Annotated in this window: 56 protein-coding genes and 1 pseudogene (1 of these 57 only partly in view); 32 read left to right on the top strand and 25 right to left on the bottom strand. The window is 72.0% G+C overall.

The genetic code is table 11. From position 1 onward, the window contains the following. Positions 1-28 precede the first annotated feature (28 nt). The 9 genes from AB0K12_RS13635 to AB0K12_RS13595 all read left to right on the top strand — a co-directional run bounded on the left by AB0K12_RS13635 (position 29) and on the right by AB0K12_RS13595 (position 7,423). The gene (locus AB0K12_RS13635) at positions 29-766 is read left to right on the top strand and encodes a peptidase E (RefSeq protein ID WP_364559623.1); all 738 of its coding nucleotides are present in this window, start codon (positions 29-31) and stop codon (positions 764-766) included. Positions 767-803: 37 nt separating this feature from the next. Next, positions 804-1,496 carry a lipoyl(octanoyl) transferase LipB gene (gene lipB / locus AB0K12_RS13630; protein WP_364559621.1) on the top strand — a complete coding sequence of 231 codons (693 nt, stop codon included), beginning with the start codon at positions 804-806 and terminating at the stop codon, positions 1,494-1,496. Between the two features lie 58 nt (positions 1,497-1,554). Then, a complete protein-coding gene (locus AB0K12_RS13625; RefSeq protein WP_364559619.1) occupies positions 1,555-2,535 on the top strand; it encodes a hypothetical protein in 981 nt (326 codons plus the stop codon). A 42-nt stretch (positions 2,536-2,577) separates the two neighbouring features. After that, a complete protein-coding gene (gene lipA, locus AB0K12_RS13620) occupies positions 2,578-3,507 on the top strand; it encodes a lipoyl synthase (protein WP_364559617.1) in 930 nt (309 codons plus the stop codon). A 110-nt stretch (positions 3,508-3,617) separates the two neighbouring features. Beyond that, a complete protein-coding gene (locus AB0K12_RS13615; protein WP_364559614.1) occupies positions 3,618-4,574 on the top strand; it encodes a helix-turn-helix domain-containing protein in 957 nt (318 codons plus the stop codon). Between the two features lie 99 nt (positions 4,575-4,673). Further along, the gene (locus AB0K12_RS13610; protein ID WP_364559612.1) at positions 4,674-5,060 is read left to right on the top strand and encodes a VOC family protein; all 387 of its coding nucleotides are present in this window, start codon (positions 4,674-4,676) and stop codon (positions 5,058-5,060) included. Between the two features lie 8 nt (positions 5,061-5,068). After that, positions 5,069-5,863, top strand: coding sequence for an alpha/beta hydrolase (locus tag AB0K12_RS13605; protein ID WP_364559609.1), 795 nt, complete (start codon positions 5,069-5,071; stop codon positions 5,861-5,863). Between the two features lie 115 nt (positions 5,864-5,978). After that, positions 5,979-6,659 carry a DUF4191 domain-containing protein gene (locus AB0K12_RS13600; protein ID WP_355427017.1) on the top strand — a complete coding sequence of 227 codons (681 nt, stop codon included), beginning with the start codon at positions 5,979-5,981 and terminating at the stop codon, positions 6,657-6,659. Continuing rightward, positions 6,659-7,423 (top strand): class I SAM-dependent methyltransferase, encoded by a 765-nt coding sequence (locus tag AB0K12_RS13595; protein ID WP_364559605.1) that lies wholly within the window; start codon positions 6,659-6,661, stop codon positions 7,421-7,423. Before AB0K12_RS13600 ends, AB0K12_RS13595 begins: the two co-directional genes overlap by 1 nt. Here AB0K12_RS13595 and AB0K12_RS13590 read toward each other — a convergent pair. Together AB0K12_RS13590 and AB0K12_RS13585 are read right to left on the bottom strand one after the other, a co-directional pair. Continuing rightward, positions 7,404-7,697: a hypothetical protein gene (locus AB0K12_RS13590; protein WP_364559602.1), complete on the bottom strand. Its 294-nt coding sequence runs from the start codon at positions 7,695-7,697 to the stop codon at positions 7,404-7,406. The genes AB0K12_RS13595 and AB0K12_RS13590 overlap by 20 nt on opposite strands. Positions 7,698-7,891: 194 nt before the next feature. After that, entirely contained in the window at positions 7,892-8,353 is a 462-nt protein-coding gene (locus AB0K12_RS13585) for an RDD family protein (protein WP_364559599.1), read from the bottom strand. Positions 8,354-8,431: 78 nt separating this feature from the next. On the opposite strand from AB0K12_RS13585, the gene AB0K12_RS13580 reads away from it, so the two are divergent. The 4 genes from AB0K12_RS13580 to AB0K12_RS13565 all read left to right on the top strand — a co-directional run bounded on the left by AB0K12_RS13580 (position 8,432) and on the right by AB0K12_RS13565 (position 11,556). Beyond that, on the top strand, positions 8,432-9,469 hold the full coding sequence (locus AB0K12_RS13580; protein WP_364559596.1) for a hypothetical protein: 1,038 nt from the start codon (positions 8,432-8,434) through the stop codon (positions 9,467-9,469). 125 nt (positions 9,470-9,594) lie between these two features. After that, positions 9,595-11,019: a type I glutamate--ammonia ligase gene (gene glnA, locus AB0K12_RS13575; protein WP_345400843.1), complete on the top strand. Its 1,425-nt coding sequence runs from the start codon at positions 9,595-9,597 to the stop codon at positions 11,017-11,019. 55 nt (positions 11,020-11,074) lie between these two features. Then, the gene (locus AB0K12_RS13570; protein ID WP_364559593.1) at positions 11,075-11,248 is read left to right on the top strand and encodes a hypothetical protein; all 174 of its coding nucleotides are present in this window, start codon (positions 11,075-11,077) and stop codon (positions 11,246-11,248) included. Positions 11,249-11,361: 113 nt separating this feature from the next. Continuing rightward, positions 11,362-11,556 (top strand): DUF5708 family protein, encoded by a 195-nt coding sequence (locus AB0K12_RS13565; protein WP_364559590.1) that lies wholly within the window; start codon positions 11,362-11,364, stop codon positions 11,554-11,556. On the opposite strand, the gene AB0K12_RS13560 is transcribed toward AB0K12_RS13565, so the two are convergent. From AB0K12_RS13560 to AB0K12_RS13530, 7 genes are all read right to left on the bottom strand, one after another. Next, positions 11,553-12,245, bottom strand: a complete 693-nt coding sequence (locus tag AB0K12_RS13560; RefSeq protein ID WP_364559587.1) for a phenylalanine--tRNA ligase beta subunit-related protein — start codon at positions 12,243-12,245, stop codon at positions 11,553-11,555. The genes AB0K12_RS13565 and AB0K12_RS13560 overlap by 4 nt on opposite strands. Positions 12,246-12,309: 64 nt before the next feature. Beyond that, positions 12,310-12,834: a GNAT family N-acetyltransferase gene (locus AB0K12_RS13555; protein ID WP_364559584.1), complete on the bottom strand. Its 525-nt coding sequence runs from the start codon at positions 12,832-12,834 to the stop codon at positions 12,310-12,312. A 5-nt stretch (positions 12,835-12,839) separates the two neighbouring features. Continuing rightward, the gene (locus tag AB0K12_RS13550; protein ID WP_364559582.1) at positions 12,840-13,604 is read right to left on the bottom strand and encodes an amino acid ABC transporter ATP-binding protein; all 765 of its coding nucleotides are present in this window, start codon (positions 13,602-13,604) and stop codon (positions 12,840-12,842) included. After that, entirely contained in the window at positions 13,601-14,512 is a 912-nt protein-coding gene (locus tag AB0K12_RS13545) for an amino acid ABC transporter permease (RefSeq protein ID WP_364559579.1), read from the bottom strand. The genes AB0K12_RS13550 and AB0K12_RS13545 overlap by 4 nt, the downstream gene beginning before the upstream one ends. Then, positions 14,509-15,429, bottom strand: a complete 921-nt coding sequence (locus AB0K12_RS13540) for an ABC transporter substrate-binding protein (RefSeq protein WP_364559576.1) — start codon at positions 15,427-15,429, stop codon at positions 14,509-14,511. The genes AB0K12_RS13545 and AB0K12_RS13540 overlap by 4 nt, the downstream gene beginning before the upstream one ends. Continuing rightward, positions 15,422-16,231 (bottom strand): deaminated glutathione amidase, encoded by an 810-nt coding sequence (locus AB0K12_RS13535; RefSeq protein WP_364559573.1) that lies wholly within the window; start codon positions 16,229-16,231, stop codon positions 15,422-15,424. Before AB0K12_RS13535 ends, AB0K12_RS13540 begins: the two co-directional genes overlap by 8 nt. Beyond that, complete coding sequence (locus tag AB0K12_RS13530; protein ID WP_364559571.1) at positions 16,228-17,121, bottom strand: hypothetical protein; 894 nt, start codon at positions 17,119-17,121, stop codon at positions 16,228-16,230. The genes AB0K12_RS13535 and AB0K12_RS13530 overlap by 4 nt, the downstream gene beginning before the upstream one ends. A 154-nt stretch (positions 17,122-17,275) precedes the next feature. On the opposite strand from AB0K12_RS13530, the gene AB0K12_RS13525 reads away from it, so the two are divergent. Then, complete coding sequence (locus tag AB0K12_RS13525; RefSeq protein ID WP_364559568.1) at positions 17,276-18,625, top strand: aminotransferase class I/II-fold pyridoxal phosphate-dependent enzyme; 1,350 nt, start codon at positions 17,276-17,278, stop codon at positions 18,623-18,625. On the opposite strand, the gene AB0K12_RS13520 is transcribed toward AB0K12_RS13525, so the two are convergent. Further along, positions 18,609-19,640, bottom strand: coding sequence for a hypothetical protein (locus AB0K12_RS13520; RefSeq protein WP_364559566.1), 1,032 nt, complete (start codon positions 19,638-19,640; stop codon positions 18,609-18,611). The genes AB0K12_RS13525 and AB0K12_RS13520 overlap by 17 nt on opposite strands. Positions 19,641-19,702: 62 nt before the next feature. After that, positions 19,703-22,642 (bottom strand): bifunctional [glutamine synthetase] adenylyltransferase/[glutamine synthetase]-adenylyl-L-tyrosine phosphorylase, encoded by a 2,940-nt coding sequence (locus AB0K12_RS13515; protein ID WP_364559564.1) that lies wholly within the window; start codon positions 22,640-22,642, stop codon positions 19,703-19,705. 83 nt (positions 22,643-22,725) lie between these two features. Here AB0K12_RS13515 and AB0K12_RS13510 point away from each other — a divergent pair, with 83 nt between their 5' ends. Further along, complete coding sequence (locus tag AB0K12_RS13510) at positions 22,726-23,373, top strand: HXXEE domain-containing protein (protein ID WP_364559561.1); 648 nt, start codon at positions 22,726-22,728, stop codon at positions 23,371-23,373. A 20-nt stretch (positions 23,374-23,393) separates the two neighbouring features. On the opposite strand, the gene AB0K12_RS13505 is transcribed toward AB0K12_RS13510, so the two are convergent. Beyond that, the gene (locus AB0K12_RS13505; RefSeq protein ID WP_364559559.1) at positions 23,394-24,104 is read right to left on the bottom strand and encodes a type 1 glutamine amidotransferase; all 711 of its coding nucleotides are present in this window, start codon (positions 24,102-24,104) and stop codon (positions 23,394-23,396) included. A gap of 51 nt (positions 24,105-24,155) precedes the next feature. Between AB0K12_RS13505 and AB0K12_RS13500 the strand changes: the two genes are divergently transcribed. After that, the gene (locus AB0K12_RS13500; RefSeq protein WP_364559556.1) at positions 24,156-25,010 is read left to right on the top strand and encodes an alpha/beta hydrolase; all 855 of its coding nucleotides are present in this window, start codon (positions 24,156-24,158) and stop codon (positions 25,008-25,010) included. Between the two features lie 148 nt (positions 25,011-25,158). Here AB0K12_RS13500 and AB0K12_RS13495 read toward each other — a convergent pair whose 3' ends face one another. Next, the gene (locus AB0K12_RS13495) at positions 25,159-25,884 is read right to left on the bottom strand and encodes a hypothetical protein (protein WP_364559554.1); all 726 of its coding nucleotides are present in this window, start codon (positions 25,882-25,884) and stop codon (positions 25,159-25,161) included. Between the two features lie 513 nt (positions 25,885-26,397). Between AB0K12_RS13495 and AB0K12_RS13490 the strand changes: the two genes are divergently transcribed. Then, positions 26,398-27,042 (top strand): AAA family ATPase, encoded by a 645-nt coding sequence (locus tag AB0K12_RS13490; protein ID WP_364559551.1) that lies wholly within the window; start codon positions 26,398-26,400, stop codon positions 27,040-27,042. Between the two features lie 6 nt (positions 27,043-27,048). Here AB0K12_RS13490 and AB0K12_RS13485 read toward each other — a convergent pair whose 3' ends face one another. Continuing rightward, positions 27,049-28,410, bottom strand: coding sequence for a glutamine synthetase family protein (locus tag AB0K12_RS13485; protein ID WP_364559549.1), 1,362 nt, complete (start codon positions 28,408-28,410; stop codon positions 27,049-27,051). Positions 28,411-28,564: 154 nt separating this feature from the next. On the opposite strand from AB0K12_RS13485, the gene AB0K12_RS13480 reads away from it, so the two are divergent. Continuing rightward, positions 28,565-29,110, top strand: a complete 546-nt coding sequence (locus tag AB0K12_RS13480; protein WP_364559546.1) for a hypothetical protein — start codon at positions 28,565-28,567, stop codon at positions 29,108-29,110. A gap of 89 nt (positions 29,111-29,199) precedes the next feature. Continuing rightward, a complete protein-coding gene (locus AB0K12_RS13475) occupies positions 29,200-30,288 on the top strand; it encodes a terpene synthase family protein (RefSeq protein WP_364559543.1) in 1,089 nt (362 codons plus the stop codon). A gap of 37 nt (positions 30,289-30,325) precedes the next feature. Here AB0K12_RS13475 and AB0K12_RS13470 read toward each other — a convergent pair whose 3' ends face one another. Continuing rightward, the gene (locus tag AB0K12_RS13470; RefSeq protein WP_364559540.1) at positions 30,326-31,288 is read right to left on the bottom strand and encodes a DUF5937 family protein; all 963 of its coding nucleotides are present in this window, start codon (positions 31,286-31,288) and stop codon (positions 30,326-30,328) included. A gap of 59 nt (positions 31,289-31,347) precedes the next feature. On the opposite strand from AB0K12_RS13470, the gene AB0K12_RS13465 reads away from it, so the two are divergent. The 5 genes from AB0K12_RS13465 to AB0K12_RS13445 all read left to right on the top strand — a co-directional run bounded on the left by AB0K12_RS13465 (position 31,348) and on the right by AB0K12_RS13445 (position 38,042). Continuing rightward, the gene (locus AB0K12_RS13465) at positions 31,348-32,541 is read left to right on the top strand and encodes an MFS transporter (protein WP_364559537.1); all 1,194 of its coding nucleotides are present in this window, start codon (positions 31,348-31,350) and stop codon (positions 32,539-32,541) included. Between the two features lie 89 nt (positions 32,542-32,630). After that, on the top strand, positions 32,631-34,058 hold the full coding sequence (locus tag AB0K12_RS13460) for a BTAD domain-containing putative transcriptional regulator (protein ID WP_364559534.1): 1,428 nt from the start codon (positions 32,631-32,633) through the stop codon (positions 34,056-34,058). A gap of 52 nt (positions 34,059-34,110) precedes the next feature. Continuing rightward, on the top strand, positions 34,111-35,883 hold the full coding sequence (locus AB0K12_RS13455) for an NAD+ synthase (protein ID WP_364559532.1): 1,773 nt from the start codon (positions 34,111-34,113) through the stop codon (positions 35,881-35,883). 84 nt (positions 35,884-35,967) lie between these two features. Next, complete coding sequence (locus AB0K12_RS13450) at positions 35,968-37,050, top strand: hypothetical protein (protein WP_364559530.1); 1,083 nt, start codon at positions 35,968-35,970, stop codon at positions 37,048-37,050. An 11-nt stretch (positions 37,051-37,061) separates the two neighbouring features. Next, positions 37,062-38,042 carry a GNAT family protein gene (locus AB0K12_RS13445; RefSeq protein WP_364559528.1) on the top strand — a complete coding sequence of 327 codons (981 nt, stop codon included), beginning with the start codon at positions 37,062-37,064 and terminating at the stop codon, positions 38,040-38,042. A gap of 104 nt (positions 38,043-38,146) precedes the next feature. On the opposite strand, the gene AB0K12_RS13440 is transcribed toward AB0K12_RS13445, so the two are convergent. From AB0K12_RS13440 to AB0K12_RS13425, 4 genes and pseudogenes are all read right to left on the bottom strand, one after another. Beyond that, positions 38,147-39,367: an RNA-guided endonuclease TnpB family protein gene (locus AB0K12_RS13440; protein ID WP_364559525.1), complete on the bottom strand. Its 1,221-nt coding sequence runs from the start codon at positions 39,365-39,367 to the stop codon at positions 38,147-38,149. Then, positions 39,364-39,614: pseudogene (locus AB0K12_RS13435) on the bottom strand (IS607 family transposase); the annotation flags it as partial. The pseudogene AB0K12_RS13435 and the gene AB0K12_RS13440, both read right to left, overlap by 4 nt. Positions 39,615-39,841: 227 nt before the next feature. Continuing rightward, positions 39,842-40,189 (bottom strand): hypothetical protein, encoded by a 348-nt coding sequence (locus AB0K12_RS13430; RefSeq protein ID WP_364559522.1) that lies wholly within the window; start codon positions 40,187-40,189, stop codon positions 39,842-39,844. 31 nt (positions 40,190-40,220) lie between these two features. Then, positions 40,221-40,904 carry a TetR/AcrR family transcriptional regulator C-terminal domain-containing protein gene (locus tag AB0K12_RS13425; RefSeq protein ID WP_364559519.1) on the bottom strand — a complete coding sequence of 228 codons (684 nt, stop codon included), beginning with the start codon at positions 40,902-40,904 and terminating at the stop codon, positions 40,221-40,223. A gap of 87 nt (positions 40,905-40,991) precedes the next feature. On the opposite strand from AB0K12_RS13425, the gene AB0K12_RS13420 reads away from it, so the two are divergent. Then, positions 40,992-42,122, top strand: coding sequence for a hypothetical protein (locus tag AB0K12_RS13420; RefSeq protein WP_364559517.1), 1,131 nt, complete (start codon positions 40,992-40,994; stop codon positions 42,120-42,122). A gap of 124 nt (positions 42,123-42,246) precedes the next feature. Here AB0K12_RS13420 and AB0K12_RS13415 read toward each other — a convergent pair whose 3' ends face one another. After that, entirely contained in the window at positions 42,247-42,993 is a 747-nt protein-coding gene (locus AB0K12_RS13415; protein WP_364559514.1) for a TetR/AcrR family transcriptional regulator, read from the bottom strand. A 51-nt stretch (positions 42,994-43,044) separates the two neighbouring features. Between AB0K12_RS13415 and AB0K12_RS13410 the strand changes: the two genes are divergently transcribed. Next, positions 43,045-43,980 (top strand): ATP-binding cassette domain-containing protein, encoded by a 936-nt coding sequence (locus AB0K12_RS13410; protein ID WP_364559512.1) that lies wholly within the window; start codon positions 43,045-43,047, stop codon positions 43,978-43,980. Beyond that, on the top strand, positions 43,977-44,759 hold the full coding sequence (locus AB0K12_RS13405; protein ID WP_364559509.1) for an ABC transporter permease: 783 nt from the start codon (positions 43,977-43,979) through the stop codon (positions 44,757-44,759). Before AB0K12_RS13410 ends, AB0K12_RS13405 begins: the two co-directional genes overlap by 4 nt. On the opposite strand, the gene AB0K12_RS13400 is transcribed toward AB0K12_RS13405, so the two are convergent. The 3 genes from AB0K12_RS13400 to AB0K12_RS13390 all read right to left on the bottom strand — a co-directional run bounded on the left by AB0K12_RS13400 (position 44,756) and on the right by AB0K12_RS13390 (position 48,494). Continuing rightward, on the bottom strand, positions 44,756-45,430 hold the full coding sequence (locus AB0K12_RS13400; RefSeq protein WP_364559506.1) for a TetR/AcrR family transcriptional regulator: 675 nt from the start codon (positions 45,428-45,430) through the stop codon (positions 44,756-44,758). The two genes, AB0K12_RS13405 and AB0K12_RS13400, sit on opposite strands and share 4 nt — an antisense overlap. 57 nt (positions 45,431-45,487) lie before the next feature. Further along, a complete protein-coding gene (locus AB0K12_RS13395) occupies positions 45,488-47,050 on the bottom strand; it encodes an MFS transporter (protein WP_345400762.1) in 1,563 nt (520 codons plus the stop codon). 211 nt (positions 47,051-47,261) lie between these two features. Then, positions 47,262-48,494 (bottom strand): MFS transporter, encoded by a 1,233-nt coding sequence (locus tag AB0K12_RS13390; protein ID WP_364559503.1) that lies wholly within the window; start codon positions 48,492-48,494, stop codon positions 47,262-47,264. A 132-nt stretch (positions 48,495-48,626) separates the two neighbouring features. Here AB0K12_RS13390 and panB point away from each other — a divergent pair, with 132 nt between their 5' ends. Continuing rightward, on the top strand, positions 48,627-49,457 hold the full coding sequence (gene panB, locus AB0K12_RS13385) for a 3-methyl-2-oxobutanoate hydroxymethyltransferase (protein WP_364559500.1): 831 nt from the start codon (positions 48,627-48,629) through the stop codon (positions 49,455-49,457). Positions 49,458-49,460: 3 nt separating this feature from the next. Here the strand turns inward: panB and AB0K12_RS13380 are convergent, their stop codons facing one another. Both AB0K12_RS13380 and AB0K12_RS13375 read right to left on the bottom strand, forming a co-directional pair. Next, a complete protein-coding gene (locus tag AB0K12_RS13380) occupies positions 49,461-50,387 on the bottom strand; it encodes a serine/threonine dehydratase (RefSeq protein ID WP_364559498.1) in 927 nt (308 codons plus the stop codon). A 29-nt stretch (positions 50,388-50,416) separates the two neighbouring features. Further along, on the bottom strand, positions 50,417-51,580 hold the full coding sequence (locus AB0K12_RS13375) for an aminotransferase class I/II-fold pyridoxal phosphate-dependent enzyme (protein WP_364559495.1): 1,164 nt from the start codon (positions 51,578-51,580) through the stop codon (positions 50,417-50,419). 223 nt (positions 51,581-51,803) lie between these two features. Between AB0K12_RS13375 and AB0K12_RS13370 the strand changes: the two genes are divergently transcribed. The 4 genes in view from AB0K12_RS13370 to AB0K12_RS13355 are tightly spaced (at most 45 nt apart) and all read left to right on the top strand, a layout consistent with a single transcriptional unit that may run on beyond the window. Next, entirely contained in the window at positions 51,804-52,493 is a 690-nt protein-coding gene (locus AB0K12_RS13370) for an alpha/beta hydrolase (RefSeq protein WP_364559492.1), read from the top strand. A gap of 45 nt (positions 52,494-52,538) precedes the next feature. Beyond that, on the top strand, positions 52,539-53,453 hold the full coding sequence (locus AB0K12_RS13365) for an ABC transporter ATP-binding protein (RefSeq protein ID WP_364559489.1): 915 nt from the start codon (positions 52,539-52,541) through the stop codon (positions 53,451-53,453). After that, positions 53,450-54,163, top strand: coding sequence for an ABC transporter permease (locus tag AB0K12_RS13360; RefSeq protein ID WP_364559487.1), 714 nt, complete (start codon positions 53,450-53,452; stop codon positions 54,161-54,163). The genes AB0K12_RS13365 and AB0K12_RS13360 overlap by 4 nt, the downstream gene beginning before the upstream one ends. A gap of 10 nt (positions 54,164-54,173) precedes the next feature. Then, on the top strand, positions 54,174-54,632 hold the beginning of the coding sequence (locus AB0K12_RS13355) for a histidine kinase (protein ID WP_364559485.1). It continues 732 nt past the right edge of the window; 459 of the gene's 1,191 nt are visible here — the first part of the coding sequence; its start codon is at positions 54,174-54,176; its stop codon lies beyond the right edge, outside the window.

Genomic DNA, 54,632 nt, shown 5'->3' with positions numbered 1-54,632 from the left:
TCGTTTTCCGCACGTGGGGGGCTCTGACATGAACCGGTCCGGACAGTCGCACATCCTGGCGATCGGGGGCGGGTCGTTCCGCCCGAGCAGGCGCCACGGTCAGATGGAGGCGAGCGGGCTGCTGCGCTACGGGCTCGACCTCACCGGCCAGGACCGGCCTAAGCTGGGCTTGGTGGCCACCGCGTCGGGCGACTCCGCCGACTGGATCCTGAAGATGTACGGCGCGTTCTCCGGCTGGGACGTCGAGCTGAGCCACCTGACGGTCTTCCCGATGCCCAACGTGCCCGACCCGCGTGCCTGGATGCTCGACCAGGACATGATCTACGTCAGCGGCGGCAGCGTGGCCAACCTGATGACGTTGTGGCGGCTGCACGGGCTTGACGAGGCGTTCGAGGAGGCGTGGCGGTCCGGGGTGGTGCTGTCGGGGCAGAGCGCGGGCGCGCTGTGCTGGCACGTCGGCGGCAACACCGACTCCTTCGGGCCCGACCTGGCGGTGTGGGCCGAGGGCATGGCGCTGCTGCCCTACTCGTGCGGGGTCCACTACGACTCCGAGCCGCAGCGGCGGACGCTGCTGCAGGCGTCGGTGGCCTCCGGCGAGCTGCCCGGCGGTTACGCCGCCGACGAGGGCGTGGCGCTGCACTACGTGGGCACCGAGTTCATCCAGGCGGTGAGCGTGTCCGCGGGCGGCTACGCGTACAAGGTGGAGCGCGAGGGCACGGACGGGGTCAAGGAGTTCAGGATCGAGCCACGGTTGCTGACCCCCTGATTACCCTTCAAGGGTGAGGGAACGGCACAATAGGCTCATGCGCCCCATCCCCGGGGACGATCCCCACGCGCTCGCCATCGTCCGCCTCGGTGTCGACGTCCCCTACGAGCAGGCCTGGTCCCTGCAGCGCTGGGTGCACGGCAAGCGCGCCGCAGGCGAGCTTCCCGACACCGTCCTGATCCTCGAGCACGCCCCCGTCTACACCGCGGGCAAGCGCACGGCGCCGCACGAGCGGCCGTCCGACGGCACCCCGGTCGTCGACGTCGACCGGGGCGGGCGGCTGACGTGGCACGGGCCGGGGCAGCTCGTCGCCTACCCCATCGTGGCCGTCACCGACGTGGTGGCCTACGCCTGCCGGCTCGAGGACACGATGATCCAGGTGTGCGCCGACTTCGGCGTGACGGCCCGGCGGGTGCCTGGGCGCGCGGGCGTGTGGGCGGCCGGTGACCCGGCGCTCGGCCTGCCCGACCGCCAGCTCGGCGCGGTGGGGCTGCGGCTGTCGCGCGGCGTCACCATGCACGGGTTCGCGCTCAACTGCGCCAACGACCCGAGCTGGTTCAACCGCATCACGCCGTGCGGTCTCCCCGGCGTGGGCGTCTCCTCGCTGTCGGCCGAGACCGGGCGGCGCATCGTGGTCGAGGAGGTCATGCCGATCGCGGAGAAGCGGCTGGCCGAGGCGCTCGGCCGGCAGCCGTTCGACCTCCACGAGGAGGACCTGCTGCGCCGGTAATCGAATCGGCACGGAAAAGCAGCGGAAGCAGGTCCTGGGTTCGGCTTACGATCCCGGTGTGAAGCGCCTCACAGCCCTCCTGCTCGCATGCGCCGTCCACCTCCTGACGCTGGCCTTCGCCGCGCTGGGTTGCTGGGTGATCGTGCGCGAGCCCGGCTCGGTCCTGTGGTGGTTCGTGGGACTGCTCTGCCTGGCCGTCGGGTGGGCGCTGCGTCCCCGGCTGGGCCGGTTGCCCGCCGACGCCGAGCCGGTGGGCCGCGACGGCGCTCCCGAGCTGCACGCGCTCGCCCGCCGGGTGGCGGCCGAGATCGGGGTCAGGCCGCCCGCCACCATCGCGGTCGTCGATCTGAGCCCCGAGACCCGCTACGACCGCGTCGGCGTGGCCCGCACCCCCGTCCTGCTCGTCGGGCTGCCGCTGTGGCTGGCGTCGCCGCCCAGGCAGCGGGTGGCGCTGCTGGCGACGGCGTACGCGCGGCTGCCGACCGGCGACGAGCGGGTGGTGAGCGAGGCGCTGTCCACCCTCGACGCCTGGCGCGACGCGCTGCTGGGGGCGGCGCCGCTGCAGGTGAGGGAGCAGGCCCAGGAACGCATCGCGTACGCGCTGGGCGGCTCCCAGGCCCCTGACACGACGTACGACGTGGCGGCCTTCCTCGGCCGGGTCGTCGGCCGGGTGCTGGGCGGCCCTGTGCTGCTGCTGCGCTACGTGCTGTCGCGGCTGGCCCGCTCGGGCGAGCCCCGCGTGCGTGCCAGGCAGCGCGCGCTGGCCCGACGGGCCGTCCCGGAGGAGGATGTGGCCGAGCTGGACGAGCAGGCGGCCGGCGGGCGCTACCTGGTGCTGATGCAGGCGGCGGCGCTGCGCGGCGAGAGCGTCGCGGCGATCAGGGCGGCGGCGCTGACCAAGTTCCAGCTCACCGCCGACGGCGTGCTGCCGTCGGCGCCCCCGTCGGAGCTGCTCGGGGTCGAGGAGTCGGAGCGGATCGACGAGGAGCTGGCCCACCACTACGCGCGGGCCGTGCGCGGGTTCGGGCTCATCTCCTGACCCTGGAACCGGGCGCTTCGCCGGGAGACGTAAGCTGAGAACGTGACCGTTGCTCCTGAAGGCCGAAAGCTCCTCCGCCTGGAGGTGCGTAACGCCGAAACCCCTATCGAGCGCAAGCCCCCGTGGATCAAGACCAAGCTGAGGACGGGCCCCGAATACACCGAGCTGAAATCGCTCGTGCGCCGGGAGGGCCTGCACACGGTCTGTGAAGAGGCGGGCTGTCCCAATATCTACGAGTGCTGGGAAGATCGCGAGGCGACCTTCCTGATCGGCGGCGACCAGTGCACCCGCCGCTGCGACTTCTGCCAGATCGACACCGGCAAGCCCAAGGAATACGACCGCGACGAGCCGCGCAGGGTGGCCGAGTCGGTCCAGCAGATGGGTCTCAAGTACGCCACCGTGACCGGCGTGGCCCGCGACGACCTGCCCGACGGCGGCGCCTGGCTCTACGCCGAAACCGCCAGGCAGATCCACGCGCTGCTGCCCGGCTGCGGCGTCGAGCTGCTGGTGCCCGACTTCAACGGCAACCGCGAGCAGCTGGAGGAGGTCTTCTCCAGCAAGCCCGAGGTGTTCGCCCACAACGTCGAGACCGTGCCGCGCATCTTCAAGCGCATCAGGCCGGCCTTCCGCTACGAGCGTTCGCTCGGCGTGCTCACCATGGCCCGCGAGGCCGGGCTCGTCACCAAGTCCAACCTGATCCTGGGCATGGGCGAGACGCGCGAAGAGATCGTCGAGGCCATGCGCGACCTCCACGACGCCGGCACCGACCTGCTGACGATCACCCAATACCTGCGGCCGACGCCGCGCCACCACCCGGTGGAGCGCTGGGTCAAGCCGGAGGAGTTCGTGGAGCTGCAGGCCGAGGCCGAGGCCATCGGGTTCGCCGGGGTGATGTCGGGGCCGCTGGTGCGCTCGTCGTACCGCGCGGGCCGGCTTTACCAGCAGGCCATCGAGGCCAGGCAGACCGCCTGACCCTGTGTCGTGAGCCCCGGGACGGTGTCCCGGGGCTTCCTTCATGCCCGAAATGCGGGGCGGGCGCGGCGTGGCTAGCATGTCAGCAGCCGACGGAGGGGACGACCCGCATGGCCATCCTGATCCGCACGAGCGATCTGCCGGCCAAGGATCGCCACGAGGCGTGGCGGTCCATCGTGTGCGACACGCTCGGCCCGCTCGACACGCGCATCGCGCCGGGCGCGCCGCTGCGGGGCGAGATCGAGCTGGGCAGGCTCGGGCCCATGAGCGTGGGCCGGGTCCGCACCTCCACGCCCCACAGCATGCACCGCACGCCCGGGCTGATCCGCCGCGACGACCCTGGGCTCTACCGGGTGGTGCTGGTGGTCTCGGGCGGCGCCCGGCTGACGCAGGACGGCAGGCAGGCGCGGCTGGGCGCGGGCGAGTTCGCCGTGTACGACTTCGGGCGGCCCTACGAGCTGGCCTATGACGCCTCGGTCAGGCTCGCGGTGTTCAGCTTCCCGCATGACCTGCTGGCGCTGCCCGCGGGGCAGGTGGCGCCGTTCACCGCGGTGCCCATCGACACCGCGTCGGGCACGGGTGCGCTGGCCGCGCCGCTGCTGCGGCGGGTGGCCGACGACCACGCGACCTACCGTCCCGACAGCGCCGCGCGCCTGGCCACGGTGGCGATGGACCTCATCGGCACCGCCGTCGCCGAGCGCGCCGGCCGTACGGACGAGTTACCCGAGGAGGCGCGGCGGCGGACGCTGCTGCAGCAGGTGCACGCCTTCATCGAGGAACGGCTCGGCGACCCCGGGCTCGACCCGGCGACCATCGCCGCGGCCTGCCACATCTCCGTGCGCTACCTGCACCGGCTGTTCGAGTCGGAGCACACCACGGTCGCCGCGTGGATCAGGCGGCGGCGGCTCGAACGCTGCCGCGCCGACCTGCTGGCGGGCGGCGGGCTGTCGGTCAGCGCCGTCGGCGCGCGGTGGGGGCTGCCCGACTCCGCGCACTTCAGCAGGTTGTTCCGGCGCGCGTACGGGGTGCCGCCCGCGGAGTTCCGCCGCGCCCACGCCGTGCACTGAACGTCAATCGGCCTGGCACGCACGTGCAAGACCGCGGGGTCCCGCGCGCGGCATGCTCGAAGCATCCGGAAGCGCGATCGAGAGAAGGGATCCCGAGCGATGCAGCTCTTCGTGAACCTCCCCGTCAAGGACCTCGCCAAGTCCAAGGAGTTCTTCACCGGCCTGGGCTTCACCCTCTTCGGCATGATGGACGGCATGGCGTCGGTGGTCATCAGTGAGCAGACGCAGGTCATGCTGCTGGAGGAGCCGGTGTTCGCCGGTTACGTCACCAAGGAGATCGCCGACGCCGGCACGGCGACCGAGGCGATCCTGGTGCTCGGCATGGAGAACCCGGCGCAGGTGGACGAGCTGGTGGACAAGGCGCTGGCGGCCGGCGCCACCCCGGCGGGCGTGCGGCAGGAGGACGGCGTGCGGTACCAGCGCGGCTTCGCCGACCTCGACGGTCACCACTGGGAGGCGCTGTGCCTGGTTCAGCCCGCGCAGTAAGCCCCTCGATGAGCACGATCGTCGCTTCTGCCGACGGCACGCCCATCGTCTTCGAGCGCTGCGGCTCAGGGCCGGCGATCGTGCTGGTCCAGGGCGCCTTCGCGGACCGAGGCGACCCCACGATGGCGGCCATCGCCGCCGGGCTGTCCCGGTGGTTCACGGTGTACGCCTACGACCGGCGGGGGCGGGGCGACAGCGGCGACACCGCGCCGTACGCGGTCGAGCGGGAGGTCGAGGACCTGGCCGCGGTGATCGGGGCGGCGGGCGGGACGGCCATGGTGTTCGGCGGCTCTTCGGGGGCGGCGCTGGCGCTGGAGGCCGCCGCGGCCACGTCCGCCGTCACGCATCTGGCGGTGTGGGAGCCGCCGTACCACGTGGACGACTCCGCTCCCCCGCTGCCCGGCGACTTCGCGGAGCAGCTCGGCGCGCTCGTCGCGGCCGGGCGGCGGGGCGAGGTCGTGGAGCGGTTCATGGTGGAGGCGGCCGAGGTGCCGGTCTCCATGCTGGACGCGATGCGCGGGCATCCGTCCTGGGCCGCCATGGAGGCGGTGGCGCACACGCTGGTGTACGAGGCGGCGGTGCTCGGACCGGGCAACGCCCTGCCGGCCGCCCGGCTCGCCGGGCTCACCCAGCCGACGCTCGTGCTCAACGGAGGCGAGAGCCCGGCCTGGATGGCGAACGCGGGCGCGGCGGTGGCGGCCACGGTGCCGGGGGCGGTGCGACGCGTACTGCCGGGCCAGGCGCACAACGTGGCCCCGGAGGCGCTGGTCCCCGAACTCCTGGAGTTCTTCGTAGCGGCCTGACGTGTGGCGGCCGGGGCGTCCCCTCGGCCGTAACCGTGAAAATCTAGGTCACAAGGGAAGAACGGCGGGGGTCGCGTTTTCCCTCCCGCACCAGTTGGTTTGTATCCTTCTGAGCATGGCAAAGTCCGAGGACCCAGAGAAGCCGGGGCGCATCAAGCAGCTCCGCATGATCGCGAAGATCATTCAGCAGGCCAACCCCAAGGGTATGCCGATCGTCTTCCTTTCGGCGGTGGGCACGCTGGCGGTGGTCGTCGTGATCGGCCTGGTCACGGACTACTTGTGGTATTCGGTGTTCCTCGGCATCCTGGCCGCGTTCACCGTCGGCCTGGTGGTCTTCGGGCAGCTCGCCCAGAAGGCCCAATATTCGATCCTGCACGGCCAGACCGGCGCGGCCGCGGCCGTGCTGCAGGGCATGCGCGGCAACTGGCAGGTCACCCCGGCCATCGCGGTCAACCGTGACCAGGACATCGTGCACCTCGTGGTCGGCTATCCCGGCGTGGTGCTGGTGTCCGAGGGGCCGGGCAACCGGGTGGCCAAGATGCTCAAGGCGGAGAAGCAGCGCATCTCGCGGGTGGTGCTGGGCGTCGAGATCTACGACGTGCAGTGCGGCGACGGCGAGGGCCAGGTGCCGCTCGGCAAGCTGCAGCGCCACCTGATGAAGCTGCCGCGCAACCTGAAGAAGCCGTCGGTCAACGAGGTGAAGGACCGCCTGCGCTCGCTGCCGCGCAACATGCCGATGCCGAAGGGCCCGATGCCGAAGGGCGCCCGCATTCCGCGCGGCCCCAAGATGCGCTAGTGCTGTCGCCTTCGTCGCGGGCCAACCGCGGCTGGTGGGACGGCAACGCCGACGACTACCAGGTCGAGCACGGCGGGTTCCTGCGTGACAGCGGCTTCGTGTGGGGCCCCGAGGGGCTCGACGAGGCCGACGCGGGCCTGCTCGGCGACGTGCGCGGGCGACGGGTGCTGGAGATCGGCTGCGGCGCCGCCCAGTGCGCGCGGTGGCTGGTGACGCGCGGGGCGCGGGTGGCGGCGTTCGACATCTCGCACCGCCAGCTCCGCCACTCCCAGCGCATCGACCTCGACAGCGGCGTCCGCGTCCCGGTGGTGCAGGCCGACGCCGAGCTGCTGCCGTTCGCCGGGGAGGCGTTCGACGTGGCCTGCTCGGCGTACGGCGCGCTGCCGTTCGTGGCCGATCCGCCGGCGGTCTTCCGCGAGGTGCGCAGGGTGCTGCGGCCGGGCGGGCGGTTCGTGTTCTCGGTGAGCCACCCGATCAGGTGGGCCTTCCCCGACGATCCAGGGCCGCGGGGGCTGACCTCCGACCGCTCCTACTTCGACCGCTCCCCCTACGAGGAGCGCGACGAGCACGGCACGCTCACCTACGTCGAGCACCACCGCACGATGGCCGACTGGGTCAACCTGCTGGCCGCGTCAGGTCTGACGATCACCGGGCTGGTCGAGCCCGAGTGGCCCGAGGGGCACGAGCGGGTGTGGGGCGGCTGGAGCCCGCTGCGCGGCCGGCACCTTCCCGGCACAGCCATCTTCAGCTGCGCGAATATCTAGCCGCCATAGCGTGGAAGAGCTCCCTGGGCCGATGGCGGGTGTCGTCGAGCACGGTGACGACGCCGTACGAGCCGAGGTCGGCCGCGCCGGTGCGGTTGTAGGCGGCGTAGGTGAACCACAGGGCGGTATCGACGCCCTCGGCCTCGAAGACGTCGAGCAGCTCATGGTAGGAGGCGCGGTAGGCGTCGATGCCGACCACGTCGTACGGCGTCCAGTCCACCTGCTCCCAGGGCGCGGCCGCGTACGACACCCGCCCGCCGAACCGTGGCCGCACCGCCTCCCCGACCCGCGCCAGGCCCGCATGAGCGCCGTCCACCATGCGACGTCGGCGGCGCCCATCGCGGCGAGCCTGTCGCGGTAGGTCGCGCCCTCGATGTAGCCGGGGCCGAAGGCGGTGATCTCGCGCGCGACGGTGACGGGGTCGAAGGTCCTGCGTGAGAGGTCGTCGCCGGGCACAACGAGGAGGCGTCACATGCGGACGACGACCGTGTTGGACACGCGGTCGTGGACGCCTCGGTGGTCGCGGTCCCAGATGACCGCGGGCACGGCCAGGGAGAGCAGCACCGTACGCACGAGGACGGGCAGCCAGCGCGGGTCGCGGCCGTCCATCGCGGCGACCCTGACGCCCATGAGCCGGTGGCCGAACGTCTGCCCCATGAAGCCGACGAGCAGCAGATACTGAACGGCGAACACCAGCGCGGGCGCCCACGGCGACTCGGCCGGGTTCATCCTGAGCAGCAGCTGCACGACCACCCACGTGCAGATCATCCAGTCGATGACGAGCGCGCCGATCCTGCGCCCCCATCCGGCCACCGACCCGCTGCCCTCCTGGGGCAGCCCCAGACGCTCTCCCGGGTAGCCGAGATCGACCCCCGCGGCGCGGACGCCGCCCAGCCAGGTCTGCGTCCACCGAGGCTCCTTGCTGCTCATGCACTCCACGGTAGCCGCACGCGGGGCCGGTCCGAATCGTGACCCGAGCACGTCGTGAGATCGGCCAAGATAGTCCTCATGCCACATGGAGATGACCTTGACGAGCGCTTCACCGACGTCGTCGGACAGATCGGCCCCCAGCAGCAGCGCGAGATGAGCGCGGCGGCGAAGAGGGGCGCCAGGGCGTCGCGGCACGCCATGGACACCGAGCCCGAGCCCTTACGCCGTGAGCCCGACTGGGACGAGCCGGAGCCACCACGCCGCAGGGCGAGCGCGGCGTGGTGGGCGGGCGCCGTGCTGTCGGTGGTGATCCTGGTGGGCTGGGTCGTCGTGGAGTTCCGCCCCGACCTGGTCCCCTTCACGGGCGTGGTGCCCGAGGAGACCACGGCCGTCCGGGGCCCGGTGAAGGAGAACGGCGCGTCCGGCGCGGCCGTGAGCGACTCCGCCGAGCCGTTCAAGGGCTCGCCGGCCGAGAAGTGGCCGACCGGCGCCGCCGGGTTCGTCATGCCGCCCGCCAAGGCGATCGGCGGGCTGTCGAAGCAGGACGTCGCCAGGGGCCTGGCGCGGACGCGCAAGCTGCTGGCCGGGGCCTACCTCGACAGGAAGATGATGGTGGGCGGCCGGCCCACGGCGTTCACGCGGCAGCTGCACCCCGAGCAGCGGACGCACTTCCGCAAGGACGGCGCGGCCACCTGGCTGCCGATCTTCGCGCCGAAGACCGCCGAGTTCGCGTCCACGGTGATCAAGGTGAAGGGCCGGACGACGATCTCGGAATACAAGGAGGACGGGCGGACCGGCGCCAAGCTCAGCACCAAATACCTCATCGCGTACGCGATCCAGCGGCCTGGCCAGCCCGGTTCGGCCATCCGGCTGGTCGCCGAGCACGAGGGCGCGGTGACGGTCTACCGCGAGGACGGCGAACTGGTCGTCTGGGCCGACACGTGGGGCGCGGGCTTCGCGCCGGCCCGGTGCGACGTGGACGACGACTACATCCACCCCATGTACGCCGACTCGCCGGCGGACCTGACGGTGCCGGACGGCAAGGTCGACGATCCGTACGCGCTGGACGACACGCCGGACGGCGGCGGGAAGTGCCAGGCCGTCGAGGGGACGTGAGCGGCCCCCGCAGGCCCTGTGACCAGGCAGACCGCGCGTAACACGTGCGAAACAATCGGGACACCGTACGGAAACGGCCACGCCCTAGCGTCGCCATGATGGCCAGTCCTCAGGGAGGTTCGAGAGTGTTCAACTCCGCCGACGACGTCCTGAAGTTCATCAGTGACGAAGGGGTGCAGTTCGTCGATGTCAGGTTCACCGACCTGCCGGGGACGACGCACCACTTCACCTTCCCGGTCGAGAACTTCAGTGCGAGTGTCTTCACCGACGGACTCATGTTCGACGGCTCGTCGATCCGCGGCTTCCAGCAGATCCACGAGTCCGACATGCTCCTTCTGCCCGACCCCTCCAGCGCCGTGCTCGACCCGTTCCGTCAGCACAAGACGCTCAACCTCAACTTCTTCGTGCACGACCCGCTGACGGGCGAGGCCTACAGCCGCGACCCGCGCAACGTCGCACGCAAAGCGGAGGAATACCTCAAGGGCACGGGCATCGCCGACACGGTCTACTTCGGCCCCGAGGCCGAGTTCTACATCTTCGACGACGTGCGCTTCGAGACGAAGCAGAACGCCGGCTACTACTACATCGACTCCATCGAGGGCGCCTGGAACACCGGCAAGGCCACCGAGGGCGGCAACCTCGGCTACAAGCCGCGCTACAAGGGCGGCTACTTCCCGGTGCCGCCGATGGACCACTTCACCGACCTGCGCTCCGAGATGGTCCGCAACCTCATCGAGGCCGGCATCGAGGTCGAGATGCAGCACCACGAGGTCGGCACGGCCGGGCAGGCGGAGATCGACTTCAAGTTCGGCACGCTGCTCAAGACCGCCGACAACCTCATGCTCTACAAGTACGTCATCAAGAGCACGGCGCTCGAATACGGGCACACGGTGACGTTCATGCCGAAGCCCATCTTCGGTGACAACGGCTCCGGCATGCACTGCCACCAGTCGCTGTGGAAGGACGGCTCGCCGCTCTTCTACGACGAGGTCGGCTACGCGGGCCTGTCCGACACCGCCCGCTACTACATCGGCGGCCTGCTCAAGCACGCCGCGTCGCTGCTGGCGTTCACCAACCCGACGGTCAACTCCTACCACCGTCTGGTGCCGGGCTACGAGGCTCCGGTCAACCTGGTCTACTCCCAGCGCAACCGGTCGGCCTGCGTCCGCATCCCGATCACGGGCTCCAACCCGAAGGCCAAGCGCATCGAGTTCCGGGTGCCCGACCCGTCGTGCAACCCGTACTTCGCGTTCTCGGCCATGCTGATGGCCGGCATCGACGGCATCCGCAACAAAATCGAGCCGCCGGAGCCGGTCGACAAGGACCTCTACGAGCTGCCGCCGGAGGAGGCGCGCCAGGTGCCGCAGGTGCCCGGCTCGCTGCCCGAGGTGCTCGCCGCCCTGGAGGCCGACCACGACTACCTGCTCGAGGGCGGCGTGTTCACGCCTGACCTGATCGAGACGTGGGTGTCGTACAAGCGGGAGAACGAGGTCGACCCGATCCGCCTCCGCCCGCACCCGCACGAGTTCGAGCTCTACTACGACGTGTAGACACGCGGCTTCGCAGGACGGCCCGGCATCGCTTCGGCGATGCCGGGCCGTCCTCGTGTCGCGGAAACGCCGCGGAAACAGGAAGGGCAGCACGGTCAGGGTCTACCAGGGCGAGTCCCGCGAGATCACCGACGGGCTCGTGGTCGTGAAGACGACGACGGTGGTGGGCGGCACGCGCTTCTGGGTGGACCAGCGCGACATCACCCAGGCCGGCGCCTGCATGTCCTAGCCGCGCGGGTCAGCCGAAAGATGTAGGGCGATCTCCCACAGCGGCAGGAGGTCGCGTGGACGGCGCCTGACTAGGCTCTTCGCCGAGATCCGTACGCGATGCAAGGACTGCCCATGGCTTCTGCCCGGAAGACACTGTTCACCGGTTCGCTCACCTTCGTGGTGGGGCTGGCGCTCTGGTTGTTCGGGCTCGATGAGGAGATCTTCATCTTCACCCCGTCGAAGATCGGCGTCGTCCTGATGGTCCTCGGCGGCCTGGAGACGCTGTACGGGGTCTACAAGCTCGTACGGCCCGAGGACGCCGGCTAGGCGGTGAAGGCCGGGGAGGTCGGCGTGAGGAGGGCCGCCTTCGGGGTGACAGGCCAGAGGGTGGCGAGGTCGGTCGTCAGCGTGGACAGCAGATCAGTCAGGTCGGGCTCGGCCGTCTCGTGCAGGGCTTCGGCGATGATCAGGACGTTCGAGGTCTCGTCGCGGACGGCCGAGAGGCCGCTCTGGCGGTTGGTCCAGCGGCGGGCGTGGGCGCGGCCCTCGGCGTCGGCGAAGACGACCTCGCCGGCGGGCGGGTGTTCCGTCTCGCCGGCGAAAGTGAGGTATATTTCGTCGCCCTTGGCGTAGCGGACCTCGATGGAGCCGGCGATCTTGGAGACGTCGAAGACCGCGATCGGGACGGCGTACCCGATCGACAGGGCGTTGCACAGGTCGATCAGGGGGTGGAGGGACGGGAGCGCGCCCTCCTTCCTGAAGCGGCGCAGCAGCGACTCCGACGCGCACCTGTACTGCGTGGGCTTGAGCCCCATGCGGGAGAAGGCGCGGCGCCATGCCTGGATCTCCGGCAGGTCGCTCTCGGAGGCGGTGGCGAGCCTGGCGGCGGCGCGTCCGGCGTAGGCGGCCACACGGTCCTTGACGGAGACGTCCGGCGTGATGCCTTCGGCGTACAAGGCCATGGGGACGAGGGCCGGGAAGTCGGTCCAGATGGCGGCTGAATGCTGGAAGCGCATCGGTCCTCATTCCGCTGGAAGGCTGCCGGGGTCGTTTCCCGGCAGCCTATAGCGGGGCCGGGCGTTATCGGTGCAGGCGATACAGGACGTGGCGGAGGATGGGGCTGTCCTTCGGGAGCCTCGGGTGGTCGAAGTCCTCGGCCGGGTCGCGGGTCATGCCGAGGCGTTCCATGACCGAGCGCGAGCGCCGGTTCTGGACGGCGGTCATCGAGATGATGTCGTCCAGCCCGGCCTCCTCGAAGGCGTAGCGGGCGGCGCGCCTGGCGGCCTCGATGGCGTAGCCGTGGCCCCAGGCGGAGCGGGTCAGCCGCCAGCCGATCTCGACGGCGGGCAGGAAGGGCGCGTCGAAGGTCTGCAACGCCAGCCCGGTGAACCCGATGAACCGGCCGCTGTCACGCACTTCGAGCGCCCAGAGCGAGTAGCCGCGCTCGTCGAACTGCCGCTCGATCCGCTCCACGAAGGCGTCGCTCTCCTCGCGGGTCATCGGGGCGGGGAAGAGCTCCATGACCTCGGGGTCGGCGTTCATGGCGGCGAAGGGTTCTTTGTCCTCCTCGCGCCATCGGCGCATGATCAGCCGTTCTGTCTCCATTTGATCTACAGTACGCGGCTGAGGAACGCCTTGGTCCGCTCGCTGCTGGGGCTGTCCAGCACCTCGGCGGGGGTGCCGGACTCGACGACCACTCCCCCGTCCATGAACACCACCCGGTCGGCCACCTCACGGGCGAAGCCGATCTCGTGGGTCACCACGATCATGGTGAGCCCGTCCTCGGCGAGGCCCTTCATGGTGGCCAGCACCTCGCCGACCAGCTCGGGGTCGAGGGCGCTGGTGGGCTCGTCGAACAGCATGAGCTTGGGCCGCATGGCGAGCGCCCTGGCGATCGCGACGCGCTGCTGCTGGCCGCCGGAGAGCTGGCGGGGGTAGCTGCCCGCCTTGTCCTCCAGGCCGACGCGGCGCAGCAGCGCGTGCGCGCGTTCCCTGGCCCGCTCGCGCGGCTCGCCGCGGACTCCGACGGGGGCCTCCATGACGTTCTGCAGCACGGTCATGTGCGGGAAGAGGTTGAACTGCTGGAAGACCATCCCGATCTCCCTGCGCTGCCGGGTGACGTCGCGCTTGCGCAGGTGGCGGACCTTGCCGCCGCGCGCCTCGAAGCCGATCAGCTCGCCGTCCACGTGGATGGCGCCGCCGTCGATGGTCTCCAGGTGGTTGACGCAGCGCAGGAACGTGGACTTGCCGGAGCCGGACGGCCCGAGGACGACGACGACCTCGCCGGCCTGGACGTCGAGGTCGATGCCCTTGAGCACCTCCAGGTGGCCGAAGTGCTTGCGTACGGCGCGGGCGTGCACCATGGGCATGCTCATGACGACACCTCCGAAGGACGGCGGCGGCGGAAGGCCGCGAAGGCCCAGAAGCTCTGCGGCGCGTTCCTGGTGGCGCCGCGCGCGTAGTGGCGCTCGATGAACGACTGGCCGACGTACAGGATCGAGGTGATGATCAGGTACCAGACGCAGGCGACGATCAGCAGCGGGATGGTCTGGAAGGTGCGGTTGTAGATGGACTGCACGGTGTAGAGCAGGTCGGCCAGCGCGATGACGCTCACCAGCGAGGTCGCCTTGAGCATGCTGATGACCTGGCTGCCGGTGGGCGGGATGATGAAGCGCATGGCCTGGGGCAGCACGATGCGGCGGAAGGTGCGGCCGTTGCTCATGCCGAGCGCGGCGGCGGCCTCGCTCTGGCCGGGGTCGACGGACATGAGGCCACCGCGGATGATCTCCGCCATGTACGCGCCCTCGTTCAGCCCGAGCCCGAGGATGGCGGCCAGGAGGGGCGTGATGAGCACGTTGGTGTCGGCGGTGACGAACTCGGGCCCGAACGGGATGCCGAAGGAGATCTCCGGCAGCAGGTACGACAGGTTGTACCAGAGCACGAGCTGCACCAGCACCGGCGTGCCGCGGAAGAACCAGACGTAGAGCCCGCAGGCGGCGCGGGCGACGGGGTTCTCCGACAGGCGGCCGACGGCCAGCAGCACGCCCAGCGCGACGCCGACCGTCATGGCGATGACGGTGAGCAGCAGCGTGGTGACGATGCCCTGGCCGATGATCTGCGCGTTGACGTAGCTGCCGACGACGTCCCACTGGAAGTTGGGGTTGGTGACCAGCAGGCTGACGAGCTGGGCGGCGAGGACGAGCAGGACGACCGAGGCGACCCAGCGCAGCGGATGGCGGGTGCGCGCGGCGCCCGCGACGTCGATCTCGGGAGGCTGGGTCATGATGTCGCCAGGTTGACGCCGGCCTGGTCCAGCTTGTTGTCGCTGGTCTTCCACTTGGCCATGATCCTGTCGTAGGTGCCGTTGTCCATGAGCTGCTGGAAGGCGTCCTTGAGCACGTCGCGCAGCGGCGAGTCCTTGGCCACGACGGCGCCCTGGTAGAGGTCGTCGAAGCCGTTGGGCTGGCCCTTGCCGGCCAGCTCCAGCTTGCCGCCGGCCTGGTCGACGAAGTACGTGAGCGGCGCCTGCGAGGAGAAGAACGCGTCCGCGCGGCCCGAGCTGACGGCCAGCACGGAGGTCGGCTGGTCCTTGTACGACTGCACGGTGATCTTCGGCTTGCCCTCCTTGACGCAGGCCGCCGACTGTCCCTTGATCACCGCCTCGGCGGAGCCGCCGGCCATGACGGAGATCTTCAGCCCGCAGGTGTCGGCGACCGAGCCGATGCCGTCGGGGTTGCCCTTGGGCACGGCGAAGACGACGTACTCCTTGACCCAGTCGATGAAGTCGTTGGCCTTCTGCCGGTCGGGGAAGTCGCCGACGGGGCCGATGGCGAAGTCGTAGCGGCCGGAGGCGATGCCGGTCAGCGAGCTGGGCAGGCCGTCCACGGTGACGTGCTCGATCTTGACGCCGAGCACCTGGCCGAGCGCGTCGGCCATGTCGGCGGCGGCGCCGGTCAGCGACCTGCCGTCGGGGCCGGCGATCTCGTACGGCGGGAACGAGCCGTTGTTGACCGAGATCAGCTTGCCGGCCTGCTTCACCTTGTCGGGCAGCCGGTCGTGCAGGGCCTGGTCCTTGGTCTGGGCGGCGGCGGAGGTCTGTCCTGTGGGCTCCAGCACGCCCTCGGCCTCCGGGGGGTTGGCGCCGCAGCCGGCCAGCAGGAGTGCGGCGGTGGCGAGCAGCGCGGTCGCGTGCTTAGACATGCGGCTCCAATCGCGGGTCCACGGCGAAGCGCCGGTTCTCGAGGACGGGCAGCGTCGTGCGGGCGGCTTCCAGCTCGGCGGCGGAGGCGTCGGACCACAGCAGGCCGGGCGCGTCGCCGAGGCGGGCCCTGGTGATGCCGAGCGGGTCGACGATCATGCTGGCGCCGATGTTGCGGCGGCCGCACTCGCCGGACGCGGCGACATAGCAGGTGTTCTCCAGGGCGCGGGCGGTGACCATGACCTCCCAGTGCCATTCCTTGGCCGGGCCGCGCACCCAGGCGGCGGGCAGCGCGAGCACCTGGGCGCCCTGGTCGGCCAGCAACCGCGCCATCTCGGGGAAGCGCACGTCGTAGCAGGTCATCAGGCCGACCTTCCAGCCGGCGACGTCGATGACGACGGGCGCGTGCACGCCGGGGACGACGTTGTCGGACTCGCGGCGGCCGAAGGCGTCGTACAGGTGGAGCTTGACGTACGTGCCGGCGATCTCGCCGTCCCTGGCGGCGACGAGCACGTTGGAGACGCGGCCGTCGGGGGCGGGCACGTGCACGCCGGCGATGACGGTGGTGGACGAGCCGCGGGTGTGCTCGACCAGGCCGGTGACGAAGGGGCCGTCCAGGGGCTGGGCGGCCTCGCGGATGCGTACGGGCTCGTCCACGAAGAGCGCGAGCGCGCCCTCGGGCAGCACGAGCAGGCCGGCCCCGCCGGCCACGGCGCCGTCGATCAGCTCCTTGCAGGTCTTGAGGTTGGCGGTCCAGTCCTCGGCCGAGGCGAACTGGCCCACGGCGATTCTCAGGTCGGTCATGCGGCGAAGACCTCCTCGGCTTCGATGCGGCGGTTCGCGATGCCCTGGGCGTGCAGTTCGGTGCAGAACGCGGCGACCATGGCGGCGTTGGGGGCGGCGCCGTACGGCATCCAGTCGGCGCCGAAGGTGGCGGCCGTGCCGGTGAGGTCGGCGAGCAGCCACGGCGTGGTGTCGGCGAGCAGGCGGCGGCGGGCCAGCCAGTGCCGCTTGGAGCGCTCGAACAGCTCCGTGACGGCCTGCGGCAGCCACGGGTGCCGCTCGACGCTCGCGCGCTTGAGCGTCACCAGGTGGATGCCGGGCACGAAGCCGGTCTGCCGGTAGTAGGCCAGCTCGGCGGCGCGGTGGTCGGGCAGCAGGTGGCGGAAGCGGCTTTCGGGGGTGAAGAACTCCTCCGGCATGAACGGGGTCATGATGGCGTCGTAGCGGCCCTCGGCGAGCCCTTCGGCCAGGCCGTCGCCGGTGAGCGAGACGTTGTCGGGGAACGGCACGGGGCCGACGCGGTCCTTGCCGGTCTCCCCCGCGACGAGCGGGCCGACCGTCCAGGTGACGCCGGTCAGGTCCACGCCCTCGGCGCGCAGCAGGGCGCGGGTCCAGGTGTTGCCGGAGTCGGGCCAGCCGGTGAGCCCGATGCGGGCGCCCTTCAGCTGGCCGAGCGCGGTCAGGTCGCTGTCGCGGCGGACGAGCACGCAGCGGTGGCGGAACCCGCGCATCACGAACACGGGCAGGCCCACGAGCCGGTCGTCGCCTGCGGCGCGGCCGAGCACGTACCGGCTGAAGGAGGTCTCGCCGCCGTCGAGATCGGGCTCGCTGAGCACGTCCGGCGTGACGGCCCTGGAGTCGAGGTCCAGCTCGAACCCCTCGGCCCGGACGGCGCCGGTGACGATCGGCACGAGATGGTCCCAATCTCGCAGAGCAAGGCGAACGGTCGCCACAAATCCCCCAAACAGTACTTACTTGCCGTTAATAGCCACAGACCATATGTTCAGCGGAGCAAACTGCACAAGAAGATCTTTGTTGCTGAACAAAGATTTACAGGGGGACAAAGTGGACGCCGCTTGGCTGGCGCAGCGCATCGGGGATCCGAGCGCACGGGGCATCGCCGCCGCCCTGACCGACCTCATCAGGGAGGGCACGGTGACGGCGCAGACGCGCCTGCCCACGGTCCGCGGCCTGGCCAGGGAGCTGGGCATCAGCTCGGGCACGGTCGCGGAGGCCTGGTCCGAGCTGCGCAGGCACGGCATGATCAGGACCGACCGGCGGCGCGGCACGGTGGTGCTGGGCCCGCCCGACGTGCCGCGCCCCATCCGGTACGAGCGCCTCGGCCACTGGGGCGACCGCCTGGCCATCGACCTGACCATCGCCTCCCCCGACACGGCCCTGCTGCCGCCGCTGGAGGCCGCGCTGGCCGCCGCCGCCCGCGCCGACGGGCTCAACGACTACGCCCGCGCGACGATCACCCCGCGCCTGCGCGCCGCCGTGGAGCCCACCTGGCCGTTCGAGGCGCAGAGCTGGCTCGCGGTCGGCGGCGGGTACGAGGCCGTGCAACTGCTCTGCCAGACGGCGGCGCTGCCCGGCGACCGCATCGCCATCGAGGAGCCGACCGGGGCGCGGCTGCTGGACATCCTGGAGACGATCGGCGTCCAGATCGTCCCCGTCGCCTGCGACGAGGAGGGACCGCTGCCCGGCGCGCTGGCCAAGGCGCTGAAGGCGCGGCCGGTGGCGTTCGTCTACCAGCCGCGCGGGCAGTCGCCGTGCGGGCACGCGGTCACGCCGGGGCGTTCGGCGGAGCTGGCGGAGCTGCTGGAGCCCGCCAAGACGCTCATCGTGGAGGACGACGGCATCGGCGAGCTGTCGGTGTCGCCGATGGTCAGCATGGGGACGCGCTTCCCCGACCGTACGGTGCTGGTCCGGTCGTACTCCAAGTCGCACGGCCCCGACCTGCGCATCGCGGTCATCGGCGGCGCGGCGGACGCGGTCGAGCGGGTCCGGGTGCTGCGCAGCTTCGGCACCGGCTGGACCAGCAGGATCCTCCAGGACGCGCTGGCCCACCTGCTCGCCGACCCGGACGTGGAGGCACGCGTGGCGCACGCCCGCGAGGTCTACGCGGGGCGGCGCGCGCGGCTGGCCGCGGAGCTGGCGGCGCGCGGCGTGCGCACCGGCGGCGGTGACGGGCTGGTGCTCTGGGTGCCGGTACGCGACGAGCCCGCCGCCCTGGTCACGCTGGCCGCGCACGGCATCTCGGTCGCCCCGGGCAGCCGGTACGTCATCGACCAGGCCGCCCGGCCCCACCTGCGCCTGGCGACGGCCAGGCTCACCGACGACCCGGCGCAGCTGGCCGAGCTGGCCGACGTCGTCGCGCTGGCCGCCGGGCGCGGGGTCAGCGCCGCGACCTGATGCCGGTGATGCGGCGCAGCACGTCCCACCAGAACGGCGCGCCGAACAGCAGCGCCACGTATGTCAGCAGGAAGCCCGGCCAGTGGCTGGGCGCGCTGACCCGCTCCCACCAGGCGGCGCCGTTCCAGCGCACGTCGGGCTCGCCCTCGGCCGGGATCGAGATGCTGACCAGCGCCTGGCCCATCAGCTTGACCAGCGCCGGCTGGCTGAGCGTCTCGGTCACGCACGGCACCGGGTCGCCGCCCGTGCACAGCTGCCTGAGCTCGTCGTACGCGCCCTGGCCCGTCCCCGCCACGGCGGTCACCGAGGCGCGGTAGGCGTTGTCGCGCAGCAGCGTCTTGGCGTACTCCAGCCCGTCCATGCTGAACAGCAGCGTCACCGCGACGCCCAGCGCGGCCACGACCCACTTGACGTAGCGCCGGTAGAGCATCGACAGGCGCTGCATCTCGCCGTCGAACCAGGTCTCGACGCCGCGCCTGAACCGGTCGAGGTCGCCCTGCGCGGCCTCCCACACGCCCTTGAGGTGGCCGTAGAGGGGGCTGTTCATCTGCCTGAGCCGGGCCAGGAAGCCTTCGACGTCGCCGTTCTCGGCCGTCAGCTCCATGACGGCCACCGCGAACCTGGCGGGCGGGATCTCGGCGATGCTCGTCCTGCCCCGCTTGGCGTGGTCGATCTCCCTGACCCGCTCGTACAGCAGGTTGATCATGGAGGCGCCGGTGCCCGTCTCGGGAAGCTCGCCGGCGCTGGCGGGAGCGGGCCTGTCGATGTGGACGGGCCGCGGGTCGCGGGCGAACGGCATCGCCCTGAACACGTCGAGCACCTTGGCGGGCAGCCACGAGCCCTTGGGGCCGGCGCCGTCCATGGTGTCCCTGAGGTAGGCCCACAGGAACTTGCTGCGGATGGACAGCACCCGCACGGCGGCCTCGTTGAGCCCGCTCACCAGCAGCGACAGCAGCAGGAACGCCACGACCAGGCCGAGGGCGAGGTCCACGTAAACGGATAACACGGCCGCCATGAAACACCCCTGGGCGTGACAGCGCAATGACGCAGCGCATCAAAAGTCACGTCATATGCTGATCAGCCGCCGTAGAAGACGCGATCCACCACCTTGCGGGCGCGGCGGGTGACCCGGCGGTAGTCGTCGAGGAAGTCCTCGGAGCCGTCGGGCGGGTAGCCGAGCGTGCGGGCGACCTGCCTGCGCTCGGCGGTGTCCTTCGGGATGCTGTCGCCGGGCCGGCCCTTGACCAGCATCATCGCGTCGCGGACACGGGAGGCGAAGCGCCATGCCTCGGCCAGCACCTCCTCGTCCTCCGGCGCGAGCAGGTCCTCCGCCACGGCCGCGCGCAGCGCCTCCAGCGTGCGCGTGGTGCGCAGCGGCGGCACCCGGCCGGCGTGCTGGAGCTGCAGGAGCTGCGCCACCCACTCCACGTCGGACAGCCCGCCGGGGCCGAGCTTGGTGTGCAGGGCGGGGTCGGCGCCGCGCGGCAGCCGCTCGGCCTCCATGCGGGCCTTCAGCCGCCTGATCTCCCTGACGGCGTCGCCGCTCAGCCCGTCGCGCGGGTGACGCAGCTCGTCGATCATGGCGGTGAACGCCGCGCCCAGCTCCGCGTCGCCCGCCGAGAACCTGGCCCGCAGCAGCGCCTGCGCCTCCCACGGCGACGACCAGCGCGCGTAGTAGGCGCGGTAGGAGGCGAGCGTGCGCACCAGCGGTCCCTGCCGGCCCTCGGGGCGCAGGTCGGGGTCGATGAGCAGGGGCGGGTCCGGCGCGGGCAGCGACAGCAGCCTGCGCACCTCGTTGGCCACGGCGAACGCGGCGTCGGTGGCCGTGCGCTCGTCGACGCCGGGCAGCGGCGAGTGCACGAACATCACGTCGGCGTCGCTGGCGTAGGAGCACTCCATGCCGCCGAGGCGGCCCATCGCGATGATCGCGAACGAGGTGACCTCGCGCGCCCTGCCGAGCGCCGCGCCGAGCGCCGCGTCGAGCGCCGCCTGCAGGGTCACGTCGTTGAGGCGCGACAGCGCCGTGCCGACGGTCTCGATGTCGATGAGGCCGGAGATGTCGGCCACGGCCGTGCGGAACAGCTCTTTCCGCCGCAGCGCGCGCACCGCGGTGACGGCGGTCTCGGGCTCGCCGGCGTGCCGGGAGACGGCGGCCGACGCCTCGCCGAGCAGCGAATCGGGCGGGCGCGGGGTCAGCTCGTCGTCGGAGCCCAGCATGGCGACCGCGTCGGGGGCGTGCATGAGCAGGCCGGTGGCGTAGCGGCTGGTGCCGAGCACCCGCGCCATCCTGGCCGCCACCGCGGTCTCGTCGCGCAGCAGCCGCAGGTACCACGGCGTCGTGCCCAGCTTGTCGCTGACCTGCCGGAACCCGAGCAGCGCCGCGTCGGGATCGGGCGTGTCGGCGAACCAGCCGAGCATCACCGGCAGCAGCGTGCGCTGGATCGCGGCCCGCCGCGAGACCCCGGTGGACAGCGCGGCGATGTGGCGCAGCGCGCCGGTGGGATCGACGTAGCCGAGCGCCTCCAGCCGGGCCGCGGCGGCCGAGGCGGACAGCCGCGCCTCCGACTCCGGCAGCCGCGCCACGGCCTCGAGCAGCGGCCGGTAGAACAGCTTCTCGTGCAGCCGCCTGGCCTCCATCGCGTGCCGGCGCCAGCGGGTGGTGAACTCCCCCACCGGGTCGGCCTGCATGCCGAGCGCCCGCCCCAGGCGGCGCAGGTCGGCCTCGCAGGTGGGCACGACGTGGGTGCGGCGCATCCGGTGCAGCTGCAGCAGGTGCTCGACCTGGCGCAGGAACGTGTACGCCTCGGCGAGCGAGCGCGAGTCCTCGCGGCCGACATAGCCGCCGCGGGAGAGCGCGGCCAGCGCGGGCAGCGTGGCCCTGCGGCGCAGCAGCGGGTCGAGCCTGCCGTGGACGAGCTGGAGCAGCTGCACCGCGAACTCTATGTCGCGCAGCCCCCCTGGACCGAGCTTGAGCTGCCGGTCGCCCTCGGCGCGCACGTGGGCCTCGACCCTGCGGCGCATGGCCTGGACATCCTCCACGAAGTGCTCGCGGGTGGCCGCCGACCAGACCATGTCGTTGACGGCCGCGACGTAGGCGGCGCCCAGCTCCAGGTCGCCCGCCACCGGCCGGGCCTTGAGCAGCGCCTGGAACTCCCACGTCTTGGCCCAGCGGTGGTAGTAGGCCAGGTGGCTCTCCAGCGTGCGGACCAGCGGCCCGGAGCGGCCCTCCGGCCGCAGCCCCGCGTCGACCTCCCACAGCGAGCCCTCGGACGTGGTGGTGGTGCAGCCGCGCATCATGGCCTGGGCCAGGCGGGTGGCCGTGCGCAGCGCCTTGGCCTCGTCGGCGCCCTCCCTGGGCTCGGCCACGAAGATCACATCGACGTCGCTGATGTAGTTGAGCTCTCTCGCGCCGCACTTGCCCATGCCGATGACCGCGAGGCGGACGTCTTCCGCGCCGACCTCCGTACGCGCGACGGCGAGCGCCGCCTCCAGCGCGGCGCCCGCGAGCTCGGACAGCTCGGCGGTGACGTCCTGCAGCCCGAGCCGGCCGGTGAGGTCGCGGGCGGCGAGGTGGGCGAGCCGGCCGCGGTAGGCCACCCGCAGGGCCGTGAGCGCGTCGTGGCCGCCGCTCTCCGCGCGCGGCTCGCTCTCGCCCGGCTCCGCGCCGACGGCGCGCAGCAGCTCGGCCCTGGCGTCGCCGAGGCGGTCTTCCGCCAGCATCGCGACGTGGGAGGGGTGGCGGACGAAGTGGTCGCCGAGCGCCGCGCTGACGCCCAGCACCGCCAGCAGGCGGCTGCTCAGCCGCTCGTCGTGGCGCAGGGTGCCGAGGACGGCGGGCTCGCGCTCGATCAGCCGGGTGAGCGAGACCAGCGCCTGGTCGGGGTCGGCGACGGCGACCAGGGCCTCCAGGATGTCGTCGAGGTCGGCCGGGGACTGACGGATCAGCTGGGCGGCTCTGGCGCCGTCGGCGAAACCGAGTTTGGCGAGCCGGGCCGCGGTGGATTCGATCCTGGGCACCCTTCCATCTTGACAGCTCCCGCGTGATCCGCCGTAGCATGCGAACGCAACGTTGCGTTGTGTTTCGCTGTGGGGAGGGTGTCATGAGCGGGGATTCCGGGCGCGTGCCCGCAGGGGTGGCCTGGGGGCTGCTGGGGGCTTGGGTCGTGCACGACGCCGAGGAGCTGGTCACGATGGCGCGGTGGACGCGGGAGGCGCGGCCCCTGCTGGAGTCGCGCTTCCCCGGGGTGCCGTGGGAGCGGCTGGAGGTGTCGCAGGCGCACGCCGCCACGGCCATAGGGCTCATGGGCGCGGTCGTGGCGGGCGCGGCGGCGATGGGGGCGCGCACGGGCGGGCACAGCCCGTCCTTCCAGGCCGCGCTCGCCGGGTTCGGGGTGCACGGGGTGGTGCATCTGGCCCAGGCGGCGGTGTTCAGGGGCTACACGCCGGGCGTGGTGACCGCACCCCTGGTGGTGCTCCCGTACGCGGTGTGGGCCTGGCGGCGGCTCAGGGCCGCCGGGGTGCCGACCACGTCGAAGCCGAGCGGCCTCCTGGCGCTCCCCCTGGTGCTGGCCGGCGTGCACGCCCTGGCCCACGCCCTGGCCCACGCCCTGACGAGCCGCCGACGCCGCCACCCGAGCCGACCGGCCCCGCGCCCTCGGGGCCGCTCCTCCTGGAGTGACCGGCCTCTCGTGCGGCTCCTGCGCGGTGACCGGCCCTCACACCCGGGCACGGCCGCTCAGCGGTCCTGACCCACCTCCGGCGCGGCTGCTCAGGAGCTCCTGACCACGTCGCCGAAGGCTTCCGCCACCGGCCGCCACGTTCTCACCAGGGCGGGTTCTGCGGCCTTCACCTCCGCGTTGAGGTCCTCGGCACTGTAGCCGCGGGCGCTCAGCCCGCCGGCGGGGTCGTCGCCTTCCGGCTGGGCCGTCCAGGCGGCGAAGATCTCGGGGGTGGCCTCCGGGTGGAACTGGACCGCCCACGCCGCCTCTCCCAGGCGGTAGCCCTGGTGCGGGTAGCGGGCGCCGGTGAGCAACGGCACGGCGCCGTCGGGCAGGCGGGTCATCGCGTCCTGGTGGTACTGGACGGCCACCGCCCGCTCGCCCACTCCCCCGAACAGGCGGTCGGAGGCGGCGGCGGGCAGCGTGGTCACCTCGCAGGCGCCGACCTCCAGCCCGGCGGCGCCGCGCTCGACGGTGCCGCCGCAGGCCATGGTGAGCAGCTGCGCGCCCAGGCAGATCGCGAGCGTGGGCGTGCCCTCGTCCACGGCGCGCCGCAGCAGGTCGCGGGTGGCGGGCTGCCAGGGGCTGCGCTCGTCCTCCCAGGCCGCCGCCGCGCCGCCGAGCACGATGAGCCCGTCCCCCGCGCGTACGGGCACCTCGTCCCCGAGGTACGGCCGCACGACGTCGCAGGGGACGCCGAGCCAGCCGGCGAGATACCCGAGACCGGCTTCGGCCTCGTGTTCGATGACCGTGATCCGCATGTCGTCAATTATCCGGCTTGTCGTGAGATGTCCGGTCCCTATGCTCCCCTCATGACAGTCGAATTCGATGAGGTGGACGGGCAGCGGATCGCCACGTTCGGCACCGGCCCGCGCAAGATCGTCGCGGTGCACGGCATCACGGCCTCGCTGATGGCGTGGGCCACGGTCGGCCGGCGGCTGCCCGACGGCTGGTCACTGGTGGCCATGGACCTGCGCGGCCGGGGGCACAGCGCGTCCCTGCCGGGCCCGTACGGGCTGCCCAGGCACGCCGAGGACGTGCTGCGGGTGGCCGAGCACGTCGGCGCAGGCCCTGACGCGGTGCTGACCGGCCATTCCATGGGCGCGTACGTGGCCGCGCTGGCCGCCGAGCGGCGGGCGTTCGCCAAGGTCGTGCTGGTGGACGGCGGCCTCCCGCTGCCCCCGCTGCCCGACGGCGTGGACCCTGACGCGGCCACCCAGGCCACGCTCGGTCCGGCGCTGGAGCGGTTGCGGCAGACGTTCGCCTCGCCGGAGGCGTATGTGGACTTCTTCAAGGCCCACCCCGCCTTCGCCGGCAACTGGACCTCCGACGTGGAGGCGTACGTGCGGTATGACCTGACCGGGCCCGACGGCGCGCTGACGTCACGGGCGGTCGGGGAGGCGGTGCTGGCGGACGGCCGGTGGATGCGCGTGGAGCGCGACCGCATCGGGGCCGCGCTGGAACGGATCACCGCGCCGCTGGTGCTGCTGAGGGCGCCGCGCGGGCTGCTCGACCAGCCGGTCGGCCTGCTGCCCGACGACCTCGCGGGGCCCTGGATCGAGCGGCTGGCCGGCCTGCGCGACGAGCTGGTGCCCGGCTGCAACCACTACACGATCCTGTTCGACGAGCGCTGCGCGGACATCGTGGCGGCCCGCCTCACGTCCTGACACCCGAGCGGCCCACGGCCCCACGTCCGAGGAGCCCGCGGCCTCCCGCCTGAGCGCTCACGACCTGAGCCCGAGCGGGTCGCGTCCTGACGCCCGGACATGCGAAGGGGCCTCCGAGAAGATCCCGGAGGCCCCTTTCACCTGCGGTTCAGCGTGGAGCGATCCAGGTGGCGCGGGCCGCCGCCACCAGCGTGCCGTCCATCTCGTAGATGGCGCTCTGGCCGTAGAGCTTGCGGCCGTCGCGGCCGGTCGGGCGGGCCACCACGGAGTAGCGGCCGCCTGGCAGGATCGAGCCGTGGATCTGCACGGCCAGCCGGCCGAGCAGCGCGCTCTCACCAGGGCCGAAGTGCGCCCAGCCGGTGATGCAGTCGAGCACCGCGCCCACGATGGAGGCGGGCACGCCGTCCTCGCCGCTCACCGTGTGCGGCACCCGCCAGCCGGCCGCCACCAGGTCCGTGTCTTCCACCGGGCCGGGGAAGATCCGCAGCCCGTCGCCGGGCTCACGCAGGCCGCAGGCGAAGCACTCGGCGAACGGGTGCTTGCGCAGCCCCGCGAACCCGGCCTCGGCGCGGGCCGCGTCGTTGAACGGCACGAAACCGGGGCCCTCGAGGTCTTCGGCCACCGGGATGGCCTCGACCAGCAGCTTGTCGCCGTGGGAGAGGGAGACGGAGTTGGCCACGTGGTCGAGGCGCAGCTCGGTCTCCAGCGGCGTGGGGGCATGGAGGGTGACCTCGACGGCTGATCGGCTGCCTGATCGGCCACCGTTCAGCGCCTCCTCCATGGTGCCCGCGATCCAGCCGCCGTTGGCGACGCCCACGGGACCGCGGAAGCGCTTGGGAACGGTCAACACGGTCTGCAAGGCAGCCGTCGTCATGCCACACCCTCCTATATCGCCCCACTCGGCGAAAAGTCCGGAAATATCATAAAGAGCAGACCGATTTTATCGGACGCCCGGTTTATCTAGGGACGGGGGTCCTGGCGGTTGCTCAGTGCTTCTCCATAACGCCTCGAACGGGCCCGAAACTTCCCCGCGCCCGGGGATACACGACGGTAGAGGTCGCGCATCGCGGGGACGTGTCCCGGGCGTCAGAAGCAACGAAAATCGGCCTCACTCCGAACCGCTCCGGGAGTGAGGCCGATCAAGGCGTCGGGAGTACCTTAACGGGGTTTCCCGGTTGCCGCGTACCAATCTGCCGAATCCGGCGGGGAGCCCGTCAAAGCATGCCGAGTTGGATCCGATCTCCGCAGGTCAGCGCCCTGGCGGACCTTTCGGCAGCGTGATGAGGTGCGCGAGTTCGGCCGTAGTCGCAGAGTCTGGAGTGCGACGGGCCTATGCTGGCGCGGCGTACATGATCGGCGGGACGAGACGGGGCGGGGGGTGGGGAGCGTGCCCGAGGCGATGCTGCGGTACCCGCCCGGATCCCTGGTCATCCTGACAGGGCTGCCGGGGGCGGGCAAGACCACGCTGCTGCGCCGCCTGTACGGCCTGCACGACGCCGAGAGCCGCCCCGTGACCGCGGGGACGGTCGTGGTGATCGACTCCGCGCAGTCGCGGCGGCACTGGGACGGCAGGCTCACCTGGGCGCCCTACCCGGTGCGGCGGGCCGTGGTGTTCGTCACCCACTTGAGCCGCATCAGGCGGGCGCTGGCGCAGGGCGCGCCGGTGGTGGCGCACAACCGGGGCTGCGGCCCGTACGTGCTGCGCGGTTTCGCCTGGCTGGCCCTCAGGCACGGCGCGGACTTCCACCTGCTGCTGCTGGACGCGCCCGCGGAGGAGGCGCTGGCCGGGCAGCGCGCGCGAGGACGGGTGGTGGCGCCGCGGACGTTCGCCCGCCACCGGCGGCGCGTGGAGCGCCTGCTGGCCCGCGTCAAGGGCGGCGACCCGGCCCCCGCGACCGGCGCCCGCATCATGGACCGGGCGCAGGCCGGCCTGCTGGAGGCCATCGTGTTCGACGCGCTCCCGAATGAGCCCGCCCGCCCGGCACGGCGGCGCCCGCCACGCGCCGAGCGGATCGGCGGGCGGCGGGCTTAGATCACCTCAGAGGATCGGCAGGTAGCGGCCGAGCTCGAACTCGGTGACGTGGCGGCGGTATTCGCGCCACTCGCTGCGCTTGTTGCGCAGGAAGAAGTCGAAGACGTGCTCGCCCAGCGTCTCGGCCACCAGCTCGCTGCGCTCCATGACCTCGATGGCGTCGTTGAGCGACCCGGGCAGCGGCTGGATGCCCAGGGCGCGGCGCTCGGCGCTGGTGAGGGTCCAGACGTTGTCCTCGGCGGCGGCGGGCAGCTCGTAGCCCTCTTCGATGCCCTTCAGGCCCGCCGCGAGGATGAGCGCGAAGGCGAGGTAGGGGTTGCAGGCGGAGTCGAGCGAGCGGAACTCGATGCGGGTCGAGCCGCCCTTGTGCGGCTTGTACATCGGCACCCGGACCAGCGCCGAGCGGTTGTTGTGGCCCCAGCACACGTAGGATGGGGCCTCGCCGCCCTGCCCCGCGATGGCCTCGGCGCCGCCCCACAGCCGCTTGTAGGAGTTGACCCACTGGTTGGTGATGGCGGTGATCTCGGCGGCGTGCCTGAGCAGGCCCGCGATGAACGAGCGGCCGACCTTGGACAGCCGGTAGTCGGAGCCCGCCTCGTAGAAGGCGTTCCTGTCGCCTTCGAACAGCGACATGTGGGTGTGCATGCCGGAGCCGGGGTGCTCGGTGAACGGCTTGGGCATGAACGAGGCCCAGATGCCCTGCTCCAGCGCGACCTCCTTCATGACCAGGCGGAAGGTCATGATGTTGTCGGCCGTGGTGAGCGCGTCGGCGTAGCGCAGGTCGATCTCCTGCTGGCCGGGGGCGCCCTCGTGGTGGCTGAACTCGACGGAGATGCCCATCGACTCCAGCATCATGATCGCCTGGCGGCGGAAGTCGTGGCCCGAACTGTGGGGCGTGTGGTCGAAGTAGCCGCCCGAGTCGATGGGCTCGGGCCGCTCGCCCGGCTCCGGCCTGTTCTTGAGCAGGAAGAACTCGATCTCGGGGTGGGTGTAGAAGGTGAAGCCCATGTCGGCGCACTTGGCGAGCGTGCGCTTGAGCACCCAGCGCGGGTCGGCGTGGGACGGCGAGCCGTCGGGCATGAGGATGTCGCAGAAGATGCGCGCCGCGCCCGGCGTCTCGCTGCGCCAGGGCAGGATCTGGAACGTCGCGGGGTCGGGCTTGGCCAGCATGTCGGACTCGTAGACACGGGCGAAGCCCTCGATCGCCGAGCCGTCGAAACCGATGCCCTCGGCGAACGCGCCTTCGAGCTCGGCCGGCGCGATGGCCACGGACTTGAGGAAGCCGAGCACGTCAGTGAACCACAGCCGGATGAACCGGATGTCGCGTTCCTCGAGCGTGCGGAGCACGAACTCCTGCTGGCGGTCCACAGCATCCCCTCGTTCGACGAAAGTACAGGTCACCTACCAGCATGCCGTGTCCGTGTTTCGCACACGTTACGGGGGTCGCCGGTGCGAGCCTCGCTGACAAAGGGCCCGCCCCGACCTACTGTGATCAACGCAGTCAGTCTCGGGGGAGGCAAGGGTGGCCATCGACCTGCTCAATCACAAGCTCGATCGGGCGTTCGACCACATCGACGCGAACGGCAACGGCGTCGTCGAGCGTGAGGACCTGCTGGGGCTGGGCGCCCGCATCCTGGTGGGCTTCGGCGAGTCCCCCACCTCGGTCACCGGGGCGCGCCTCGTCGAGAGCTTCGACCGTATCTGGTTCACCCTGTCCGACGCGCTCGAACGCGACGGCGACTCCGGCATCGCGCGCCCCGACTTCCTCAAGGGGATGACCGCGGCGTTCGTCACCGGCGAGCACTACGACCCGGTGTTCCGTCCCGCCACGGTCGCGGTGGCGGAACTGTGCGACGGCGACCGCGACGGCGAGGTCGCGATGGGCGAGTTCCGGACGCTGCTGTCGGCGTTCGGCGTCGCCTACGACGACGTGGACCAGGCGTTCGACCGGCTCGACCGGGAGGCGAGGGGCCTGCTCACGGTGGAGGAGCTGGTCCTCGCCGCCGCCGACTACTACCGCAGCGACGATCCCAACGCGACCGGAAACTGGCTTTTCGGCCCTCTGTGAAGAGCACTGTCCCCAGTGCTGTGAGGAGTACGGCAAGAGACGCAGAGCGCGGAGAACGCGGAGAACGCAGAGAACACGGTGAAGAGCCCATGAAGAGCACAGTCAACAGTCCCTCGGACAGTGGGGAGCCCGCGCCCGCCGACGCGCCGTCGGGCCCACCCGCCGTCCCGTCCGGCGGCCCTTCCGTCAGCCCGTCCGCAGGCCCGTCCGGCACCGTGCTGTCCACGGTGCGGACCGCGCTGCGCACGGCGCTGTCGTCGCTGCTGCCGCTGCCGCGCAGGGGCGGCTCGCCCGCGACGGCGCTGCTGCCGCTGACCGAGCGGGTGCCCGCCATGGCGGCGCCGTGCCGGATGCACCCGGCCGTGTACGCGATCGAGGCCGCCGTCATCGACTGGGCCAGGCGTACGGGCCTGCCCGCCGACCCCGGCGTCGGCTACCACCGGATGGCGGGCCGCGCGTTCGCCGAGTTCGACGCCGCCGCGGCGGCGCTGTTCGCGCAGTGGCTGACCTGGCTGTTCCACCTGGACGACGAGCTGGACGAGCGGTCGGGGCCGCTGGAGGTCTTCCACGGCATGCTGGCGGGCACCGCCCGTCATCCGCTGGAGGCGGCCTTCGCCGACCTGTGGCGGGTGACGAGCGTGCGGATGAGCGACCGGTGGCGGGCCAGGTTCGCGGTGGGGCTGCAGCGCCAGTACGACGCCTGCCGCACCGAGGCCGACAACCGCGCGGCGGGGCGGATGCCGACGATCGAGGAGTACCCGGAGCTGCGCAGGGGCACGGTGGGGCCCTACCTGTACGACCTGGTCGAGCCGTGCCTGCGGGTCGAGGTGCCGGCCTGGGTGCACGAGTCGGAGCCGTGGCGGCTGCTCGTGGACGCCTGCAGCGACGTGACGGCCTGGTGCAACGACGTCGCCTCGCGGCCCAAGGAGCGCGGCGACGTGCACAACTTCGTGGTGCTGGCGATGCGGCAGCTCGGGCTGGGCGAGCGGGAGGCGACGGCATGGGTGCTCGACCGGATCGCGGCGCGCTGCCAGGACATGCGCCAGGCGGCCAGGCGGCTCCCCTTGGACGACCTGGCGCCCGCCGCGGCGCGGGACGTCAGCAAGGTGGCGTGCGCGTACCTGGCGGCGCCGCGCGCCCACCTGGACTGGCTCCTGGAGTCGAAGCGCTACGCCTGAGCCGCCGGACGCCGCCCCGGGTGGGGCGCATGGGTGGTCAGCGGGTGCCGGCGAGCATGTCGCCGGCCGGCGTACGGCGGTAGACGACCTGCTTGCCGAGCCGCATCCCCACGGCGAGCCCGCCCCCGCTGAGCACGCTCAGGTGCTGGCTGACCGCGCCGGGCGTGAGCTCCATGCGGGCGGCCAGCGCGGAGGTGGTGGCGGGCTCGGCGAGCGCGAGCAGGATGCGCGCCCTGCTCCTGCCGATCAGCGCGGCGAGCGCGTCGGGCGCGGGCGGCGGCCCCTGCACCCACAGGGTGCCGACGCCCTGCACGGGATAGACCAGCATCGGCTGGTACGGAGCCGACATCACGGCCACGGACGGCCAGTAGAAGGCGCTCGGCACGAGCACGAGCCCGTCGCCGTGGGGCCCGTCGAGCACGCACGAAGGCCGCTGGATGAGCAGGTGCTCCCCCGTCCAGCGCACCTCGGGGCCGAGGCCGGCGAACAGCGCGTGGGCACCGCCCTGGGCGAGTTCGCGCGAGCGGCGCAGCACGTCGCGTTCGAGCAGCCCGTACACGCGGGGCCAGAACTCGGCGAAGCACCGCTCCCAGTACGCCTCCAGCGTGTCGGCCACCCGCGCGACGCCCGCCTCGGGGTCGGCCATGAACCGGTCGATCACCTCGGGCGCGCCGGCCCGCAGGCGCGCCGCCTCGTGCCTGACCCGCTCGGGGTCGCTGCGCCTGACCCGGTCGAGCTCGGAGGCGAAGTCGGGCAGCGGCGTGTCGGGCGGCGGGGTGATGAAGTCGGCGAGGTAGCCGGCCGGCGGCACCAGCGCGAACAGCTCGGTCAGGTCGAGCCCGTCCAGGCGGGGCCGGACGACCTTGATCCAGGGCAGGTGGACCGACTGCCGTGAGGGCGCGCGCAGGGTGCGCAGGCTCGCCACCAGCTCCCACATCGGGGAGAACGCGAAGCGCAGGCGCGCGACGTCCTCAGGGCTGAGCCGCCAGGTGATGGACATGCTTTTAGTCTCGCCTAAATCGTTCGCGCCGCGGCATCCGACCCATCACGCTGTCCAGCGTGTCGAGCACAACTGCCGAGAAACCCTCGTTCGTCCGGTCCATGGTCGGCGGGCTGCCCCGCCCGTTCTGGGCGCTGTGGGGCGGCACCGTGGTGAACCGCCTGGGCACCATGGTGATGCCGTTCACCGGCGTCTTCCTGACCCAGAGCCGCGGGATGTCGCTCGCCGCCGCGGGCCTGGTGATGGGCGTGTTCGGTGCGGGGTCGCTGCTGTCGCAGTTCATCTCGGGGGTGCTCACCGACCGCATCGGGCGGCGGGTGACGCTCACGGGCGGCATGGTGGCGACGGCGGTGTTCATGCTGGCGCTGGGCTACAGCACGTCGCTGCCCGCGATCCTGGCCTCGATGTTCTGCCTCGGCCTGGTCATGGACATCTACCGGCCGGCCTCGAACGCCATGGTCGCCGACCTGGTCTCGCCGGAGGAGCGGCCGCGGGCGTACGGGCTGCTGTTCTGGGGGGTCAACCTCGGCTACTCCATCGGCGTGACGGCGGGCGGGTGGCTGGCGCAGCTCGGCTTCCTGTGGCTGTTCTGGATCGACGCGGTGTCCTGCCTGATCTTCGCCGTGCTGGTGTGGCGGGCCGTGCCGGAGACCAGGCCGCAGGGGCACGAGTCGACCGGCGGGTTCGGGGTGGTGCTGCGCGACCGGGTCATGCTCGGCTTCACGCTGGTCGTGCTGGGCAACGCGGTGGTCTACTCCCAGACGCTCTCCATGCTGCCGGTGGCCATGACGAAGGTGGTCAAGCTCCCGCTGGGCACGTACGGCCTGGCCATGGCGCTCAACGGGGTGCTCATCGTCATCGTCCAGCCGCTCGTGTCGGGGTGGCTGGGACGGCGTGATCCGGCCCGGACGTTCGCGCTGGGGCTGGCGGTGATGGCGGCCGGGTTCGCGATGACCGCGTTCGTCACCACCGCGTGGGGGCTGGTGGCGACGATCGTGGTGTGGACGGCCGGTGAGATCATCACGGCCGGCATCCCCGGCTCCATCGTGGCCCGGCTCGCCCCGCCCCACCTGCGCGGACGGTACTCCGGGCTGTTCGGGTTCGCCTGGTCGCTGGCGGCCGTGCTGGCGCCGACGCTCGGCGGGGTGCTGCTCGAACTGGGCTCCAAGGCGCTGTGGTTCACGATCGGCGGGGTGGGCGCGACGGCGGCGGCCGGCATGCTGCTCCTCGGCCCCGCCGTCCGCCGCCGCTGACCGCTTTCCCTGGCTCTCCGGCGTACCGAGGAGATGTGAAGTTTCGCCATATACCGGCCGCGCGCTCTCCCTCTACAGTTACGCCTGACATGCTGATCTTCACCGCTCTCGGACCGTTCCAGGCCTGGGCCGACGGCTCCCCCATCGACCTCGGCGGGCAGCGGCAGCGGGCGGTGCTCGCCCGGCTGCTGGTCGCCGCAGGCCGCGCCGTCCCCGTGGCCACCCTCATCGACGAGCTGTGGCCGGGCGCGCCGCCGCCGCAGGCCCTGTCCACCATCCAGGGGTACGTCTCGCGCCTGCGCCGCGCGCTCGAACCCGGCCGCGCGCCGCGCGAGGAGGCGTCGGTGCTGGTGTCCGCGCCGCCCGGCTACGCGCTGCGCGCCGCCGTCGAGCAGGTGGACGCCTGGCGGTTCGAGTCGCTGGTGAAGTCGGACGGCCCGCCCGCGCAGGTGTGGGCCGACATGGACAGCGCGCTGGGGCTGTGGCGAGGTCCGGCGCTGGCCGAGTTCGCCGAGCTGAGCTGGGCGGCCACGGAGGCGAGCCGGCTGGAGGAGCTGCGGCTGACCGCGGTCGAGCGGCGGGCCGAGGCCGGGCTGGCGCTGGGCCGGGCGCGCTCGCTGGCCGCCGACCTGGAGGCGCACGCGTCGGCGTACCCGCTGCGCGAGGAGGCGTGGCGGCTGCTCGCACTCGCGCTCTACCGGCTGGGCCGTCAGGGCGACGCGCTCGCGGCGCTGCGCAGGGCGCGCGCCGTCTGGCGGGACGAGCTGGGCCTCGACCTGTCGGCCACGCTCACCGGTCTGGAGGCCGACATGCTGGCCCAGCGCCTGGACGACCCGCCGCCGGTGGCGCGCGAGCCGGGGCCGGAGCTGCGGGTGCTGGTGGCCGACGACCAGGCGCTCGTACGGACGGGCGTGCGCGCGATGCTGGAGGCCGAGCCTGGGCTGACCCCCGCGGGCGAGGCGGCCGACGGCGAGGAGGCCATCGCCGCCGTCCTGGAGACGCGGCCCGACGTGGTGCTGCTCGACATCCAGATGCCGCACCTCGACGGCCTGGCCGCGGCCCGCAGGATCCTCGCCGCGCCGAAGCCGCCGAAGGTCGTGATGATGACCACGTTCGGCAGCGACGAGAACCTTTATGCCGCGCTGCGTGCGGGAGTGAGCGGGTTCGTGCTGAAGACGTCGGCGCCGGAGCAGTTCGTGACCGCGATCAGGGCGGCGGCGGCCGGTGACGCGCTCATCGACCCGGCGGTGACGATGCGGCTGATCTCGGCGTTCGCCGGCCGCAGCGACCCCGGCTCGCCTCCCGCGCTGGCCGGGCTGCCCGACGACCGGCTGGACGTGCTGAAGCTGGTGGCTCGCGGGCTGAGCGACCAGCAGATCGGGCGGACGCTCTCGCTGCCCGAGGAGGAGGTGGGTGTCGTCGTCACGTCGCTGCTGGAGCACCTGGGGCTGACGGACCGGGCGCAGCTCGTGATGGCCGCGTACGAGTCGGGCCTGGTCACTCCAGGAGCGAGATGACCTACTTTTCGTCTCTTTGACGATAAAAATCATGGCGTACTAGGCTGGTCGCGTGGCACAACTGCGCATTGCCCTGGCACAGACCAATCCGACCGTGGGCGACCTGAGCGCCAACGCCGACCGGCTCATCGCGTGGACCCGCGAGGCGGCCGGACGCGGGGCCCATCTCGTCGTCTTCACCGAAATGTTCCTCACCGGCTACCCGGTGGAGGACCTGGTGCTGCGCACGTCATTCGTGGACGCCAGCATCAGGACGCTTGAGGAGGTGGCGCGCAGGCTGGCCGGCGAGGGCCTCGGCGACCTCCCGGTCGTGGTCGGCTACGTCGACCGCGCCGGCCTGGCGCCTCGCGTCGGGCAGCCCAAGGGCGCCCCGCTCGACGCCGCCGCCCTGCTGCACAAGGGCGAGGTGGTCATCAGGACCGCCAAGCACCACCTGCCCAACTACGGCGTGTTCGACGAATACCGCTACTTCGTGCGCGGCGACCGGCTGCCCATCTTCCGGCTGCACGGCGTCGACGTGGCCATCGCGGTGTGCGAGGACCTCTGGCAGGAGGGCGGCCCCGTGTCCGTCGTCGGCCAGGCCGGCGCCGGGCTGCTGATCTCGCCGAACGCCTCGCCGTACGAGAAGGAGAAGGACGACGTACGGCTGGAGCTGTGCGCGCGGCGCGCCCGCGAGGCCGGCTGCGCGCTCGTCTACGTCAACCAGGTCGGCGGGCAGGACGAGCTGGTCTTCGACGGCGACTCCATCGTGGTCGACGAGGCGGGCGAGCTGGTGGCGCGGGCCGGGCAGTTCAAGGAGGAGCTGCTGATCGCCGACCTCGACGGGCTGCCCGTGTCGCAGGCCGAGCCGGGCACGTACCCGTACGACGCGGGCGACGGCTCCACCATCACCGTCGAGCGCCTGGTGCTGTCGGACGAACCCCTCGCCCCCTACCCGCGCGAGCCCGCCACCGTGGCGCCGCGCCTCGACCCGCACGCCGAGGTCTACGCCGCGCTGGTGCTCGCGGTGCGCGACTACGTCGCCAAGAACGGCTTCCAGTCCGTCATCCTCGGCCTGTCCGGCGGCATCGACTCCGCGCTGACCGCCACCATCGCCTCCGACGCCATCGGTCCCTCGCGGGTCAACGTCGTCCTCATGCCGTCCCGTTACTCCTCCGACCACTCCCTGGCCGACGCCGAGGAGCTGGTGCGCAGGCAAGGCATCAACGCACGGGTGGTGCCGATCGCCGAGATCGTCAACGCGTACGAGAAGGAGATCGACCTGTCCGGCCTGGCCGCCGAGAACCTCCAGGCGCGGGTACGCGGCATGCTGCTCATGGGGCTGTCCAACGAGCACGGTCACCTGGTGCTGACCACCGGCAACAAGAGCGAGCTGGCCACCGGCTACTCCACCCTCTACGGCGACTCGGCCGGCGGCTTCGCGCCCATCAAGGACGTGCCGAAGACGATGGTGTGGGAGCTGTCCAGGTGGCGCAACGCCCACACGCTCCCCGGGTTCCTGCTCGACGCCGAGCGGCCCATCCCCGAGAACTCCATCACCAAGGAGCCCAGCGCCGAGCTGCGTCCCGACCAGCGCGACACCGACTCGCTGCCGCCGTACGAGGTGCTCGACCGGCTGCTCGACGACTACGTGGAGAAGGACATGGGCTCGCAGGAGCTCATCGCGGCCGGGCACGATCCCGCGCTGGTGACGCGGGTGATCCGGCTGGTGGACCTGGCGGAGTACAAGCGGCGCCAGTACCCGCCCGGCCCCAAGATCACCCCGAAGAACTTCGGCCGCGACCGCCGCCTCCCCATCACCAACCGCTGGCGCGAGACCACCTGATCCGGCCCGCACGGCCCCGCTGCCGGCGGGGCCGTGTTCTCGCTTCGACCGGGAACTGTCGGTGGCGCCTGGCAAGGTCTTCCCGTGGCTCAACCTCTGAAGGAAATGATCAACCACGGGTCGGTGTCCGTGCTGGCCGACGGGCTGTCCGCGGCATGGGCGGCGTTCCCGCGCGAGCGGTTCGTGGAGCAGGCGGTCCACGGGCTCGACGGCCTGGAGCTGAAGGCCCGGGTCACCCACGTCGCCGCCGCGCTCGACGAGGCGCTGCCGCTGCCCTACCCGCAGGCGGCCGAGATCGTCCGTGAGGCGGCCGGGCGGGTGAAGCTCGACATGTGGAGCGGCTGGCCCGCCACCGAGCACACCGCCCAGCGGGGCCTCGACCACCTCGACGACGGGATGCGCACGCTGGCCGTGCTGACGCCGTACGCGACGGGCGAGTTCGCCGTACGCCCCTTCCTTGAGCGTCACCGCGACGACGCCCTCAAGATCATGCACGGGTGGGCCGGGTCTCCTGACGAGCACCTGCGCCGCCTGGCCTCCGAGGGTTCCCGCCCGAGGCTGCCGTGGGCCACGCGGGTGTCCTGGCTGATGACGCCGGGGCCGACGCTCCCGCTCCTCGACCGGCTGCGCGACGACGCGAGCGAATATGTTCGCCGCTCGGTCGCCAACCACGTCAACGACCTCGCCAAAGACCACCCCGAGGTCGCGCTCGGCCTGCTGGCCCGCTGGCGCTCCGACGGCGGCTCGCACGTGGAGCGGGTGCTGCGTCACGCCGTACGCGGCCTGCTCCGCGCCGGCCACCCCGAGGCCCTGGCCCTGATGGGCGCCACCCCGGGCAGCGGCTCGGTGGACACCTTGGCGCTGGAGTCCGACACGGTGGCGGTGGGCGGCAAGCTGGCCTTCGCGGTCACGGTGACGGCGGGCGCGGCGGGCCCTGTGCTGCTGAAATACGCGATCAGGCGAGCGGGCTCGCGCCGCGTGTTCCATCTGGGCCAGCGCGACGCCGACGAACCAGGAGCGCGGTTCACCGTACGCAAGACCCACTCGTTCCGCCCGGTCACCACCCGCGACGAGCCGCCGGGCGCCCGAGAGCTCGACGTCATCGTCAACGGCCGCGTAGCCGCCACCATCCCCTTCACCCTGACCCCCGCACCCGTGACGGCCTAGGCTCGAACACCATGACCTCAGACGACAGCGACCCTGACGACAGACGCTTGCCCGGCCACGCTCCCCGGACACCCCGCCTGACCGACACCGACCTGCTGCGCATCGAGGTGGGCGTCATCTGGCGCCTCGACGAACGCGGCCGCCTTCCCGGCCCCGAAGACATGGTGATCGGCGTACCCGCCACGGGCCCGACCACCCCCAGCGTGCCCGCCCCCGGCTCCACCGCCCTCGGCCCGACCACCACCAGCGCCCCTGCCACCGGTCCGGCCATCACCGGCGTGCCCGGCACCGGCCTGACCGCTCCCGCAGCAGACCGTGCCCAGCCCGACGGGGCGGCGGCCACCGCCGCGCCGGATGACGCCCCCTCCGACGGCCTGGACACCGCCGGGCCGGAGCACCTCCACACGGGCGGGCTGACCGCCGCCGTGGCGGGCCACCTCCCCGACGAGCTGGCCGAGCGCCTGCTCGGAGCCGTGTCGTCGGGAGGCGGGCGCTTTCCGGAGGTGCTGGCCACGTGCAGGGCGATGCTCGGCGGTGACCGGGTCACCCTGTCTGAGGGGTTCAGCTATGTGGTGGAGGGGCCGGTGCGGTTCGACGTACCCGCGGAGGTGGTCACGTCGGCGTCGGAGGCGCACGCCCGGCTCGTACGTCCGCTGCGCCCCGCCGAATGGGCGCCCGGCGAGTGGGACGAGCTGGTCGCGGGCGGCGAAGGAGCCCCGTGGGCGATGATCGTGGAGGACGGCGAGGTGGTGTCGATCTGCCACACCGCCCGCAACACCCCGGGAGGCGCCGAGGCCGGCACGTGGACCTCCCTCGCCCACCGCGGCCGAGGCCACGCCGCCGCCACCACCGCCGCCTGGGCGAGCCTGCTGCCGGGCGTCCGGCTGTACTACAGCACGAGCGCCGACAACCGCTCCTCCCAACGCGTAGCCGAACGCCTCGGCCTCCGCCTGATCGGCCACCTCTGGAAGCTGACCGTTCGGAGAATCTGAGTGATTCTCTTGCCTGCTTCGCTGGCATCTGCCTCGATCGCTCGAGGTCTTACGTCGCCTCCACAGGCGTTTAGCGTCTCCGGGGAACTGCCCGGCGACGTGGGCTATGCCGCGGCCTGCTCGAGGTTCATGGCCTGGAGCAGGTTGCGGGCGGCGTTGACGTCACGGTCGTGCTCGCGTCCGCACCCGCACGTCCACGCCCGATCCGCCAAGGTCAGATCCCGGTTGACAGCCCCGCAGCCGCCGCAGAGTCTCGAGGACGGGTACCAGCGGTCGGCCGCCCACACGCTCGAGCCGTACCAGCGGCTCTTGTACGCGAGCTGGCGCAAGAACTCGCCGAACCCCAGATCGCAGATCGCGCGGGCCAGCCGCCGGTTGGCGACCATGCCGGTGACGTTCAGCGTTTCGACGGCGATGGCCCGCTTGGATCTCGCGAGCATCGTCGTCGTCTTGTGCAGGAAGTCCCCCCGCCGATGAGCCACCTGGAGATGAACCGTGGCCAGACGTCGGACGGCCTTGGCCCGGTTGCTCGAGCCGGGCTTCTTGCGTGAGACCGCTTTGCCTGCTGTGCGGAGTTTACGCAGGCTGGCCTTGAGCGGCTTGGGGGCCTGGATCTCGGTGACGGTGCCGTCGTCGTCCACGATCGTGGCGAACGTCGTGATCCCGACGTCGATCCCGCACGCCGGCGCCTCTGCCGCGACCGTCCGCCGCTCGTTGACGTCCGTACGGTCGATCTCGAGCTGGAACGACACCCACCAACGCCCGGCCTGCTCGCGCACGGTGGCGCCGACGACCCGAGCGCGCCCGCCCGCGATGCGACCGGTCAGCCACGACATGTCCTCGCGCGTGCGCACTATCCCGACGCCGGGAACGCGGACAAGCCGAGAAGACTCAGGCCGGGCACGGTCAGCGTCATAGCGGAACCTCAAGCCGTGCTTGCGCGTGCGCCAGCCCGGAAACCCGGCCTTACGGCCCTTCCTCTTCCCCGATCTGGAGTCGAAGAAGTTCCTGAACCCGGCCGCCCGGACCCGGCACGCCTCCTTCGGCACCCTGGAGGACAAGCCCTCCCCGGTGAACCACGGGAAGCGGGCGCGGTGCTCTGCACGCCACATCCGCTCCAGCGCGGGAGCCGACCACGGAATGGGTGTCAGATCCTCCTCCGGCACGCCGTAGGTCTTCTCCGCCTCCCGCTGGGCGAGCGCGGCCTTCACCTTCTCCAGGCAGAAGTTCTCCACCACCCGCGACAGGCCCGCGTGCTGGGCGAGTCGGACACGCTGCTCAAGCGTCACAGCCAGCTCCACGCGGTATCCCTGCCGATCGCTCATACCGCCTCCCGCACCGCGCGCAAGGCCGCCCCGGTGCAGCGCGATGCCGAGCGGCGCCCGTACAAGCGGGCATGGATCATGTCGCGGACCAGATCGTCGTCGACATCGGCGCGGCTTCGTCGTCGTCGATCACGACGATGCGCCGCCTGCTCGCCTCGAATGCGACCGGCAGCTGCTCGAAACCGAACCTGGCCGCCCGGTCACGATACTCGACCACGATCAACGACGCGGACGGGTCGCGCAGCAGGCGGGTCCTGGTGACCGGGACCGGCATCTTCCCCTCTCGTGCCCACTGCCAGGCGGTCGGGTAGTGCACGCCGTTCCGCCGCGGCCATTCGGAAGGCTTCACACCCTCACAATGGCAGAGAGGAACTGACGCAAGCTGCTAATTCCACTAACAGTGACAACCCCCTGACTCCTCCGGGCAACGGCCCTTCACGCGCCTGTGGGTGCGCTCCAGAGGCGGTGGTGGCGTTACAGGCGTAGGGATAGGGCTTCGGCGTCTGAGAGGGTGGTGCGGGTGGCGAGGCGGCGGCGGGCGCGGACCTCGGCGCTCGTGCGGGGGCGGGGCTTGGGTTGGCGTCCGCAGCCGCAGGGCTCGAAGCCCTCGTAGCGGAGGCCCGCCGTCAGCACTGCCTCCACTGCTCGCCATCGGCGCTCGTCACCACGGCGGGGTGCGGCGAAGTCGTGGCCGGCGTAGTGCATCGGTCTTTGGCAGCCGGGGCAGCGGGGGTCCTGACGCCGCCAGGGCTGCTTGAAGCTGCGGCGGCATGGCGGGCACACGTAGTGGACCTTGTAGTGGACCATCGCGTAGGTGCACATGATCTCGTCAGCGTAGCGGCCCGCGCCCCGATCACTCGCGAGGGTTTTCCTTCAGGCGGGTGGACAAGCCGTCGAGGATCAGGTCCAGGCCCAGGCCGAACTGGGTGTCGAAGTCGCCGTCGTCCACCTGGGCCTGGTGGCCCAGCTCGGACTCGTGGCGGTGCAGGTGGTCGGCTACGCGGGCGCGGAGTTCGGCGTCGGCGGCCAGGGTGCGGATCGTGGCCCACCAGGTGTTCTCCGCGGCGACGAAGCCGTACAGGTAGGAGGAGAGCGTGCCGATCGCGGCGGTCAGCGCGGGGCCGTGCAGGCCCTCGCGGGCGAGCGTGCCGTAGATCGCGCGGGAGCCGGCGAGCGCGTTCGGGCCCAGCAGGGGCCGGGTGGCGATGAGGGCGGGCATCCACGGGTGGCGGCGCATGACGGCTCGGCTCCTGACCAGGTGATCGGTCAGGAGGTCGCGCCACGGGCCGTCCGCCGGAGGTTCGCCGATCTCGCCGATGGCTTCGTCGAGGGCGAGGTCGAGGACGTCCTCCTTGCTGCGGACGTACTCGTACAGGGACATCGTCCCCGCCCTGAGGCGGGCGGCGAGTGCCCGCATCGAGAAGCCGGCCACGCCCTCGGCGTCGAGGAGCTCGACGGCGGCGGTCACGATGCGCTCGCGGGACAGGCGGGGCCGGCGCGGGCGGGCGTCGTCGCGGAACCAAATGCTCTCCGGCATCGGCGCGTCCTTCCGTGCACTGTACGGAAAACCGTACGGCTAGCGTAGGCCGCCCTCGTGAGATCCCGACAGGAAGGAAGGGACGGCATGGACTGGCGGCGAGAGCACGCCCTGCTGGCGCTGCGGCTCAACCGGCTCCTGACCGGTGGCGTGACGGGCACCGCGCTCATCTATGAGGGCCCTGAGGCATGGCGCGAGCTGGTCGCCGGAGAGCCGCCCGCGTCCGCCGGCGCGCTCGAGGAGGAGGCGGCGCGGCTGCTGGAGTCGGCGCCTGACGCCTATCTGGCCGCCCAGGTACGGGCGATGCGCGCCGCCGCCCGGTACGTGGGCGGGGAGCGGGCGCCGCTGGCCGAGTACGCGCGGGAGTGCCTGGGCCTGGAGCCGCGGTGGGTGCCGGAGGAGGTGTTCGGGCGGGCGCACGACGAGCTGGACCGGGCGCTGCCGGGTACGCGGGGCTCGCTGGCGGAGCGGTGGCGGGCCTGGCAGGCGGCGTACCGGCTGGACCCGGTCGAGCTCCTGCCCCAGCTGGTGGAGCTGGCGGTGGCCGAGACCAGGGCGCGGACGAACGCCCGGATCGTGCCGCTGCCGCCGGACGAGGTGGTGCAGTGCAGGCTGGTGAGCGGGGTGGCCTTTCACGGGGCCGGGGCGTACGAGGGCGGGCACAGGTCCACGATCCACATCAACACCGACATCCCGTTCAACCTGGCGGATCTGCTCTATCTGGTCGCGCACGAGGGTCATCCCGGGCACATCGCCGAGTCGATGCTCAAGGGCGAGGAGGTGCGGTTCATGCTGTCGCCGTCGTTCGTGCTCAGCGAGGGGCTGGGGCTGGTGGCCGAGGAGCTGCTGTTTCCGGAGAACGAGGCCCGCGACTGGCTGAACGCCATCGCCCTGCCCATGGCCGGGCTCCCGCCCATCGACGGTGACCTGGCCGCCGTGCACCACGCCAAGAACGTGCTGTGGGGCGTATGGGGAAACGTCGCGTTCATGGCAGCGGAAGGACGCGGCGAGGCGGAGCTGACGGCCTACCTGCGGCGCTGGGCCCTCGTCACCGAGGAGGAGGCCAAGGGGGCGCTGGGCATCCTCCAGCCGTCGCCGATGAGTCCGTACATATTCGGATATTTCCACGGATGGGAACTGGTGCGCCGCTGGGCGACCGGTCCCGAGCGGACACGCCGCCTGCTCACCGAACGCCTCCTCCCCACCGCCCTCACCTGACCTCGCAAAAGGCACCTTGCCGAAGACCCCCGCGCCCGCCGACGTCATGCGGGGCAGGCGCGGGCGGCAGGGCCACCGGGCGCAGGCGCGAGGGCCCCCAGGCTCAGGCGGAAGAGCGGCGGGGTCAGGAGGAGCGGCGGGTGATCAGCTGCTCCACCCCATCAAGCAGTAGCCCCAGCCCGAACGCGAAGTCCGCGTCGTCGGTCCACCCGGCGGCCCCCCGCATCGCCCCGCCCCGCATCGCGGCCGACAGCGCCGGATAGGTGGCGGGGTCGAGCATCTCGGCCAGCAGCTCACCGTAGTCGTCCGCGCCCTCGACGCCGCTCTGGTCGAGCTCGCGGAACCCGGATTCGGCGGCCCTGGCGAGGGCCGCGTCGGTCAGCGCGTAGCCGGTCAGGGTGCTGGCCACGTTCACCTTCTCGCCGTCGTCGAGCCCGGTGCCGGCCAGCGCGGCCAGCGCCCGGTCGAGCCAGAGCAGCCGCCTGGGGCCGAGCGGCGGGGCGTACTGGGTGATCGACAGCAGCCACGTGTGGCGCAGCAGGATGTCGCGCTGGGCGCGGGTCCACAGGGCGAGGTAGTCGCGCCAGGAGAGCCCCGCCGGGTCGGGCGGCTCGGGGGCCACGCCGTCGGCCATGCAGGTGAGCAGGTCGTCCTTGCTGTCGACGTAGCGGTAGAGCGCCGTGGTCGCCACCCCTACCCGCGAGGCGACGGCGGCCATGGAGACGCCGGCCAGGCCCTCGGCGTCGGCGATCTCGATGGCGGCGGTGGTGATCGTGGCCAGGTCGAGCCGGGGACGCGGCCCCCGTCGGGGCACCGGCTCGCGCCCCCACATGCGTCGCAGCATCGGCGGCAACGACCGCTCCTCCGCCATCCGGCCCTCCTCCTTGACGCCTCCCTAGGATTCTGCATTACTCTGAAAACTATGAACGCAATACACAGTACGTCATACACAATTAACGCGAGGGGGCTCGTCAAAACCTTCGGAGAAGGCAAGAGAGTGCTGGACGGCGTCGACCTGACGGTGCCGGCGGGCTCGTTAGTGGCGCTGCTCGGCCCGAACGGCTCCGGCAAGACGACGACCGTGCGCATCCTGACCACGCTGCTCGCCCCCGACGCGGGCACGGCCACGGTGGCGGGCCACGACGTGCGCACCGACGGGGTGGCGGTGCGCCGCGCGATCGGGCTGACCGCGCAGCAGGCCACCGTGGACGACCTGCTGACGGGAAGGGAGAACCTGGAGCTGTTCGCCGGCCTGCACCACCTGGGCAGGCGACGGGCACGCGAGCGGACGGCCGAGCTGCTGGAGCGCTTCGGCCTGGTGGAGGCGGCGGACCGGCGGGTGGGGACGTACTCGGGAGGCATGCGCCGCCGCCTCGACCTCGCCGCCGGGATGGTGTCGGCACCGCCGATCCTGTTCCTGGACGAGCCCACGACCGGCCTCGACCCGCGCAGCAGGGCCGAGCTGTGGACGGTGATCAGGGAGTTGCTCGCCCAGGGCACCACCATCCTGCTCACCACGCAGTACCTGGAGGAGGCCGACCAGCTCGCCGAGCGCGTCGTGCTGCTCAACGGCGGGCGCGTGGTCGCCGACGGCTCCCCCGCCGCGCTCAAGCGTCAGGTCGGCGTCGAGCGGCTGGCGCTGCGTCCCGCGAACCCCGCCGATCTGGGCCGCGCGTGCGCCGCGCTGCCCGGCGCGCACCCTGACGCGGCGGGCGAGCTGACGCTGGCCCTCCAGGACCCCGACCACCTGCGGCGCACCCTCGACGCGCTGCACCGGGCCGGCGTCGCCGTCGAGCGCGTACGCCTGCGCACCCCCACCCTCGACGACGTCTTCCTGGAACTGACGGAGGCCGCATGAGCACCCCGATGATCGACGCGGCGGGCGACCTGCGCCGCCTGGTGGTCCGCGACCTGCGCCGCGACCTGCGCGTGCTCGACGGCCTCATCATCAGCACGGCCCTGCCCGTGATGATCATGATTCTCTTCGTGTACGTCTTCGGCGGCGCCATCACCACCGGCTCCAGCGGCCTGGAGTACGTCGACTTCGTCGTCCCCGCCGTGCTGCTGATGTCCGGCGGCTACGGCGCCGCGCTCACGGCGGTGACGATCTGCGAGGACATGACGGCCGGCATGATCGACCGCTTCCGCACCCTGCCGATCGGCGGCTGGGTGGTCCCGGCGGGTCACGTGGTGGCCTCGGTGATCCGCAACGTGGCCGCGTCGGCCATCGCGCTGGCCGCGGCGCTGCTGCTGGGCTTCCGCCCGGACGCCTCCCCTGCCGACTGGGCGCTGGTGCTGGCCCTGGTGACGGGTTACGTGCTGGCCCTGTCGGCACTGGCCGCCGTGTGGGGGCTGCTGGTCAGGTCGTCGCAGGCGGCGGGAGCGTTCAGCTTCGTGGTGTTGTTCCTGCCGTACCTGTCGGACGGCATCGTGCCCGCCGAGACGATGCCCGGGGTGCTGCGCGACTTCGCGCTCGCCCAGCCGCTCACGCCGATCATCACGGCCCTGCGGGCGCTGCTGCTCGACCAGCCCATGGGCGCGTCGGGCGGGGTGGTGGCGGCGTGGCTGGCGGGCGCGGTGGCGGCGGCGCTGCCGGTGGCGGCCGTGTTGTTCCGCCGCAGGACGGCCGGCCGCTAGGGCGCGAGGCCGGCCAGCACGGTGTCGACGACGCGCTGCCCGAGGTCGGGCGGCAGCCCTTCGGCCGGGCTGCGCTTCGTCTGGTACATCATCGTGCCGGAGATGATGGCGAGCGCCATGTGCACGTCGAGGTCGCGGCGCAGCTCGCCGGTGGCGATGCCGCGCTCGATGACCGCGCGGATGGCCGCCCGCCGCGGCTCGACGGCCCGCTTGACGAAGCGCTCCATCAGGCGCGGGTAGCGGTCGGCCTCGCTCATCGCGATGTTGAGCACGCACCGGTTGCGTGCGTCGCTGCCGTCTCTGCTCATGCTGTCGACCAGCGCGATCAGGTCGTCGCGCACGGACGTGCCGGGCAGCGGCGGCACCGGCGTCTTGAGCGTGGACAGGGCGTCGGCGACGAGGTCCTCTTTGTTGGCCCAGCGCCGGTAGATGGTGGTCTTGCCGACTCCCGCCCGCGCGGCGATCGCCTCGATGGTCAGATCGGACATGCCCAGGCCCTCGGCGATCATGTCGAGGGTCGCCTCGATGATCGCCTTCTCGGCCTTCTCGCTGCGCGGACGGCCCGCGGGGCGGGCGGTCCCGGTTTGCTGGATCGACATCGCGGCCTCACCATACATCTCCGGCGCGGGCGCCATCAGCACCGCGCCGCTCTCGGGGGCAGGAGGAGGCACAAAAGCCTCCTCCTATCCCTTCCCGTGATAAACGGTACGTGCCCACCGACATGTCCGTCATCCTCCCGAGGACGACAGCACCGGCTCCCTGTTCTCGGCGTGCTTGGCGAGCCGCGGCTTTCCCGGCATCCACACGGCCACCACGACGATGCCGAGCAGCCCGATCGCCGCCGAGACCAGCGCGGTCACGTGCATGCCGTCGACGAAGGCGGTGAAGGCCGGCTGCACCAGCGCCTGCCCGCGCTCGCCGAGCTCCTGCACGACGCCCATGGTCGCCATGATGGACTCGCCCGCGGCGTGCCGCGCGCCTTCGGGCAGCACGGCCAGCGCGGGCGCGATCTCGCCGCGGTAGCTGGACGACAGCACCGAGCCGAGCACGGCCACGCCGAGCGCACCGGCCACCTGCCGGACGGTGTTGCTCATGGCCGAGCCGACGCCGGCCTTCTCGCGGGGCAGCGACTCCATGATGGCGGTGGTCGCCGGCGGCATGATGTTGGCCATCGCGGCGCCCTGCACGAAGAAGATGACCTCGATGAGCACGATCGGGGTGTTCTGGTCCATGAACGCGTAGCTGCCGAGCGCGAACGTCACCACGATCATGCTCAGCGTGGCCGACAGCTTGGCACCCAGCCGCTCGGTGACCCGCTGGCTGAGCGGCGCGAAGATGAGCTGCGCCGCCGCGAACGGGATCATCAGCGCGCCCGCCTGCACCGGCGTGAAGCCCAGCACGATCTGCAGGTAGAACGTCAGGAAGAACATCCCGCCCATCATCGCGAAGAAGACGATGCCCATCATGCCGATGGCCGAGCTGAACCGGACGTTGGTGAAGCTGCGCACGTCGAAGACGGGGTGGTCGATGCGCCGCTCCCACCAGACGAAGACGGCCAGCACCGCCACGCCGAACAGGGTCGGGACCAGCACCTCGGCGCTGGCGACGGTGGCCAGCTCGCCGCCGCGGATGATGCCGTACACGATGGCCACGAGCCCGATGATCGACAGCACCACGCCGACGGGGTCGAGCCTGGACGGCTTGGGGTCGCGCGACTCCGGCACGAGAGTCGCGATGAGGATCATGCTGACGATCACGATCGGCACGTTGATGAGGAAGACCGAGCCCCACCAGAAGTGCTCGATGAGCAGGCCGCCGGTGATGGGCCCGATCGCGACGGCGAGGCCCACGCCGCCGGCCCACACGCCGATCGCCTTGCCGCGCTCGCCGGGCGGGAACACGTTGGAGATGATCGCCAAGGTGGCCGGCATGATGGCCGCGCCGCCGATGCCCATCGCCGCCCTGGCCAGGATCAGCTGCATCGGGTCCTGGGCGTAGGCGCTGGCGAGTGAGGCCAGGCCGAACAGCGCCATGCCGATGAACAACATGCGCTTGCGACCGGTCCTGTCACCGATCACGCCGAAGGTGAACAACAGTCCGGCGAACACCAGGGTGTAGGAGTTGATCGCCCATTCGAGCTCACTCTGGGTGGCGCCCAGCCCCACGGTCTCGTCGGCGATGGTCTTCATCGCGACGTTCAGGATCGTGTTGTCCAGCACGACCGCCAGCAGGCTGAACACCAGCACGCCGAGGATGCCCCATCGGCGTGGATGTCCCGTCATCGGGTCCATGAAGAAGTCCTTAATTTCGATACGACAGAGTTTCGCAACGCCACCGTATCGCGAGCTATTTCCGATACGCAACGGTCCCGTTTCGTAACTACCGTGTGAACGGCGGCCCTCATCCCGGCGACGCGAGGGGTGAAGTAGCAGGTCACAGCTTCGGGAAAGCCCGCAGCCGGGGTTCACGGAACCCCGGCTGCGGCAGCGAGGGTGAGAACACTCACACCGGATCGGGCTCGGTGGCCACGACCTTCTCCGTGATGGGAACGGTCAGCACCGTCGGCTCCGACGGGTGGCGGCGCCAGAAGGGCAGGGCGATGAGCACCATCACCACGCCGACCAGCCCGGCCACCGCGAAGGCCCACGACGGGCCCACCCCGTCGATGACGGCGCCCGCGATCGGCGCCGAGACCGCGCCGCCGATCAGCAGCGCCGTGCCGTGCAGGCCCATCGCCTCACCCCTGGCCGCGCTCGGCACCCACCGGCTGAGCGCGTCGACCGTGGACGACAACGACGGCGCGCACAGCAGCCCCGCCGGCAGCAGCGCCAGGACCACCCAGTGCCACCCGCCGCCGACCAGCCCGACCGGAACGGTGAGCAGCCCCATGCCGCCGATCAGCACCAGCGGCGAGAAGCCCCGCGACAGCCCGCCGTAGACGAAGCCGCCGACCAGCGAGGCGCCGCTCCAGACGGCCACCGCGAGGCCCACCCACGCGGTCTGGCCCGCCTCGTTGATGGTGGCGACCAGCGACAGCTCGGACGCGGTCAGCACGAACGTGGCGGCGGCGACCGTGCCGAGCAGCGCCACGAACCCCGGCGTGAGCCACTGCCGCCTGGGCACCCGCACGCCCTGCGCCGCGGCGTCCTCCTCCGCCGACCTGGTGGGCGGGTTGAGCGCGATCAGCCCCAGCCCGGCCACGGTGAGCCCGGCGCCGATCGCGGCCATGGTCACCCCGCTGCCGAACGTGGTGATGCCCGCGACGGCCAGCGCGGGCCCGACCATGTAGGACACCTCGACCAGCATCGAGTCGAGCGCGAACCCGCTGCGCCGCCGGTCGACCGGCACCATCGCGGCCAGGCACTGCCGGGTCACGCTGAACACCGGCATGCCGAGCAGCCCCGCGAGCGCCGTCGCGGCGAGCAGCGCGGGGAACGGCAGCGACCACGCGCACGCCCAGAACGCGGCCTGGGCCACGGTCGTGACGACGAGCACGGGACGCAGCCCGTGACGATCGACGAACCTGCCCGACAGCGGGGAACCGATGGCCATGCCGATCGTGCTGACCGCGGTGATCACCCCGGCTCTGCCGTATCCCAGGTCGAGTGTGGTGGCGACGTGCAGGGTCAGTGCCATCGCGGTGGCCGTGGACGGCACCCGCGCCAGCAGCCCCACCAGGAGCAGCGTGGGCACGCCAGGGATCTTGAGCAGATTTCGGTAAGGGTCGAGAGCCATGAACGTTCGTTACCTCCGCACAGATTCTGGCAAAGGCCACCGACGTTTTCGCCACCGGTTTTCCGCGTGCCATCATCGAGGGAGTCCGGGGACGCAGCAGGGCGCCTCGAGACGTTTCTGGAGGGTTGTCACATGTCCTCTTCAACCACGCTGTACGGCGGCGCGTCCGGCCGCCGCGTCACCGTCCGCGACCTCACCGCCGCCAAGCAGCGCGGAGAGCGGTGGCCCATGGTCACCGCCTACGACGCCATGACGGCGAAGGTGTTCGACGCGGCCGGCATCCCCGTGCTGCTGGTCGGCGACTCGGCGGCGATGGTCGTCTACGGCTACGACTCCACGCTGCCGGTCACGATGGACGACCTGCTGCCGCTGACCGCGGCCGTGGTCCGCGGCTCGTCGCGCGCGCTCGTGGTGGCCGACCTGCCGTTCGGGTCGTACCAGGGCTCGCCGCAGCAGGCGCTGGAGTCGGCGGCCAGGTTCATGAAGGAAGCGGGGGCGCACGCGGTCAAGCTGGAGGGCGGGCGCCGGGTGCTGCCGCAGGTCGAGGCGCTGGTCTCGGCCGGCGTCCCGGTGATGGCGCACCTCGGCCTGACCCCGCAGTCGGTCAACGTGATGGGCGGCTACCGCGTCCAGGGGCGCGGCCAGGCGGGCGACGAGCTGATGGCGGACGCCAAGGACCTCGAGCGGGCCGGGGCGTTCGCGGTGGTGCTCGAATGCGTGCCGGCCGATCTCGCGCAGCGGGTGACGACCTCGCTCGCGATCCCGACGATCGGCATCGGCGCGGGGGCGGCCACCGACGCGCAGGTGCTGGTCTGGCAGGACCTCATGGGGCTGACGCCGCGCCCGGCCAAGTTCGTCAAGCGCTACGCCGACCTCGGCGCCGAGCTGGACCGGGCGGTGCGGGAGTTCGCCGGCGACGTGGTGTCGGGTGCCTTCCCGGCACCCGAGCACACGTACAGCTGAGAACTAGTTCTCGGCGGTGAGCGTGGCGGGGTCGGTGTTGGAGCCGCACACCACCACCGCCACGCGCTCCCCCGGCTCCGGCCGGTAGGCGCCCGACAGCAGCGCCGCGTAGGCGGCCGCGCCGGCGTGCTCGGCCGCCACCCGGTGGCGCTCCCAGAGGGTGCGCCGCGCGGCGATGATGGCCTCGTCGCTCACCAGCACGCTCTCCACCCGGGGGTCGTTCAGGATCTGGAACGCCAGCCCGCCGATCCTGCTGGCCCCCAGCGCGTCGGCCCCCACGCCGCTGACCTCGACCGGCACCGGCTCGCCGGCCCGCAGCGCCGCGTTGAGCGTGGGGATGCGCTCGGGCTCGACGGCCACGATGCGCGGCCCCGACACCGACGTGCCCACCGTGATGCCGGCCGCGAAACCGCCGCCGCCGACCGCCGCCAGCACGGTGTCGACGGCACCGGTCTGCTCGATCAGCTCCAGCCCGGTCGTGCCCTGGCCCGCCACCACCTCGGGCTGGTCGTAGGCGTGCACGGACAGCGCGCCGGTCTCTGCGGCCCGCTTGGCCGCGGCCTCGGCCGCCTCGGCGTAGATGGCGCCGGTCTGGGTGATGTGCGCGCCCAGCCGCTCCAGCCCGGCCACCTTCACCGGGCTGGTCACGGTCGGGACGAAGATCTCCGCCCGCACGCCCAGCGCGCGCGCCGCGAACGCCACCGCGAGCCCGTGGTTGCCGCCGCTGGCCGCGATGACCCCGGCGGCGGGCAGGTCGCCGGCGGACATGATGCGGTTGAAGGCCCCGCGCACCTTGAAGGAACCGGAGTGCTGCAGCAGCTCCAGCTTGAGCCAGAGCCGCGGTGCGACCTCGATCACGGGTGTGCGCAGGACGTGCCCGGAGATCCGGGCGGCGGCCGCCGCGACGCCCGCGTGGGTGACAGTGGTCAAGATTCCCCCTTTGATCGTCGCGTTCCAGGCTATGCCAGGGCCCGCTGGAGGTCCGCCCACAGGTCCTCGGGGTGCTCGATGCCGACGGCGATGCGGACCGTGCCCTCGCCGATGCCGCTGCGCCGCAGCTCCTCGGCGTTGAGCGAGCGGTGGGAGGTGGTCGCCGGGTGCAGGATCAGCGTCTCGACACCGCCCAGGGAGGGGGCGAGCAGCGCCAGGCGTACGGAGCTCATGAACCGCTCCCCCGCCTCCCGCCCGCCGGTCAGGTCGAAGGAGAACACGCCGCCGCATCCGGACAGCAGCTTGCCGGCCAGCTCGTACGACGGGTGCGAGGCGAGGCCGGGCCAGTGCACGGCGGCGACCGCCGGGTGCTCCTCCAGCCGGGTCGCCAGGATGCGGGCGTTGGCGCAGTGGCGTTCCATGCGCAGCGCCAGCGTCTGCATGCCGCGCAGGGTGAGCCAGGCCGCGAACGGGTCGGGCGAGGCGCCCAGCTCGATGTTGAACCGCCACACCCGCTGGTACAGCTCCTCGTCGGCGAAGACCGCGATGCCGCCCACCACGTCGGTGTGCCCGGACAGGTATTTGGTCGAGGAGTGGACCACGATGTCGGCCCCGTGCTCGATCGGCCGGCACAGCAGCGGCGAGGCGAACGTGTTGTCCACCACCGACAGGATGCCCAGCTCGCGGGCCGTCGCGCACATCGCGGGCAGGTCGGCGACCAGCGTCATCGGGTTGCTGATGGTCTCCATGTAGAGGAGCTTGGTCTGCGGCCGTACGGCGGCCCGCAGCGCGGCCGGGTCGTTCTCCGGCACGTACGAGACCTCCATCCCGAACCTGGCGACCAGCTCGTTGAGCATGGCGGCGGTGCCGCCGTACAACGAGTTCTGGGCCACCATGTGGTCACCGGGCTTGAGCAGGCCGAGCAGCACGGTGTTGATCGCGCCCATGCCGGAGCCGGTGGCGATGGCGCCCGCGCCGCCCTCCAGCCCGGACACCGCCAATTCCAGCGAGCGCACGGTCGGGTTGCTGTAGCGCCCGTAGAAGAAGGACTTGTCCGGGCGGCCCATCGACTCGGCCATCAGGGCCGGGTCGTCGAAGACGAACCCAGAGGTCTGGTAGATGGGCACGGCGATGGGACGGCTGCCCTCGACGGGGACGTGCGGCACGTGTACGGTCCGCGTTTCTGGCCGCATTTCGGATGACATTTCGGACTTATCAGCAGATGTGGCCTGGGACTGCGCCTCGGGGCGGAAATCGTTCATACCAGCAGGATCCCCTGTCGGACCTTCCGATGGCAGACCCGGGGTGGGACATGGGGTCCCGCTGCTTTTCGCGAGCGGTGAACACCCCGCCCACGCTGCGCCTCCACCGTCCTGGCGTCCCGCTCTGTCCCGGGCCTCTGTAAGGGTGGAGGGCATGCAGACGACGTTCGTACTCGTGCACAGCCCCTCCGTCGGCCCCTCGACGTGGGCGCCCGTGGCCGAGTCACTGGAGCGGCGCGGGCACGCGGCCGTGGTGCCCGACCTGACCGGCATCAGCGCGGGCGGCGCCCCCTACTGGCCGCGCGTTGTCGAGGCCGTACGCGCCGCGACCCCGTCCGGCGGGCCCGTCGTGCTCGTCGCCCACAGCAACGCCGGGTTCTTCCTCCCCGTCATCAAGGAGGGGCTCGGCGACCGGGTGGTGGCCTGCGTGTTCGCCGACGCGCACGTCCCGCCCGGCGAGGGGCTGATCACGACGGCCGAGAAGGAGTTCCTGCCGTTCCTGCGCGACCTCGCCGGCCCCGACGGCATGCTCCCCCGCTGGACCGACTGGTGGGACGAGGAGGACGTCGTGGCCATGCTGCCCGACCCCTCCGTCCGCATCCGGGTGGCCGGAGAGCAGCCCCGCCTGCCGCTCGACTACTACACCCAGCCCATCCCCGTCCCCGCCGGGTGGGACGAGGTCAGGTGCTCGTGCCTGTGGTACAGCCCCGGCTACTCCGCCGCCGCCGAGCGCGCGGCCGAGCGCGGCTGGCCGGTGACCCGGCTGCCCGGCCTCCACCTCCATCAGCTCATCGATCCCGACGGGGTCACCGACGCGCTGCTGAAGCTCTCCAGGAAGTCGTGAATTCCTCACTGCCGCCCGCGCCGGCCGCCCGCGAAGGTGGACGGCATGAATGCGATCGACGTGCGCGGGCTCCGCAAGAGCCACCAGGGTTTCGAGGCGGTGAAGGACATCTCGTTCGAGGTGGCGGAGGGGGAGATCTTCGCGCTGCTCGGCAGGAACGGCGCGGGCAAGACCACCACGATCGAGGTGCTGGCCGGCTTCCAGCGGCCCGACGCGGGCACCGTACGCGTGCTCGGCCTCGACCCCGTCACCGACCGCGCGGCCGTACGCGGGCGGGTCGGCGTGATGCTCCAGGAGGCCGGGTTCTTCCCTGACCTGACGGTCGCCCAGACCGTCGACACCTGGCGCGACTTCACCGCCGCGCCCCGCCCCAGCGACGAGGCGCTGGAGCTGGCGGGCCTGACCGCCAGGTCCGGCACCCGTGTCCGCCAGCTCTCGGGCGGCGAGAAACGCAGGCTCGACCTGGCGCTGGCCCTGCTGGGCCGCCCCGACCTGCTGTTCCTCGACGAGCCCACCACCGGCATGGATCCGGAGGCGCGCGCCGCCACCTGGGCCGTCATCCGCGGCCTCGCCCGGCAGGGCACCACGATCCTGCTGACCACCCACTATCTGGAGGAGGCGCAGCGGCTGGCGTCCGCGCTGGCCATCATGGACGCCGGCCGCATCGTCGCCGCCGGCGGCATGGCCGAGACGCTGGCGGCGGCCGGCGGGCGGGTGACGTTCCTGCTGCCCGCCCACGTGACGCCCGATGACCTGCCGCTGCCCGTCACCGTCGAGGACGGGCGGGCGGTCTGCTGCGCCGATGACCCCGACCTGGCCGCGCAGACGCTGCTGACCTGGGCCGCGGGGCGCGGCCTGCGCCTGGAGGGCCTGGAGGTGCGCCAGGCCACGCTCGAAGACCTGTTCATGGAGACCGCTGTGAAGAACGCCGTGGACAACGCCGTGGAGGACCCGCGATGAGCCTGGCCGCCACCTACCGCCTCGGCACCCGCCTGTTCTGGCGCGACCGCGCCACCCTGTTCGCCTCGGTGGTCACGCCGGTCGGCCTGGCCGTCGGCCTGCCCGCCCTGATGGCGCGCGTCGCCTCGGCGGAACACGCCACGACGACCTTCCAGGGCACGATCGCGCTGCTGCTGGCGATCACCGCGTTCATGAGCGTCACCGTGGCGCTGACCGCCCGCCGCGACCAGCTCGTGCTCAAGCGGCTGCGGGCGACCTCGCTCACGGACGGGCAGATCCTGGCGGGCCAGATCGCCAGCACGGCCACGCAGACCATGGCGATGATCGTGCTGTGCACGGTGGCCGTGCGGTTCACCGCCGGCGTCCCGCTGCCCGCCCATCCGGTGGCCTTCGCCGTCGCGACGCTCGCGGGGTCCGTCGTGCTGGCGCTGCTCGGAGCGGCGTACACGGTGCTCGTGCCGCGCGCCGAGCTGGCCGCCGTCTTCACCATGCCGGTCTTCCTGCTCTGCGGGGTCGCGGCCGGCGCGATGGGGCCGATCCCGCTGCCCGGGTGGCTGTACGCGGCCCTCGGCCTGCTGCCCACCACCGCCGTCGTGCAGGCCGTCAGGACCGGCGACCTGCTCGTGCCGCTGCTCAACCTCGCCGCGTGGACGGTGCTCGGGCTCGTCGTGCTGCGCGTCTGGTTTCGCTGGGAACCGCGGAGGTCTTAAGGTCTACGACGTGCTCCCCTCCGCCGCCCAGCGGCTGGCGAGGTGGCTCATCACCGCCGTCGCCTGCGCCTACACGGTGATCACGCTGACCCACTTCCAGAACGGCGTGGCGTACGGGCTCCCGGCCGCCGCCACGATGGTCGCCGTGCTCGCCGCCCACTTCGTCAACATGCGGGCGGGCCTGCGCGACGAACGCCCGCCCCTCCACCCGCTGCCCCTGGTGCTCCAGGCCGTCGTCACCTACCTGCCCGACCTGACCCTGCCCGGCGGCGGGTCGGCGCTGGCCGCGCCGCTGCTGGCCGGGGCGCTGCTGGTGTTCCTGCCGCTGCCGTGGGGCAGCGCGCTGATCGTCCTCATGATGCTGTACGAGGGCTGGGCGCTGTGGGCGGGCCCCGGGTTCGCCTTCCTCACCGCGTTCTACGTCATGACCGTGCCGACCACGGGGGCCATGACGTACGCGCTGGTCCGG

This window comes from Nonomuraea sp. NPDC049419 (assembly GCF_040676995.1).
Taxonomy (GTDB): domain Bacteria; phylum Actinomycetota; class Actinomycetes; order Streptosporangiales; family Streptosporangiaceae; genus Nonomuraea; species Nonomuraea salmonea.
This window is presented reverse-complemented; position numbering and strand designations above follow the sequence as displayed.

What these genes read in the sequence shown, in the direction of transcription:
- AB0K12_RS13540 (WP_364559576.1), bottom strand. Translation starts at nt 15,429, where the DNA reads ATGTCTAAGCACGCGACCGCGCTGCTCGCCACCGCCGCACTCCTGCTG.
- AB0K12_RS13520 (WP_364559566.1), bottom strand. Translation starts at nt 19,640, where the DNA reads ATGGCGGCCGTGTTATCCGTTTACGTGGACCTCGCCCTCGGCCTGGTC.
- AB0K12_RS13510 (WP_364559561.1), top strand. Translation starts at nt 22,726, where the DNA reads ATGAGCGGGGATTCCGGGCGCGTGCCCGCAGGGGTGGCCTGGGGGCTG.
- AB0K12_RS13555 (WP_364559584.1), bottom strand. Translation starts at nt 12,834, where the DNA reads ATGGAGACAGAACGGCTGATCATGCGCCGATGGCGCGAGGAGGACAAA.
- AB0K12_RS13585 (WP_364559599.1), bottom strand. Translation starts at nt 8,353, where the DNA reads ATGAGCAGCAAGGAGCCTCGGTGGACGCAGACCTGGCTGGGCGGCGTC.
- AB0K12_RS13495 (WP_364559554.1), bottom strand. Translation starts at nt 25,884, where the DNA reads ATGACGACGGCTGCCTTGCAGACCGTGTTGACCGTTCCCAAGCGCTTC.
- AB0K12_RS13460 (WP_364559534.1), top strand. Translation starts at nt 32,631, where the DNA reads ATGCTGATCTTCACCGCTCTCGGACCGTTCCAGGCCTGGGCCGACGGC.
- AB0K12_RS13360 (WP_364559487.1), top strand. Translation starts at nt 53,450, where the DNA reads ATGAGCCTGGCCGCCACCTACCGCCTCGGCACCCGCCTGTTCTGGCGC.
- AB0K12_RS13600 (WP_355427017.1), top strand. Translation starts at nt 5,979, where the DNA reads ATGGCAAAGTCCGAGGACCCAGAGAAGCCGGGGCGCATCAAGCAGCTC.
- AB0K12_RS13375 (WP_364559495.1), bottom strand. Translation starts at nt 51,580, where the DNA reads ATGCGGCCAGAAACGCGGACCGTACACGTGCCGCACGTCCCCGTCGAG.
- AB0K12_RS13550 (WP_364559582.1), bottom strand. Translation starts at nt 13,604, where the DNA reads ATGAGCATGCCCATGGTGCACGCCCGCGCCGTACGCAAGCACTTCGGC.
- AB0K12_RS13610 (WP_364559612.1), top strand. Translation starts at nt 4,674, where the DNA reads ATGCAGCTCTTCGTGAACCTCCCCGTCAAGGACCTCGCCAAGTCCAAG.
- AB0K12_RS13580 (WP_364559596.1), top strand. Translation starts at nt 8,432, where the DNA reads ATGCCACATGGAGATGACCTTGACGAGCGCTTCACCGACGTCGTCGGA.
- AB0K12_RS13415 (WP_364559514.1), bottom strand. Translation starts at nt 42,993, where the DNA reads ATGGCGGAGGAGCGGTCGTTGCCGCCGATGCTGCGACGCATGTGGGGG.
- AB0K12_RS13440 (WP_364559525.1), bottom strand. Translation starts at nt 39,367, where the DNA reads ATGAGCGATCGGCAGGGATACCGCGTGGAGCTGGCTGTGACGCTTGAG.
- lipB (WP_364559621.1), top strand. Translation starts at nt 804, where the DNA reads ATGCGCCCCATCCCCGGGGACGATCCCCACGCGCTCGCCATCGTCCGC.
- AB0K12_RS13470 (WP_364559540.1), bottom strand. Translation starts at nt 31,288, where the DNA reads ATGTCCATCACCTGGCGGCTCAGCCCTGAGGACGTCGCGCGCCTGCGC.
- AB0K12_RS13365 (WP_364559489.1), top strand. Translation starts at nt 52,539, where the DNA reads ATGAATGCGATCGACGTGCGCGGGCTCCGCAAGAGCCACCAGGGTTTC.
- AB0K12_RS13370 (WP_364559492.1), top strand. Translation starts at nt 51,804, where the DNA reads ATGCAGACGACGTTCGTACTCGTGCACAGCCCCTCCGTCGGCCCCTCG.
- AB0K12_RS13560 (WP_364559587.1), bottom strand. Translation starts at nt 12,245, where the DNA reads ATGCGCTTCCAGCATTCAGCCGCCATCTGGACCGACTTCCCGGCCCTC.
- AB0K12_RS13500 (WP_364559556.1), top strand. Translation starts at nt 24,156, where the DNA reads ATGACAGTCGAATTCGATGAGGTGGACGGGCAGCGGATCGCCACGTTC.
- AB0K12_RS13390 (WP_364559503.1), bottom strand. Translation starts at nt 48,494, where the DNA reads ATGGCTCTCGACCCTTACCGAAATCTGCTCAAGATCCCTGGCGTGCCC.
- AB0K12_RS13410 (WP_364559512.1), top strand. Translation starts at nt 43,045, where the DNA reads ATGAACGCAATACACAGTACGTCATACACAATTAACGCGAGGGGGCTC.
- AB0K12_RS13535 (WP_364559573.1), bottom strand. Translation starts at nt 16,231, where the DNA reads ATGACCGACCTGAGAATCGCCGTGGGCCAGTTCGCCTCGGCCGAGGAC.
- AB0K12_RS13505 (WP_364559559.1), bottom strand. Translation starts at nt 24,104, where the DNA reads ATGCGGATCACGGTCATCGAACACGAGGCCGAAGCCGGTCTCGGGTAT.
- AB0K12_RS13635 (WP_364559623.1), top strand. Translation starts at nt 29, where the DNA reads ATGAACCGGTCCGGACAGTCGCACATCCTGGCGATCGGGGGCGGGTCG.
- AB0K12_RS13430 (WP_364559522.1), bottom strand. Translation starts at nt 40,189, where the DNA reads ATGTGCACCTACGCGATGGTCCACTACAAGGTCCACTACGTGTGCCCG.
- AB0K12_RS13425 (WP_364559519.1), bottom strand. Translation starts at nt 40,904, where the DNA reads ATGCCGGAGAGCATTTGGTTCCGCGACGACGCCCGCCCGCGCCGGCCC.
- panB (WP_364559500.1), top strand. Translation starts at nt 48,627, where the DNA reads ATGTCCTCTTCAACCACGCTGTACGGCGGCGCGTCCGGCCGCCGCGTC.
- AB0K12_RS13475 (WP_364559543.1), top strand. Translation starts at nt 29,200, where the DNA reads ATGAAGAGCACAGTCAACAGTCCCTCGGACAGTGGGGAGCCCGCGCCC.
- AB0K12_RS13420 (WP_364559517.1), top strand. Translation starts at nt 40,992, where the DNA reads ATGGACTGGCGGCGAGAGCACGCCCTGCTGGCGCTGCGGCTCAACCGG.
- AB0K12_RS13545 (WP_364559579.1), bottom strand. Translation starts at nt 14,512, where the DNA reads ATGACCCAGCCTCCCGAGATCGACGTCGCGGGCGCCGCGCGCACCCGC.
- AB0K12_RS13445 (WP_364559528.1), top strand. Translation starts at nt 37,062, where the DNA reads ATGACCTCAGACGACAGCGACCCTGACGACAGACGCTTGCCCGGCCAC.
- AB0K12_RS13605 (WP_364559609.1), top strand. Translation starts at nt 5,069, where the DNA reads ATGAGCACGATCGTCGCTTCTGCCGACGGCACGCCCATCGTCTTCGAG.
- AB0K12_RS13565 (WP_364559590.1), top strand. Translation starts at nt 11,362, where the DNA reads ATGGCTTCTGCCCGGAAGACACTGTTCACCGGTTCGCTCACCTTCGTG.
- AB0K12_RS13395 (WP_345400762.1), bottom strand. Translation starts at nt 47,050, where the DNA reads ATGGACCCGATGACGGGACATCCACGCCGATGGGGCATCCTCGGCGTG.
- AB0K12_RS13405 (WP_364559509.1), top strand. Translation starts at nt 43,977, where the DNA reads ATGAGCACCCCGATGATCGACGCGGCGGGCGACCTGCGCCGCCTGGTG.
- AB0K12_RS13615 (WP_364559614.1), top strand. Translation starts at nt 3,618, where the DNA reads ATGGCCATCCTGATCCGCACGAGCGATCTGCCGGCCAAGGATCGCCAC.